The sequence below is a fragment of the Polaromonas sp. P1_H6 genome, from assembly GCF_056405195.1.
This window is the reverse complement of sequence record NZ_JBFUCN010000009.1, coordinates 56,843-112,772: the sequence shown is the minus strand read 5'-3', so window position 1 is coordinate 112,772 and position 55,930 is coordinate 56,843. Positions and strand designations below refer to the sequence as shown.

Here is a 55,930-nt window from a genome sequence, read left to right as displayed (position 1 = left end):
AGGGTCGCATGGTAGGCGTGGCCGCCGTTTTCGTAGGTCTCCATGATCTGCAGCCACTTCTTCAAGTCGCAGGCGAAGCTGGAGCTCATGGTGGTCTCAATCGCGGTGCGGGCGCGTTCACTGAGCATGACCATGGCGCAGCAGGGTGAGCTGCCCCAGCCTTTTTGCGGGGCCGAGATCAGGATGTCGACGCCGGTGGCTTTCATGTCCACCCACATGGCGCCGGAGGCGATGCAGTCGAGCACAAACAGGCCGCCCACCGCATGCACGGCGGCGGCGACGGCTTGCAGGTAGCTGTCGGGCAGCATCATGCCGGAGGCGGTTTCGACGTGGGGGGCAAACACCAGGGCGGGCTTTTCTTTGGCGATGGCGGCGACGACGTCTGCCACCGGGGCGGGCATCCATGGCGCCTGGGCGCCTGCCGCTGTCTTGCGGGCTTTGAGCACGGTGTGGGAGGCGGGGATGTTGCCCATCTCGAAGATCTGCGTCCAGCGGTAGCTGAACCAGCCGTTGCGCACCACCATGACATGTTTGCCGGCGGCGAACTGGCGGGCCACGGCTTCCATGCCGTAGGTGCCGCTGCCGGGCACCAGCGCGACCGAATGCGCGTGGTAGACCTCTTTGAGGATGGCGGAGATGTCGCCCATCACGCCCTGGAAGCTGCGCGACATGTGGTTGAGGGCGCGGTCGGTGTAGACGACTGAAAACTCAAGCAAGCCGTCTGGGTCTACGTTAGGCAGAAGTCCGGGCATGTGTCTCACCTTTTTATTAAAAGTCGGGCTGGCAGCTTAGCACCGCAGCCCGATTCGGGACAGCCCGGCCCAGGGAGACCGTTTCAGCGCTGGGGGCGGTGGGTGCCCCGCCGGTGCTCAGGCCGGCTTGCCGCTGTACTGCTCAAAAAAGCCGATGGGGTGGATATCGATGTTCCAGCCCACGTTTTCGCCCAGCGTGGCGGCCGGGTGCAGCGAGGCGATGCGTACGGCTTCGTCCCTGCTGTCGGCCTCGATGATGAAAAAGCCGCCGACCAGCTCTTTTGCCTCGGCAAAGGGACCGTCGGCCACCGTGGTCTTGCCGCCGCGCGGCTGCAGGCGGATGGCGGGCCCGTCCAGCGAAGCGCTCAGGCGCAGTTGCCCGGTTGCCTTGAGCTCGGCATCCTTGGCCGGGCACTGGCTGACCAGCGCCTTGCGGTCGGCAGGCGACAGGGCAGCCATGTCGGCGGGTTTGTAGTTGGCGAGGCAGAGGTATTTCATGGGGTTTCCTTTCGGTGATGGAGGGTTTTGCTTGCTGACACCTCTACGACGAACAGGACGGGCCGGAATCGACATACCGGTCAAAAATAATCCTGAAACAGATTCTCAGCCCATCAACTCAGTAAAGCCGCCAGGTCAGCCATGTCGGTAAAAACATGTGTCGCGCCGCTGGCCTTGAGTGCCGTGGGCGCGTCATGGCCCATTTCGGGCGGGCTGTAGCCAAAGACGGTACAGCCGGCCGCCACGCCTGCCGTGACGCCGGTGACGGTGTCTTCCACCACGGCGCAGCGTTTGGCGTCCACGCCCAGGGCCGCGGCGGCGGCGAGGTAGACGTCGGGGAAGGGTTTGGAGCGCGGCAGCTCGTGCCCGCTGAAAATGCGGCCCTTGAAGAAAGGCATCAAACCGCACTTCTCAAGCTGCAGCTCGACCTTGAAGCGGTCGGCACCGGAGGCGCAGGCGATGCGGCCCTTGTACAGCGCGTGGACTTTGGCGATGGCGTCGACGGCGCCGGTGATGGCCTTGAGGTCGCGCATCAGGCCGGTGTTGCGGCGTTCGCGGAACTGGACCATCCAGTCTTCAGTCACGGGGCTGCCGGTGTTGGCGGCGATCAGGGCGGCTTCGTCCTTGACGGCCTTGCCGACAAAGATGCGCATGCATTCGGCGGGGCTGAGCTTCCAGCCGCGCTCTTCGAGCATGTCGCGCAGCACGCCGTTGGTAATGGGTTCGCTGTCGACCAGCACGCCGTCACAGTCGAATAACACCGCGTCAAATCTCATGGTTCCGCTTTCATGTCCAGTTCAGGTTTTGCCGGGGCGGCGAGCGTGAACATCGCCCATTCAGGCCGCATATTAAAACGCACCGGCAGGATGCTGACGCCGAGCCCGCTGGTGATGTACATGCGATTGTCGCCGTGCGCCACCCAGCCGTAGGCCCAGTCGTGCGGGCCGGCCCCGGGCACCACGGGCGAGCCGAAGAAAGGGATGCGGACCTGGCCGCCGTGGGTGTGGCCAGCCACGATGAGGCCGCGCACCGGCGGCAGGTCGAACAGGCTGGCCGGCTCGTGCATGAAGACCAGCGCCTGCGCGCCCTTGGGCACCCTGGCCATGGCGCGCACCGGGTCGGAATGGCCGGTGTCGTCGTCGCCCACGCCGGCCACCCACAGGGCGGTGCCGGGCAGGGGCACGGCGTCGTTCTCAAGCACCTGGATGCCGGCGCGCTGGAAGGCGGCGGTGAACTTCGCGCCGTCGTGCCACCAGTCGTGGTTGCCCATGACGGCATAAACACCCAGCCTGGCCTTGAGCCCGCCCAGCACCTGGGCGATTTCGTCTTCGGGTGTGGCGGCGATCTCGGGTTTGTAATCCCGGTCGGCAAGAAAGTCGCCGGGCAGCAGGATGACGTCGGGCTGGGCGGCGTTGATCTCAGCCACGATGGCGAGTGCGCGCTCCAGCGTCATGACACGCCACAAGGGGCGTTTGCTGAAGTGCCAGTCGGACGCGACGGCGACCTTGAGGCCGGGCGGGCCTTGCCAGTGGGGGACGGTTTCGCTGATTTCGCGGTGGGCGACCCAGCGCGGTTCGATGATGACAGTCCAGGTGCCCAGCAGGAGCATGGCAACAAGCGCCAGCACTCCGGCGGCGCGGCGTCCCCAGGGCTTCACAGGTTCTGTCACAGGCGGATATCCGGCGAATCGCCGTCCACCGCGTCCATCACGCCGGTGCTGTGGGGCGACAGGCCGTAGCTGCGCAGGTTCTTGCGCAGATCCGCGGGGTCGACCTCGTTCCAGGCCAGGCCGCAGTCCATGCAGGCATGCGCATGTTCGTTTTGCAAGAGAACGGGTTTGCCGAGCAGCGAGCGCAGCAGGCCGCGCAGGGGATAAAAACGCTCGGCTTCGAAATTCCCGCGAACCACCTTGCGGCTGCTGCAGCGCAGGCAGTACATGCCGCGCACGGTCTGGTTGAACATCTGCCCTCCCCTTATTGGCTCATTGACTTGTTGGCCTATTGGATATCGCCGTCCACATAGTACCAACGGCCGGCTTCATGCACGAAGCGGCTGCGCTCATGCAGGCGCACGGCGGGGCCGGCTGGGGATTTCTGGCGCGCGACAAATTCGACCTCGGCATGCGTGGCGTCGAGCTGGCGGTGGCTGCGCACTTCGAGGCCCAGCCATTTGACGCCAGGATCGAAGTCTATCGATGCCGGCCTGTGGCTGGCGTGCCAGGTGGCGAGCAGGTAGTCGGCACGCTCGCTGACAAAGGCGGTGTAGCGCGAGCGCATCAGCGACTCGGCGTCGGGCGCGGGGGTGGTGTCGAAGTGGTCGAGGTAACGGCCGCAGCATTGGGCATACGCCAGCGCGCGCTTGCCGGCCTGGCGGCCGCAGGGGCAGGCTTGTGAGGCGAGTGGCTGGGACGGCAGCGGATTCGGCATCAACCGCAGCTGTGGGCGCGGGCCTTGCGCTTTTCCCGGTCTTCGAGCGTCTCGGTGGGCGCGCCCTGCTTGACCCATTCGGCATAACCGCCGTCGATGTGGGCGACGTTGGCCATGCCCATGTCCTGCAGGGTCTTGGTGGCCAGGGCGCTGCGCCAGCCGGCGCCGCAGAACAGGATGAACTCCTTGCCCTCGTCGGCGAACAAAGGCTTGTGATAAGGCGAGGCCGGGTCCACCCAGAACTCGAGCATGCCGCGCGGCGCGTGGTAGCTGCCGACGACCGTGCCGGCCGTGAGTTCACGCACGTCGCGGATGTCGACGATCTGTACATTCGGGTCGTTGAGCCTGGCCTTGACTTCATCCACGCTGTAAGTCTTGACCTGGGCCATGGCCTCGTCAACCAGGGCGCGGAATCCTTTGGTGATCGGCATTAGTTTCTCCTCAGGCCAGGGCGCGGGTAATGATGATTTTTTGCACGTCGGAAGTGCCTTCGTAGATCTGGCACACCCGCACGTCGCGGTAAATACGTTCGACCGGGAAGTCGCTGACATAGCCATAACCGCCCAAGGTCTGGATGGCGGCGCTGCATACCTGTTCGGCCATTTCGCTGGCGAAGAGTTTGGCCATGGCGGCTTCTTTCAGGCAGGGCAGGCCGGCGTCGCGCAGGCTGGCGGCGTGCCAGATCAGCTGGCGCGCGGCTTCAATCTTGGTCGCGCAGTCGGCCAGGCGAAAACCCACCGCCTGGTGGTTGAAGATGGCGGTGCCGAAGCTCTGGCGCTCCTTGGCGTAAGCCAGGGCCGATTCAAACGCGCTGCGCGCCATGCCCACGCTTTGCGCGGCGATGCCGATGCGCCCGCCTTCGAGCGCGCCCAGGGCGATCTTGTAGCCCTCGCCCTCGCTGCCGATCAGGTTCTCGGCCGGGATGCGGCAGTTGTCAAAGTTGATCTGCGCGGTGTCGCTGGAATGCTGGCCCAGCTTGTCTTCGAGCCGCGCCACCACATAACCTGGCGCGCTGGTGGGCACGATGAAGGCGCTCATGCCTTTTTTGCCGGCGCCCTTGTCGGTCACGGCAATCACGATGGCGGCGTGGCCGTTCTTGCCGCTGGTGATGAACTGCTTGACGCCGTTGAGCACGTATTCTTCGCCCTCCTTCACCGCCGTGGTGCGCAGTGACGATGCATCGCTGCCCACATGAGGCTCAGTCAGGCAGAAGACGCCCAGCATCTCGCCCTGCGCCAGCGGCGTGAGCCACTGCTTTTTCTGCTGTGCGTTGCCGTAGCGCATGAGGATGGCGTTGACGGGGCAGTTGGTGACGCTGATGGCGGTGCTGGTGCCGCCGTCGCCGGCGGCGATTTCTTCGAGCACCAGCGCGAGCGTGAGGTAGTCAAGGTTGGCGCCGCCGAACTCTTCGGGCACGCAGATGCCGTAGGCGCCCAGCGCGGCCAGGCCCTTGTGCGCCTCGACGGGGAAGTGGTGCTCCTTGTCCCAGCGCGCGGCATGGGGCCAGAGCTCTTCTTGTGCAAACGCGCGGACCGCGTCGCGGATCATTTCCTGGTCTTGGTTGAGCAGCATTTTTTGCCTTTAAGGGCCCTTGACAGGCTTGAACCGGTTACCGTCGAGCCGGAAGCGGCGTGAGGTTACCGAAAGATTTTCTTTTGGGGCCCCAACAAGCCGGGTGGTGACCTCGATCATCTCAACGATGTTGTATGCGGAATTCCCCAGCAACTGGAACTGCACATGCGTCTGTTCGCAGGGCTTGGCTGACGGGAAAATCTCCCCGCAAACGCCCAGGTTGTTGCCGAACTCGGCTTTATGCAAGACCTGCATCTCCCAGCCCTTGAAGCGGACCAACGCATGGATGAAGTCTTCGGTACCCTGGCCTGAGCCATAGTTCTCCAGCAAGGAGAACTCGCCATAGTGACCGGCGACATAACGCAAACCCAGTGACTGGCTGTAGTCAAGTTCCCTGGCTTGTTTCAAGGCCGGGCGGTACAAAAAAGTACCAGCAGAAAAATTACGTCCGCGATCCGGGAACCACACCGAAACAAGGAAGGCCGTCTCGGTTTTTCCGACCATGACCTCATGCATGCCCCGAATGGCCAGGGCTTCCGCCTTGTTGGTGCGGTCCTTCAGGCCTGCGCGCATCGCGGTCACGAGTTCGCTTTCATTGGGCCAGGCGGGAACAGGGTCAGGCGCGGCAAAAGCCGAAGTAACCGAAGTTGCCGCACCGACCGCGATCAGCCCGATCACAAGCGCACGGCGTGCAGCGGCGACGAGGCGATTGCCATGATCCATCGACATCATGCTGCTCCTTACCAGGACTCAAACGGCGTGCCGTCGTAGTTGAGAAACGCGCCCTTGTGCTCGGGCGTGAGCCCGGCCAGCGCGGCGCGCATGGCCGTGACGCTTTGGACGGTGGTGAGCGGCGCGCCGCTGCCGCCCATGTCGGTCTGCACCCAGCCGGGCGACATGGCGACCATGATGGCCTTGGGGTAGTCGTGCTGGGCGGAGGCCACGGCCATATTGAGCGCGGCTTTGCTCACGCGGTAGACCCAGCCGCGGCTGTTCTCCACGCCGTCTATCTTTGCCATGCCGCTGCTGATAAAAGCGAAACGGCCTTTGCCGCCACCGTCCAGCCTTGAGGCCTCGACCAGGGGCGCGACCTGCGGGATGGCCTGCATGGCGCCCAGCACGTTGGTGTGCATGGCCTGGTCAAACATTTCGCGCGTTGGAGGGGTCAAGGCACCGCCCTGCGGAAACACGCCGGCCACATAGAGGGCAATGTCGATCGCCTCGCCGTCGAGCAGCCAGGCCAGGCCGCTGATGCTGGCGGGCTGGGCCACGTCCAGCCGCAAGGCCTTGGCGCCCAGGCCCTTGAGGCGCTGCAGGCCCTCGTCGTCGCGCGCGGTGGCAATGACTTGCGCGCCCTCGGCCTGGTATTGGCGAACGAACTCGAGGCCGATGCCGCGTGATGCGCCCAGGACGAGGACTTTCATGGCTAGCCCGCGAAATTGAAGTACTTCGACCACGAAGGGTCGAACGCATGGGTCAATTCAGCACCGGTGAACGATGCGCCGTGCAGGCTGGCGTCCACCACGCCAAGCGCGGCAGGCAGGTCGCCCACATAGTAGTTGGCCAGGCGCCGGCCGTTCCTGACCACGGTGTGCGACAGGATGCCGGCATGCTGAAGCTCCAGGCGGGTGGCGATCTGCTCCTGGAGTTCACGGGCGCGGTCCAGCGCGGCATGGTCTTCCACGGGCAGGCGCAGCTCGATCGCGTGGCCCAGGTCAGGCCGCGCTGCAATCGCATTGGCGCTCTGGTTGACCGCCACGATCGCCTTGTCACCCTCCTGGTCGTCTTCTTCGTCACCCTTTTCGTCACCGTCCTCGTCGTTGCCAAAGACGACCGTCATGACAGACCACTGATGCTCTCCGCTTGGGAACAGGCCTGTGTGCCCCAGCTCATTCGTCCAGAACGCGTCGAGTACAGCGCCGAACTTGTCGAGCGTCGTGGAGCCGGCCACTTCGTCCGAAAACGCGTCAACGAAATCAACAAAACCCACCTTGACCGCAAAGTCATACTCGCCCAGCACATGGTCGAGCATGATGAAGGTCATGTTGCGCGCATGGTCCCGCATGTCGCTAGGCAGTTCGCGCGCAAACATGACTTCGATGCCCACCTGCCCTTCGTCGGCGACGTGGCCAATCAGCACGTCGGAGGTCGCCAGTTCAAAGTTGTCCATACGCATGGGGAAGTCGGGGCTTTCCGTGCGAGCGCGAAAGGCGGTAAGGCTGTAGTGCTTCAACGGCGGCGCGCGCTTGACGAAGTCCAGCAGCAGCGGAAAGGTGTCGGTACTCCCGTGCGCGGTGGCGATCAGTTCGATCTGCTGGTCACCGTCGTCAGCCGACATTTCGAGTGCCAGCCCTTCCAGGTATTGCTCAAGAACTTCGTTGATGTTCTCCACCTGGTCGCGTACCGGCTGGCGGACAAGCTCCGCCTCGCCCTCCCGGAACTTCAGCCAGAAGGCATCGATGCGCCGGGCGAGCTCAGCGGGTGAAAGTTCTTGCGGAGCTTCTTGCGTCATACCAACTCGATGGCCATGGCGGTGCCTTCACCGCCGCCAATGCACAGCGTGGCGACGCCCTTCTTGAGGCCGCGCGCCTTGAGGGCATGGATCAGCGTGACAAGGATGCGGGCGCCGGACGCGCCGATCGGGTGGCCCAGCGCGCAGGCGCCGCCGTTGACGTTGACGATGTCGTGGCTGATGCCGAGTTCCTTCATGGCGGCCATGGGCACGACGGCGAAGGCTTCGTTGACTTCCCAGAGGTCCACGTCTTTCACGCTCCAGCCGATTTTCTTGAGCAGCTTGTTGACGGCGCCCACCGGTGCGGTGGTGAACCATTCGGGTTCCTGCGAGAAGGTGGCGTGGCCGACGATGCGGGCGATGGGCTTGGCGCCCAGCTCTTTGGCCGTCGATTCGCGGGCCAGCACCAGGGCGGCGGCGCCGTCGTTGATGGAGGAGCTGGAGGCGGCCGTGATGGTGCCGTCTTTCTTGAAGGCGGGCTTGAGCGTGGGGATCTTGTCGAGCTTGACCTTGCCGGGGCCTTCGTCGATGGAGATAACGGTCTCGCCGGCGCGGCCCTTGACGGTGACGGGCGTGATTTCGGCCTTGAAGGCGCCGGACTCGGTGGCGGCCTTGGCGCGCTGCACGCTGGCGGTGGCGAAGGCGTCTTGCGCTTCGCGGGTGAAGCTGTATTTTTCGGCGCACTGCTCACCAAAGGTGCCCATGGCGCGGCCGGGTTCGTAGGCGTCTTCGAGGCCGTCGAGCATCATGTGGTCAAAGATCCGGTCGTGGCCGATGCGGATGCCGCTGCGGCCCTTGAGCAGCAGGTGCGGCGCGTTGGTCATGCTTTCCATGCCGCCCGAGACCATGACGTCGCGGCTGCCGGCGACGAGCTGGTCGTGCGCAAGCATGGTGGCTTCCATGCCGGAGCCGCACATCTTGGACAGGGTGACGGCGCCGACGCTGGCGGGCAGGCCGCCCTTGAAGCCGGCCTGGCGCGCCGGGGCCTGGCCCTGGCCGGCCATCAGGCAGTTGCCGAATAGCACTTCGTCGACCTTGCCGGCCGCGATGCCGGAACGTTCAATGGCGGCCTTGATGGCTGCCCCGCCGAGGTCGTGGGCCGAGAGGCTGCAGAAGTCGCCCTGGAAGCCGCCCATGGGGGTGCGGGCCGCGCCGAGGATGACGATGGGATCTGCGTTGGGGTTTGACATGGTGGTGTTTCCTTTCAGTGGGTTCAGCTTAATTGGCGGGCCGTGGCATTTTTGCCTCCAGCGCCTTGACGAAATTCGGGTCGATATCGGCTCGCTGCGGTGTGGCCTCGGCGAGTTTCAAACGCTTCCAGGCCATGGCGTAGTTGCCGCTGGTGTAGTCGGCTATCGCCCAGTTCTGCAGGTTCAGCGTATGGTTCGGTGCTTTTTGGTAGATGGCTTCATAACGCCTGACAGCCTCGGCCATCAGGGTTGGATTGCCCACTACGCCCGCCGCTATTCCAATCGTCCTGGCGTAATCGACGGCAAGATCGATGTCGCCGGGCGCTAGTTTTTCAACTTCGGCAAACAGGCCCAGTGAAGCAAGAAGGCCCTGGTCGCTGCTGGCGGACGCTGCCGCCATGCCCCACAAGGCGGAAACGCTTTTCGGGTCGATCATCCAGGCCTGGTTGAAACGCCGCATGGCATTTTCCGGGTTGCCCTGGCGCAAAAACTGCCAGCCCCGCTCCGCGACATCTTTCGCCGCCTTCGGCCTGTCGCCCGGGTAGCGGGCGTCAACCTGGACCAGGAATTCGGCGTCCGCCGCCTTCTGTTGTTCAGTCTTCTGCAGGTTGCCGTATTTGGGCAGCAGCGAGATGTCCTGCGAGAAGGCAGCACCGCAGAAAAAAGCCAGCGCCGCAAAAAGCGTCCAGGTCCTGATAAAAGGAGTTGTCACAGTCATTTCCTTCCTGTCTCGTTGTTATGTTCTGCCGCCAGTCCCCGCCTCAAGGGGTCAGGCCGCTGAGGCCCGTCAAAACCGGTTCGGGCGGCAGTTGCGTCAGCACCTCATCGTGGGGAGCGCCGGGGCTGTGCAGCGCGCTGAAGCGCTTTTCGCGCTCGTAGGGAAACACGTCGTGGACATGGCCGGCCTGGATGCGGGCCTGGTGTTTCTGCCAGAAATCGGCGTCCAGCAGGTTGGCGTGGTGCTTCATGAAGACCTCGCGCACCGCGTCGTTGCCGAGCAGGAAGGGCTCGAAGGTTTCGGGGAACACGTCCTTGGGGCCGACGGAGTACCAGACCTCGCCGCTCATTTCTTCTTCCTCGGTGCGGGCCTCCGGCACCTTGCGGAAGTTGCAGTCGGTGATGTATTCGATCTCGTCGTAGTCGTAGAACACGACCTTGCCGTGGCGCGTGATGCCGAAGTTTTTCCAGAGCATGTCGCCGGGGAAGATGTTGGCGGCGACCAGGTCTTTGATGGCATTGCCGTACTCGACGACGGCGCGCTCTATCTGGTCCTTGGCAGCGGGTTCGTTGACGCCGGCGTCGAAGGCTTCCTGCAGGTAGATGTTGAGCGGGATCATGCGGCGCTCGATGTAGACGTGCTTGATGATGACTTCGGTCTGGCCGTCGCCGTCGCGGTCGCTGATCTCGAGCTGGCTGGGCGCGAACTTTTCGATTTCGGCGATCAGCTCGTCGTCGAAGCGGTCGCGCGGAAAGGCGACCTCGCTGTATTCCTGGGTGTCGGCCATGCGGCCGACGCGGTCGTGCTGCTTGACCAGCAGGTACTTGCCCTTGATCTGCTCGCGCGTGGTGTCTTTCTGCGGCGGGTAGTAGTCCTTGATGACCTTGAAGACGTAGGGGAAGGACGGCAGGTCGAACACCAGCATGACCATGCCCTTGATGCCGGGCGCGATGCGGAACTTGTCGGTGGAGTGCCGCAGGTGGTACAGGAAGTCGCGGTAGAACAGCGTCTTGCCCTGCTTGGCCAGGCCCAGCGCGTTGTAGATCTCGGCGCGCGGCATGTGCGGCATCATGCTGCGCAAAAACTGCACATAGGCCGAAGGGATGCCCATGTCGACCATGAAGTAGGCGCGCGCGAAGCTGAAGAGGATCAGCAGATCGTCTTCGCCGAACAAGGCCGCGTCTATGACCAGTTTTCCGGCCTTGTTGTGCAGCACCGGCAGCGCGAAGGGCACTTCGTTGAAGCCGTTGATGATCTTGCCAACGACGTAAGCGCCCTTGTTGCGGAAGAACAGGCTGGTCAGCACCTGGATCTGGAAGTTGGCGCGCAGCTTGACGTCGGCGAAGCGCTCGCTGATGGCCTCGAGCACGTAACCGGCGTCGCGCTCGAGGTCGTCGAAGGGCAGGCGCAGGTCGAAGTCGCGCACCAGCTGCAGCAGCACCTCGCGCATGTTGTCGCGTGTGGGGTAGTAGGCGCGGTAGGTGGGCTGCGAGGCGAGCTCGTCGTTCTCGATGTACTCGGTGCTGACGGCCGGGCGCACGAAGATGAAGTCGTTCTGGAAGTAGCTGCGGTGCAGGATCTTGGTGGTGACCGAGTTGAAGAAGGTCTCGGCGAGTTCGGGTTGGTGGTGGTTGACCAGCAGGCCGATGTAATGGAGCTTGACCTGCTGCCAGACGTCCATGGGCTGCTCGCCGGCCTTGAACTCGCGCTCCAGCCGGGTGGAGGCCTCGCGCACGCGCAGGTCGTAGAACTCGATGCGCTCGCGCTGGGCGCGCTGCTGGCCGTGCCAGTCGGCCGTTTCAAAGCGGTGTTTGGCGCGCGCGGACTCGGTGCGGAACAGCTGGTAGTGGCGGTTGAAGCCGTCCATCATCGCCTTGGCGATGTCGTAGGCGATGCTCGAGTCCAGGCGCTGGGGGAACATGGCGGCTTCCGCTCAGACCAGCTGCTGCTGCGTGCCGCCGCCGACGCGGGCCATCCACACATCCCAGACGCGGTCTACGGCCTTGCTGTAGAGCCTGTCGAGCTCTTCCGGGCCGGAGACGCTCATCTGCAGGTCCTGCAGCAGGCCGTCGTGCACGCCGAAGGCCCAGCCGTGCACGGTGACCTCCTGGCCGCGCGCCCAGGCGTCGACCATGACGGTGCTGACCGAGACGTTGACGACCTGCTCGATGACGTTGATGTCGCACAGGGCCTGGGCGCGCACCTCCTCAGGGAGGCTGTCGAGCAGCTGGCGATGGCGGTGGCGCACGTCCTGGATGTGGCGTATCCAGTTGTCGGCCAGGCCGATGCGCGCGCCTTCAAGGGCGGCCTGCACGCCGGAGCAGCCGTAGTGGCCGACGACCATGATGTCCTTGACCTTGAGGCGCTCGACGGCGAACTGGATGGCCGAGAGCGCGTTGAGGTCGGAATGCACAACGATGTTGGCGACGTTGCGGTGCACGAAGACCTCGCCGGGCTCGAGGCCGGTGATCTGGTTGGCGGGCACGCGGCTGTCGGAGCATCCTATCCACATGTACTTGGGCGTCTGCTGCTTCACCAGGCTGGTGAAGAAGCCGGGCCGTTCGGCTTCCATCTGCGCGGCCCAGGCGCGGTTGTGGGCGAAAAGGTCTTGGAGCGAGGTGGTCATGGGCGTATTTTCACCTGCCTGCGGGGATGCCGCCCGGGAAGCGGCTGAAATCATGTTTCATCGAACCCCTTCGGCTTCAGAAGCGCTTTTTCGGCCAGGCATTTGTCCGTCATGGTGGCGAGTTCCTTGTCGCTGTGCGGATCCGAAGGTGTGGGGTTGGGCCCGGACTTCACGATCGATGCGTCGATCAACAAAGGCCCTTCCCCGGAGAAATCACAGACAAAGCGGTATTTGCCGTCAGAGAGCGACGTAGTCAGCATCTTCCGGGTTTGGTGCATCTTGCCGCTCTGGTAGCACCACCTGCCCACTTCACCGTCACCCTGGACCAGTCCGGTCAGGCAGCGGTCCCCTTCGCGTTCATAGAAGGCGGCCGTGCCCCCTGTGAGAAGTGGGCGCAGGCTCTTGAAGTCAGGCGTTGGGCCGTGCGAGTACATCAACTGCTGGGCGGGAAAAGGATTTCCGGCGCCATGGGTGTATTCAAACAGCGTGAGGTTTCCCATGCTTGTCCACTTGAACTGCTCACAGCCCGTGTGAAGCGCCTGGCCCTTGGCGGTAAAACCCATGGGTTCGTCAAGGTCGATGCTGACGGTTGTGCCGTCCCGCAAAGTCAAGCCGACGGCGTACGCCGCGAAACGGCCTTTCAGGGCGAGAATGGCTTCCTCGGAGGCCTCCCCTACTCTTGAGGCATCCAGAAAGACGTTGACGGCCTTTCCCCGCAGCGATTCGGGGACGCCGCATTCGAATGTGGCGTCGGCTTGCGGCACTGCCGCGTAGGGCAGGGGCTCGTCTTTCTCGCACGCAGCGAGAAGCGTGGCAAGCGCGAGCACAAGGGCCCATTTCAGCTTCTGATGCATCAACGGCATGGGCACTGGCCTCACATGGTCTCGGCGAACAGCTCGCGCCCAATCAGCATGCGGCGGATTTCGCTGGTGCCGGCGCCGATTTCATAGAGCTTGGCGTCGCGCCAAAGGCGGCCCAGCGGGTAGTCGTTGATGTAGCCGTTGCCACCGTGGATCTGCAGGCCCTCGCCGGCCATCCAGGTGGCTTTTTCGGCGCACCAGAGGATGACGGAGGCGCAGTCCTTGCGGACCTGGCGCACGTGGTCGGTGCCCAGCATGTCGAGGTTTTTGGCGACGGTGTAGGCAAAAGCGCGGCCGGCCTGCAGCACGGTGTACATATCGGCGACCTTGCCCTGGATCAGCTGGAACTCGCCGATGCTCTGGCCGAACTGCTTGCGGTCATGGATGTAGGGCACGACGCTGTCCATGACGGACTGCATGATGCCCAGCGGGCCGCCGGTGAGCACGGCGCGCTCGTAGTCGAGGCCGCTCATGAGCACCTTGGCGCCGCTGTTGAGGCCGCCCAGAATCTGGCTGGCCGGCACTTCGACGTTGTTGAAGACCAGCTCGCCGGTGTGGCTGCCGCGCATGCCGAGCTTGTCGAGCTTTTGCGCGACGGAAAAGCCCTTCATGCCTTTTTCAATCAGGAAGGCGGTGACGCCGCGCGCGCCGAGTTCGGGTTCGGTCTTGGCGTAGACCACCAGGGTGTCGGCGTCGGGGCCGTTGGTGATCCACATCTTGCTGCCGTTGAGCAGGTAATAGCCGCCCTTGTCCTCGGCTTTCAATTTCATGCTGATGACGTCGCTACCGGCGCCGGGCTCGCTCATGGCGAGCGCGCCCACGTGTTCGCCGCTGATCAGCTTGGGCAGGTATTTTTTACGCTGCTCGTCGCTGCCGTTGCGTTTGATCTGGTTGACACAGAGGTTGCTGTGCGCGCCGTAGGACAGGCCGACCGAGGCGCTGGCGCGGCTGATCTCTTCCATGGCGATCATGTGGGCCAGGTAGCCCATGTTGGCGCCGCCGAACTCCTCGCCCACGGTGATGCCGAGCACGCCGAGCGCGCCCATCTTGGGCCACAGGTCCATGGGGAACTGGTCGCTGCGGTCGATCTCGGCGGCGCGCGGGGCGATTTCGGCCTGGGCGAATTCGCGCACCGCGTCGCGCAGGGCGTCGATGTCTTCACCGAGCATGAAGTTGAGTCCGGGCATATTGGTCATGATGGGCTTTCTGGGAGCGAATGATGGGCTGGATAAGTCAGTAGGTCTTGGGCACGGGCACCAGGGTCTGCTGCATCAGGGCACAGGCGCTTTCCTTGCCGCCGGGGGCGACGTGCGTGACCTCGGCGGTGGTGACGATGATGCGCTTGCCGGCCTTGGCGACACGGCCCAGGGCGCGCAGCTCGCCGTCCTTGAAACCGGCCATGAAGTTGATCTTGTATTCGACGGTGGTGACTTCGGAGTCTTCCGCGGCGACGGTGAGTGCCGCGTAGCCGCCGGCGATGTCGGCCAGCGCGCCCATGGCGCCGCCGTGAAAGCCGCCCTGCTGCTGGGTGACGCGCTCCGAATAAGGCAGGGCAACCTCACAGAGGCCGGGCTCCACGCGCAGCAACCGGGCGCCCAGGTGCTGCATCAGGCCCTGGCGCAGAAAGCTGGCTTCGATGCGCTGGAACAGGGCTGTCGGGGTGGCGGGAGTGTCCATAAAGAGCCTTTTACGAGCTGCGGGGAATCGCGATTTTTGATTGACGTTTACGTAAACGTCAATTATGGCGTATTTACGGACCGCCCGGCTTTGACCCGGCGCGGCCTGGGGCCAAAGCGGCCGGGGGCCTAGGGCTTGCCGGCCTTGGCCTTCTCGGTTTTGGCGAGCAGGGCCTTGGCTTCTTTTTCGTGGGTGCGGATTTCGTCGAGGTTGGCCTGCAGGTCGAGCATCTGGGCCTCGAGCTTCTTGCGGTGCTCCGTCAGGATGGCCAGGAATTTCTTGAGCTGCGGCGCGGTGTCGCGCGGGCTGTCGTAGGAGTCGATGATTTCCTTGGCCTCCACCAGCGACAGCCCCAGGCGTTTGGCGCGCAGCGTGAGCTTGAGCCGGGTGCGGTCGCGCGCGGTGTAGACGCGGTTGCGGCCGCCCGCCCCTTCGCGCTGCGGCTGCAGCAGGCCCATGTCTTCATAGAACCGCATGGCGCGCGTGGTCAGGTCAAATTCTTTTGCCAGGTCGCTGATGGTGTAGGTGGTGGCCATGGTGTGAAGTCTTGTGCAAACCCTGTGCAAACGCGGGCGACAGCGCGAAACGGGTGCTGTCCCTACAATGCCTGTGTATGACGTTTACGTAAACGTCAAATATACCGCGAATATTGCCATGAACCTCCTCGAGCAGCAACTCCACTACCCCTTCGGTGACACCCTTCCGGCGCTGGGCACGACGCTGGAGGTGGCGCCCGGCGTGAAGTGGATACGCATGGCGCTGCCCTTCGCGCTGGACCACATCAACCTGTGGCTGCTGCGCGACGAGATGGACGACCCGAACCGCCCGGGCGCGAAGCTCCAGGGCTGGACCATCGTCGATTGCTGCATCAGCCGCGAGGAATCAAAAGCCCAATGGGAAGCGATTTTTGCGGCGCAGCTCGAAGGCTTGCCGGTGCTGCGCGTCATCGTGACGCACATGCACCCCGACCACATCGGCCTGGCCCACTGGTTGTGCGAACGCTGGGCCTGCCGCCTGTGGGTCAGCGCCACCGACTACCACTCGGCGCGTATCGGCTCGCAGAGCACCACGGGTTTCGGCGGCGAAAGCGCGGCGCGCTTTTTTGCCTCGCACGGCCTGGTGGACCCGGAGTCCATCGAGAAAATCCGTGGCCGGGCCAGCTACTACCCAGGCATGGTGCCCTCGGTGCCGGCAAGTTATGTGCGCATCATGGACGGCATGGCGGTGCGCATAGGCGGGCGCGACTGGCGCTGCATCAGCGGCTACGGCCACGCGCCCGAGCACATCGCGCTGCATTGCCAGGAGCTTGACACGCTGATCAGCGGCGACATGGTGCTGCCGCGCATCTCCACCAACGTGAGCGTTTACGACATGGAGCCCGAGTCCAACGCGCTCACGCTGTTCCTGGAATCCATCGACAAGTTCCTGCCGCTGGACAAGGACACGCTGGTGCTGCCCTCACACGGAAAACCATTCCGCGGCCTGCACACCCGCATAGGCCAGCTGCACGACCACCACCGCGACCGCCTCGCCGAAGTCATGCAGGCCTGCGAAGCAGCCCCCTGCAGCGCCGCCGACATCCTGCCCATCATGTTCCCCCGCAAGCTGGACTTGCACCAGACCACCTTCGCCATGGGCGAAGCCGTGGCGCACCTGCATGCGCTGTGGTTCCAGGAAAAGCTGACGCGCCAGTTGGGCGCCGACGGGATCTACCGCTTTAGCAACGCCCCGGCATAGCACCTCCCACACCAGCAGGGGCCGCGGAACTGGCTTTGCCAGGCCGCAGGCGCAGCGGCCCCCTCGGGGGGCAGGGAGCTACACGAAGTGAGCGACCGTGGGGGCCACATCCACCGTGGGGGCTAGTGTCTCCACTTGCGATTGGCCGTGACCAAAGCCGTGACATAACCGTGCAGCCAGTCGAAGTTGATCGGCTTTTGCAGCAGGTGGGCTTCGGCCGGCAGGCCGCCGCGCGCCTTGACGGCTTCGGGCGCCAGGCCGCTGATGACGACGATCTGCATGTCGGAGAGCTGCAGGTTGCGCTTGCAGGCCTTGAGCATTTCAATGCCATCGACCCCGGGCATGGACAGGTCGGTGATCAGCAGGTCGGGCCGCATGCTTGCGATGTCCATCATGGCTTCGAGCGCCGAGGGCATGAAGGTGCAGTCGACCGGCAGGTCCCAGTCCTCGAACTGGCAGCGGTAGAGCTCGCGGGTGTTCTCGTCGTCTTCGACCATCAGCACGCGCAGGCGGTGCTTGGGGTCGGTGTCCGCCCGCGAGAGCTGCGGGTTGTTCTTGGCAAGGTAAGCGTTGATGGATTGCAGCGCGATGCGGCGATGGCCGCCCAGCGTTTTCCAGGCCTCGATCTCGCCTTTTTCCACCAGCGATTGCACGGTGGCGACGGACAGGCCCAGCAGCTTGGCCGCATAGCTGGTGCCGCAGTAATCCTCGCTCGAGAAATCCGAAGCGGTGATGGCGGCCTCGAAGGACTTGGGTTCACGCATGGTCAGTCTCGTAAAGGATTGTTTTTCGCATTTTTCGCATTTTAATCAATTCGTTCTAAAAAGCCCTAGGAAAAACACGAGAAAAGAGGTGAAAACATCCTTCTGTGCATGTAATTAAACCCGATCAGGACACATCGCGTCACATCAGGACACATCAGGACGCCTGCGGCGTTTTGGGCAGGGTGAAGAAAAAGGTCGCGCCCTGGCCGGGTGCGGACTCCGCCCACAGCCTGCCGCCATGGCGCTTGATGACCCGGCTGGAGGTGGCCAGACCTATGCCGGTGCCGGGAAATTCCGAGGCGGCATGCAGGCGCTGGAAGGGGTTGAAGAGCTTGTCGGCGTAGGCCATGTCAAAACCGGCGCCATTGTCGCGCACGAAGTACACGGGAAGCCCCGCGGCGTCCTGGGTATGGCCGACGGTGATCTCGGCCACGCCCTCGTGGGAGCTGAACTTCCAGGCGTTGCCGAGCAGGTTTTCCATGACCACGCGGACCAGCCGGGCGTCGCCGTGGGCCTTCAGCCCTTTTTCGATGCTCACCACGGCCTTGCGTTCGGGGTCGCGCGACTGCCACTCGTCCATGATGCTGCGCGCCAGCGCCGACAGGTCCACCGTCTTGTTGCTCAGGGGCGCGCGTGACACCTGCGCCAGCGACAGCAGGTCTTCGATCAGCTGGCCCATCTGCGCCACGCCGGCCTGGATGCGCGACAGGTAGTGCGTGACCCTGTCGCCGGCGTCGGCGCCCAGCTGCTTGGCCAGCAGGCGGCTGAAGCCGTCCACGGTGTTGAGCGGCGAACGCAGGTCGTGCGACACCGAATAGGAAAAAGCCTCGAGCTCGTGGTTGGACAGCCGCAGGGCGGCTTCGATGGCCTTGATCTCGGTGATGTCGGCGTCTATGCCGACCCAGAAGGCCACCTGGCCCTGCTCGTCCAGCACGGGCGACGCACGGTAGGACATGGTGTGGGTGCTGCCATCGCGGGCCAGCACGCGGCGTATGCCCATATAGGGCGTCTGCGCGGCCTTGGCGGCCACCCACGTGGCCTGAACGTCGGGAAGGTCCTCGGGGTGGATGACGGAGAACCACTGCGTGCCGGTCCAGTCCTCAAGCTTGCCGCCGACCAGGTCGAACCAGGCGCGGTTGAAGTAGGTGGCGGCGCCGTCGGGGTTGATGGTCCACACCACCTGGGGCGCCTGTTCGGCCAGCGCGCGGAACAAGGCCTGCTGGCGCTCCAGCGCCAGCGTGCGCTCTGCCACCTTCTGCTCCAGCCCGGTGTTGAGCTGGCTGACTTCCTCGAGCAGGCGGGCGTTCTCGATGGCGATGGAGGCCAGCTGCGCCAGTTCGAGCGCGACGTATTCATCCTGCTGCGTGAACTCGCCTTCGTACTTGTCGGACAGCTGGAGCAGGCCGATGTTGCGGCCGTCGCGCCCGGTCAGCGGCACGGCCAGCCAGCCGCGCATGGCGGGGTGTTCGCCGGCATAGCTGCCGAAACCGCGCCAGCGCGGATGGGCTTCGAGCTCGGCCTGCGTCATGCGCATGGAGCGGTTGGTCTGGCAGACCATCGCATAGATGCCGGTGCCGTCGGGCGGCTCGATGAGGTCGCGGTATTTCGCGTATTTGTCGGACAGCGAGAGCGCGTTGATGGCCTGCTTCCAGTCGTTGCTGACGGTCAGGCTGACGATGGACTGGTGCGCGCCGACCACGCCCCTGGCCTGTTCGGCGACCTCATGCATGGTGCCTTCCAGCGTCTGGTGCCAGGTGATGGCCTGCGCGGCGTCGGCGGCGCGCTGCAGGGTGAACAGGTGCTCCTGCACGTCGCGCTCGGCCTTGCGCTGGGCCGTGATGTCCATCGCCAGCACAAAACGCGCGGGCACGCCGGCGTACTGGATGGGCCGCGACACGGCGTGGACGGAAAAAACCGAGCCGTCCTTTCGGCGGTGCTGCCAGTCGCCTTTCCTTTCGACCGAGTCGTCTTCAAGCGCCCGCTCCAGGCGAGAGTGCTCGACCTCGGGACGGATGTCGAACAGGGTCATGCCCAGGAACTCGGCCGCCGAGTAGCCGTAGCTGTCCACCGCCGCCTTGTTGACGTTGAGGAAACGCTTGGTGGCGACGTCGAACACCCACATGGGCACCGGCGCCATTTCAAACAGGGCCGCGTAGCGCTGTTCGCTGTCCATCAGCGCCTGCTCGGCCCGCTTGCGCTGCGTGACATCGCGCTCCACCGCCACCCAGTGCGTGAAAAGGCCTTTGGCGTCGGCGATGGGGACGATGTCGAGGTCCACCCAGAACTCATCGCCGCCCTTGGTGTAGTTGATCAGTTCGGCCCGCACCGGCTGCCACGCCTCCAGCGCGGCGCGGATGCGGTCGAGTTCGGCCCGCTGTGTGTTGGGACCCTGCAGCAGGCGCGGCGTCCGGCCCAGCACTTCTTCGCGGGTGTAGCCGGTGCGGCGCTCGAAGGCGTCGTTGACGAAGACGATGCGCGGGCCGGGCGCGTCGATCGGCCCGGCCTCGGTGATCAGCACGATGTCGTTGAGGCGGGAGACGCAGGACTCCAGCAGGCGCAGGTGCTCCTGGGCCTGGTGCTGCTCGGTGATGTCCTGCAGCACGCCGACCAGGCTCACGACCTTGCCGTCCCGCTGCAGCGCACGGCCCCGCGTGCGCACCCAGATGCGCCGGCCCTTCTCGGTGATGAGCGGCAGCTCCAGGTCCCATGGCGTGCCGTGAAGGAAGGCGGCTTCAGCCGCGGCCCTGACGACAGGCTGCGCTTCCGGCGCATAAGAACGGATCGCATGCCCTATGCTCAGCCTGGCCCCGGGCTCCAGGTCATGGATGCGGTAGATTTCCTGGGACCAGTAGGGCGTCATGGTGTCGACCTGGACTTCCCACCCGCCGATTTTGGCGAGCTCGCCGGTGCGGTTCAGCAACTCGGTGCCGCGGGCAATTTCCAGTTCCGCCTGCTTGCGGTCGGTGATCTCCTGGAGCACGCCGGAGCGTCGCGGCTCATGCCCCGGCTGGCCGTCCTGCCGATCATGGGCGCGGCCCATCAGGTGGATCCAGCGCACCTCGCCGGCCGCCGTGATGACGCGGAACTCGACGTCCAGCGGCAGGCCGCCCTCGACGGCGGCGTCGCGCCTGGCCTTGAAGTCCCGGCGGTCGCCGGGGTGGATGAGCTGCAGGAAGGCTTCGCGGCTGGCGGCGAACACCTCCTTGTCCACGCCGAGCAAGTCATAGACCTCGTCGGACCACCAGGTCTTTTCGGTGCGGACGTCGAGCTGCCAATACCCTATGCGCCCCAGCCGCTGGGCATCCTGCAGCCTGCGCTGGATGGCTTCGCTGTTCGCCAGTTCCGCCTCCAGGGCGCCGCGGTGCTTCTGCAGCGATTCGGCCATGCGGTTGAAGCCGGCGGAGATCCGGGAGAACTCCCCGCCGTCATCGGACGGGCTGACCGGGATGCGCACGTCCAGCCGCCCGTCCTCGATGCGCCGGGTCGCCTCCAGGATGTTGCGCGTGGGGCGCACGATAGCGCGCCCGCCCATCATCCAGGCGAGCAGGCCGCTCAGGAAGGCCAGCGAGGACAGCACGCCCAGTTCCAGCCACAGCTGGCGCTGGGAGGCGCCCACCACGAGGTTATGGTCCAGGCTGACCGCCACAAAAAACGCCTCGCCCGGGTTGCTGCTGCTGGGCATGTAGGCCCACAGCCTCCGCATGCCCGCGCCGTCCGGGCCGTCGGCCGTGCCGGTCCGCATGCCCTTGACCGCCTCGCGCAGCACCGGGCTGGCGGCCTTCTGGCCGATGCGGATAGGCAGGGCCGGTTTTCCCGTCAGCAGCACGCCGTTGCGGTCGTGGATGCCGAGCGCGGCGCCGGGCGGCAATTCGATGCCCAGCGCCGACTTGGCCATTTCGGCCAGGTCCACCGACGCATAGGCCACCACCAGGACGTGCCCCTCTCGGTCCAGCAGGGGCAGCGCGAAGGTGATGGAGGGTATGCCCGTGGCGCGGCCCACGATGTATTCGCCGGTCACGAAGCTGCGGCGGGCCACGGCTTCGCGGAAATACGCGCGGTCACCCAGGTAGTTCAGCGTCGAATTGGGAATCCCGTTGCACAGCGCCCGGCCATCCATGCCCACAATGCCCAGGTTGGCGTACAGCGGGAACTGCCGGTTCAGCTCCACCAGGTAGGCGTCGCAGCGCCCGCCCCTGCCGCCTTTGACGGTTTTGCCGGCCTCGTCGCTCAGCAACTCGGGCGCATGGACAACGGCCGTGAGCACCTGGCGCGCCGTCTCGGCCAGCTGCTGCTGGTTGGAGGCTGCCAGCGAGGCCGCGAACTGCAGGTCGGTCATGGCCCGCTCGACGGCGACATCGGCGTTGTAGAAGGCCTTGAAGATGGACAGGCCGAACAGCGGAACGATCGCGGCCAGCACCAGAATGACGAGGCGGGTCCGCAGCGTGATCTGAACCTTCATCGCGGCCATCTCTCAGGAGCCCGCCAAAGCCGCGCGGGCGCCCTGCATCGCAGGAATCTCAACCGGCCGCGATGGATTCATTGACATCCAGCCAATAGGCCTGGAGCCGCTGGAGTTTTTCCGTGAGGTCTCCGAAATCCACGGGCTTGCGGACAAAACCGTTGGCGCCGGCCTGGTAGCAGGCCACGATGTCGGAGCGCTCGCTGGAAGACGTCAGCATGACCACCGGCACCAGGGCCGTGAGCGGGTTGCCGCGCACGCTGCGCAGCACATCCAGCCCCGACAGCTTGGGCAGCTTCATGTCCAGCAGGATGAACGAGGGCTGCCGCTGCGTGTCGCGCCCCGCGTGACTGCCCTGCCCGAAGAGATAGTCCAGCGCCTGCACGCCATCGCGGGCCACCGCGATCTCGGCGGTGACGCCCTGCTCCTCCAGAGTCAAGACGGTCAACTCCAGGTGGTCGGGATTGTCTTCAACTACGAGTATGAGCTTGTCGTTCATGGAGGTGCTTGAGAAGTACGACATCAATTCCCTGGGGGTTCTGGCATTTTTGATATTTTTGTCATATTACCAAGTAACGCTGACATGTACTACTTTGTTATCGATGATCCCCCAAAGGCCAAGGTTTGGCCCCGCACAGTCTCTGCGGCATGCGCACTCCGCTATCTACCAGCGCGGAATCGCTTCGTCTTTGAGTTGGCCGCGCAATTCGGCGTAGTCGGGCACGATGGTGCGCACCGTGTCCCAGAAGCGCGGGCTGTGGTCCATCACGCGCAGGTGGCTCAGTTCATGCACCACCACATAGTCGATCACCGACTGCCTGAAATGGACCAGCCGCCAGTTCAGCCGGATGGAACCGTCGGCACTGGCGCTGCCCCAGCGCGTGCCGGCACTGGACAGGCTGAGCTTGTGCCATTGCACGCCGAGTTGCGGCGCGAAATGGTTGAGCCGCTCGATGAAGATGCGCTTGGCCTGGCGCATCAGCCAGGCCTGCACGGTGTCGCGGATCTGCTCGGCCGACGCGTGGTGGGGCAGGCCCACGTGCAAGGTCAGCTGCGCCACGCCGGGCAGCGTGTCGTTGGCCGCGCCGTCCGCGCCCTGCAGCAGCACCTCGGGCGTGTTGGGCGTGTGGGTCTTGAGTTCAGCACCTATGCCGCCGAAGGCATGCCGAGGGTCTATCACCACGATGACCTGGTCGCCCAGGAAAGGCAGGGTGGTGCCGTCCTTCCAGTCTATGCGCGCGGATTCCATGCGTTCGTGGCGCTCACGGGTCTCCTGCAGCTTGGCGAGTATCCAGCCGGACTTTTCAAGCACGGCCTTGTCGATTTCATAGAGCGGCACCCATTTGGGCGCGCTCACCGTGAGGCCGTCGGCGCCGGCTGAAAAACCGATGGTCTTGCGTTTGCTGCGCCGGAATTCGTAGGCCACCAGGATGCCGTCCAGCACAGACTCGCGCGTGGCGCGCGGGTGGCGGAAGGTGGCCGGGGCCAGGGCCTGTTGCAGGCTTTGGGCGGGAAGCTGCGGCCCGATGAACTCGGCCTCGGCGGCCGGCTCCGGCCGCGGGACGGGAGCCACCGGTTTGGGGGCGCGCGGCTTGGCCGGGGGTTTGCCGGTTTTCGGGCCCGCGCTGCGGACCGGCGGCGCGGGATGGGCGTCAAACAGGTCGAGCGTGAACTGGAGAAGCCGTTGCATCATGTCAGTTTAGCGCGGCGCGATATAAGCGCAGGCACCGCTCAGGTATTCGACACCGCGGGCGCGTAGGCCTCGGGATCAAGCCGGTGCATTTCCGATTCGATCCAGGCTTCCACTTCGCGCATCAGTTCGTCCGGCTGCCGGCCCGCGCTGGGGATGGGCTTGCCGATGGAGATGTCGACGATGCCCGGCTTCTTGATGAAGGCCTTGCGCGGCCAGCATTTGGCCGAGGTCACGGCGATCGGGATCACCGGCGCGCCGGTCTCAATCGCAAGGCGCGTGCCGCCGGATTTGTAAGTGCCCTTCTGCCCGCGCGGGATGCGCGTTCCTTCGGGAAACATGATGACCCAGGTGCCCTGCGCCATCAGGCGCTTGCCCTGCATCACGACCTTGTTGAAGGCCTGGGCACGCTGGCTGCGGTCGATGTGGATCATGTCCATGCGTGCCATCGCCCAGCCGAAGAAGGGCACATACAGCAGCTCCTTCTTGAACACATAAGCCAGCGGATGCGGCATCAGCGTGGGCATGCACAGGGTCTCCCAGGTGCTCTGATGCTTGAGCAGCAGCACCGCGGCGCTGGTTTCGCCCGTGGGCAGGTTTTCCATGCCGCTCACGCGGTTCTTGATGCCGAGGATGAAGGTGCCGCCGCTGACCGCCACGCGAAGCCAGCCCGCGCACATCCAGTACATGGTGGTGCTGCTGACGAAGAGCGACGCGATGACCACGAAGGTGGCCCACGGAATGATGGTGACGGACATCCACAGAAGGTGCAGGACGGAGCGGATAAAGGGCATGTGGGAGCTTCCGGCTATCGGGTCAGGTTGTAAGGGGCGGCAAGCGGTTTTCCGCGGAACGCGCGATGTTCAGATGGCCACCGGCAGCGGCCGCGCGCCGCGTTCCAGCAGGAAATCGGCGAAGGCCGGCAAGTCCGCATGCAAGGTGGTGCCCGCCGGCAGGCCCTCGGGCTGGCCGCCGCCCCGGTACTGGGCCGACTTGCCCGTAAGCACCAGGTGCGGCTCGCAGCCGGCCGCGGCGCCGGCCTGCAGGTCGCGCAGCGAATCACCGACCGTGGGCACGCCCGCCAGTTGCACGCCGAAGCGCGCGCCTATCTGCTCGAACAGGCCGGGCAAGGGCTTGCGGCAGATGCAGCTTTCCTCGGGGCTGTGCGGGCAGTAGAACACCGCGTCGATGCGGCCGCCGACGGCGGCCAGCATCTTGTGCATCTTGGCGTGCATGGCGTTGAGCGAGGCCACGTCGAACAGGCCGCGCCCCAGCCCCGACTGGTTGGACGCGATCACCACATGCCAGCCCGCATGGTTGAGCCGCGCGATCGCCTCCAGCGAACCGGGCAGCGGCAGCCATTCGTCCGGCGATTTGACGAAGTCGTCGCTGTCGCTATTGATGGTGCCGTCGCGGTCGAGGATGACGAGTTTCATGGTGTTTTACCTTACCAAAAAGAGCGGCCGGACGCCGGGCCGCCCCAAGGCCGGCCAGCCCCCTCGGGGGGCAGCGACGACACGAAGTGCGGAGCGTGGGGGCTCATGTTGCCAGTTTGGAGAGGTCGGCCACGCGGTTCATGGCCTGGTGCAGCGTTGCCAGCAGCCCCAGCCGGTTCGCGCGCAGCGTCGGGTCTTCGGCATTGACCATCACGCCGTCGAAGAAAGCGTCGACAGGCGCTTTCAGGGCGGCCAGCGCCTGCAGCGAGGCGGCGTAATCGCCGGAGGTAAAAGCGGCTTCGGCTTTGGGGCCGACGGTCTTCAATGCGTCGGCGAGGGATTTCTCGGCGGCTTCCTGCAGCAGTTCAGGCTTGATGGCAGCCTCGACCGCGCCTTCAGCCTTTTTCAGGATGTTACCGACACGCTTGTTGGCCGCTGCCAGAGCAGGGGCTTCAGGCAATGCGGCAAAGGCGCGCACGGCCGCCAGGCGCTTGGCGACGTCGCCCAGGCGCTGGGGCTTGAGCGCGAGCACGGCATCGACCTCCTGTGCGCTGTAGCCTTGCTCGCGCAGGGAGCCGGCGAGGCGGTCGTAGATGAAGTCGACCAGCGCGGCGGAGGCATCCTGGATCTTGTCGCCGAACACCGGCTGGGCGCTTTCGACCAGTTCGGCCAGTCCAAGTGGCAGGTCTTTCTCGACCAGCATGCGGATCACGCCGAGTGCATGGCGGCGCAGCGCGAACGGGTCCTTGTCGCCGGTCGGCAGGTTGCCGATGCCGAACATGCCGACCAGGGTTTCGAGCTTGTCGGCCAGCGCGACAATCACACCCACGCTGTTGCGCGGCAGCTCGTCGCCGGCAAAGCGCGGCTTGTAATGGTCTTCGATCGCATCGGCCACGTCGGCGCCAAGGCCGTCATTGAGCGCGTAGTAGCGGCCCATGGTGCCCTGCAGCTCGGGGAACTCTCCGACCATGTCGGTCACCAGGTCGGTCTTGGCGAGTTCGGCGGCGCGCTGCACGTCGGCAACCCGTCCAACGTCGATGCGGTTGGCGATAGCCTCGGCTATCGCGCGCACGCGCTGCGTGCGCTCGCCCTGCGTGCCCAGCTTGTTGTGATACACCACTTTGTCCAGCCCGGCGACGCGCGAGGCCAGGGTCTTCTTGCGGTCCTGGTCGAAGAAGAATTTGGCGTCGGCCAGGCGCGGGCGCACGACACGCTCGTTGCCGCCGATCACCGCGCTCGCATCAGCGGGACTGATGTTGCTGACGACCAGAAACTTGTTGGTGAGCTTGCCTGCGGCGTCGAGCAGCGGGAAGTACTTCTGGTTGGCCTTCATCGTGAGGATCAGGCATTCCTGCGGCACGCCCAGGAATTCCTTCTCGAACTCGCAGACCAGCACGTTGGGGCGCTCGACCAGTGCGGTCACCTCGTCGAGCAGCGCGTCGTCTTCAATCGCCTTCACGCCGCCGCCGACCTTGGCCGCGGCAGCCGCCAGCTGGCTGGCGATCTCGGCTTTGCGTTCGGCGAAGCCGGCGATCACCGCGCCGTCTTTTTGCAGCGTGGCGGCGTAGCTGTCGGCGTCTTTCAGCACGACAGGATCCACCGCCGCTTCAAAGCGGTGGCCGTGGGTGCTGTTGCCGGCCTTCAGGCCCAGCGCCTCGATGGCCACCACGTCGCTGCCGTGCAGCGCGACCAGGCCATGGGCCGGGCGCACAAACTTCACGTCGCTCCAGCCGTCGGCCAGCTGGTAGGTCATGACCTTGGGAATCGGCAGTTTGGCGATGGCTTCAAGCAAGGCTTTTTGCAAGCCCTCGGCCAGCGTCGCGCCCTTCACAATGCTGTCGTAAAACAGCGCCTCGGCCTTACCGTCGGGCGCGCGCTTGAGGCCGGCCACGGCCGATGCATCGGCACCCAGCGCCTGCAATTTCTTGAGCAGTGCGGGCGTGGCATTGCCCGACGCGTCCAGCCCCACCGCCACCGGCATGAGTTTTTGCGAAACAGCTTTGTCGGCGGCCTGGGCCGCAACCGCGGTGACACGCGCGGCCAGCCGGCGCGGAGAGGCAAATGCGGTGAGCATCGAATCAGCTGCCGTGAGGCCCTGGGCTTTGAGTTGCTCGAACAGCACGCCGGCAAAGGCATCGCCCAGCTTATTCAGCGCCTTCGGGGGCAGCTCTTCAACAAACAGTTCAACAAGCAGGCTTTGGGTTGTCATAGTGAGATTGTGCACAAGCGGGGTGCCTGCGCGGTTTCGTAGATTCGGGTGGTTTCGGAGGTAGCGCTCATGCCAACCAGCGCACGCGCGGTCGCAAGCATCGACTGACCAATTTTCTCGGTCTGCGCGGTTACGCGCGCGACCTGCTCGGGCGGTGGCGCAACGCGGGTGCCTAATCGCGGCCGGATTTCGTCCTGGATCGCCTCGCCGATGCGAAACTGGAACTCTAGCTGGTAATACAGCCAGCCGGGGTCGGTGGGATGTGCCACCGCCAGGCGTTGCATGTGTTGGAGTGCGTCACCATAAACCGCCACGGCGGCGTCAGTTCGCCCGGCGTTGAGGTGATCGTCGGCGATCTGCAGGTAGCTGCTGCGCAGATCCATCTGGGCGTCGATACTGGCGGGATCACGCTCCACTATGGCCGTACGCAACCGCAAGGCCTCCCGCAGCAACTGGGCGCCAACGTCGCTTTTACCCTTGTTGCTTTCAAACACACCAGCGCTGGCGCGGTTGTGCGCCAGATCGCGTTGCCACACGAGGTTGGCGGGGTCACGTTGCACCAGCTTCTTGTGGATTTCAAAGCCAGCCTGGTACGCGTCGCGCGCCTGGCTGACGTTGACGACGATGTGGAACATCTCGCCCAATCGGTCGTAGTTCAGCGCAAGTTCATGCTGCAGTGCGGCGTTGGAGGGCGCCTCCTCGGCCAGCTTTTCTCGCAGTTCGAGTTCGGCGATTTTGGCGGCGCGTGCCGGTTTTTCTCCACCCATGCCGAATTGCACGGAGCCCAGGCCCCGGTACAGGTCCGCAAGGTCATGCCGCCACGCACTGTTGGCGTAATCTTTCGCGACAAGGCCTTTTTGCAGGTCGACGGATTTTTGGTGCAGATCGCGGCTTGTGGCCCACACACCTGACACTTCAGCCAGGCGCGAATACGACATCGCCAGATCACGCTGCCACGCGGCCTGCCCGGGATCGCCAGCGAGCAGCTTTTCGAGGATCGCAACCGCAGAAGTAAAAGATGCCCGCGCCGCCTGCCGGGCTGTCGCGGCGCCAGCCTCATCGGGCGCCGCATCACGAGCGCCACCGGGCCGAACCAGGCTCACAGGGAGCTTGACGATGGCTTGCAACAAATCCTTTCGGCGGGCATCCGCCGGCGCTTCTTCTACATTACGTCCTGCGGCATTCCGCGCATGCCGGTAACCCGCCTCATACGGATAACGCAACAATGCAAGGTCGCCCCGGCATGCTTGAGCCTTCCCGGTGCGCATGTGTCCCAGAGCCATTTCGTACTGCGCCTGCCGATTGGGCTTGGCATCGAGTTGCACCGGAGATTGCACCTGCGGCTGTGCAGCAGAAGGCACGGCGGCACCGAGCATGGCAAGCCCCGCCAGCGTTGCGCTTGTCAACAGTATTGACTTCATGGGTCAGGCGGCCTTCGTCGGCATCTGTTCTACCCGTCGACGCGGCGCGAAGTAACCACTTTGCGCCAGGTTGCGGATACGGCCAATGCAGGGCGCATGGCCCGTCACACCGATGGCGCCACACGCGAGCAGCAAGTTGCAGCTGTGAGCGGCCTTGAGCAGCGGCTCCTCGACAAACAGTTCAACAAGAATATTTTGAGAACCGTTCATTGGTTTTTTCGGGAATGTCGGAGCGCAAAAATTGCCAGGGCTGCGGCCATCAGCGGGAGCCAGATGGTTTTGACCTCGTTGAGCAACACGTCGGCGCCGCGCTGCGTGAAAAATCGGGAAAAGGAGACCGGCGACACCTCGACGGGCCGCCAGGGGCTGAAAAACCGCTGCTCGGAAAACGGCCAGTAGAGCGGGATCGCCACGCCGCCGTTGGTCAGGGTATCCAGCACAGGATGCGAAAACATGCAAAGCGCTACCCATGCATAGCCTTGCCACGGCGGCAGTTTCCAATGCCTTGCCAGCCACCAGCCGATCAAGCCCGTAAGCAGCGCAAAGCCCAGGGTATGGGTGAAGCCGCGATGCCCCCAGATACCGCCGTAATGGATGCCGAGCTTGAAAGCGACGCCGTCAAAGTCGGGAAGAATGGCCGCGACCATGCCCGCCAGTAGCATGGTGGGCGGTATCCGCTTGCTGCCCATCGCCACCGCGGCGGCAATGGGGACGGCAATATGGGAAAAGATGGTGGGCATCGGGTGGTGCGGCGTGCTGCGTGAAACCTCAGGCGGCCTTCTTGGGCATCTGCTCGACCCACTCGCGCGGCGCCATCGGGAAGCCCAGGCGTTCGCGGCTTTCGTAATAACTTTGCGCCACGGCGCGGGCCAGGTTGCGGATGCGGCCTATGTAGGCGGCGCGTTCGGTCACGCTGATGGCGCCGCGCGCGTCCAGCAGGTTGAAGCTGTGCGCGGCCTTGAGCACCTGCTCGTAGGCTGGCAGGGCCAGCTGCACCTCGATCAGGTGCTTGGCCTGCTTTTCATGCGCCGTGAAGGCGGTGAACAGGAAATCGGCGTCGCTGTGCTCGAAGTTGTAGGTGGACTGCTCGACCTCGTTTTGTTTGTAGACGTCGCCGTAGCTCAGTTTCGAGCCGTCGGCGCCTTCGGTCCAGACCAGGTTGTAGACGTTGTCCACGCCCTGCAGGTACATGGCCAGGCGCTCCAGGCCGTAGGTGATTTCGCCGGTCGCGGGTTTGCAGTCGATGCCGCCGACCTGCTGGAAGTAGGTGAACTGCGTGACTTCCATGCCGTTGAGCCAGACTTCCCAGCCCAGGCCCCAGGCGCCCAGCGTGGGGTTTTCCCAATCGTCCTCGACGAAGCGGATGTCGTTTTTCTTCAGGTCAAAGCCCAGGGCCTCGAGCGAGCCGAGGTAAAGCTCCAGGATGTTGGCGGGCGCGGGCTTGAGCACGACCTGGTACTGGTAATAGTGCTGCAGGCGATTCGGGTTCTCGCCGTAGCGGCCGTCCTTGGGGCGGCGGCTGGGCTGCACATAAGCGGCCTTCCAGGGCTCGGGGCCCAGCGCCCGCAGAAAGGTCGCGGTGTGCGAGGTGCCGGCGCCGACCTCCATGTCATAGGGCTGCAGCAGCGCGCAGCCCTGGTCGGCCCAGTAGGACTGCAGCTTCAAGATGATTTGCTGGAAAGTAAGCATAGAAGTGGGTTGAGGGCAAAAGCACGGCGCCTGTGGAGGCGCCGGGAAGGCCAGGCCGCACCGGGCGGCTGTGCCAAAGCGGTCATTTTACGCGGCGACGGCGCGCGGGCGCCGCGGCAGCCGCCTCGGGCGGCACATACCAGGCCGGCCCGGCCTTGAAGGCCTCGGCCAGGAAATCCACCATCACGCGGACCTTGGCGCTCAGGTGGCGGCGGCTGGGATAGACGGCCAGCACGTCGATGTCGGGCATGCTGTAGCCCGGCAGCAGCGGCAGCAGGCGCCCCGCACGCAGGTCGTCGCCGACCAGGAAGGCCGGCTGCCAGATGATGCCCTGCCCGGCCAGGGCTGCCTCGCGCGCCGTGTCGCCGTTGTTGGCATGCATGACGTAGTTGACCCTGACCTGGTGCGGGCGCGCCTGTTCATCCACGAAATGCCATTCGTTGGCGGTGGCGGCATAGGTGTAGCCCAGGCAGCGGTGCGCCGCGAGGTCGGCGGGCACCCGCGGCGTGCCATGCTGTTGGAGGTAGGCAGGCGCGGCGCAGACGATGTTGCAGGAGGTGGCCAGCTTGCGCGCCGCATGGGTGGCAGGGCCGGTGCGCGAGATGCGGATGGCGAGGTCGTAACCCTCTTCCACGATGTCGACCACGCGATCGCTGAGCGCGATGTCGAGCTCCACGTCCGGGTAGCTTTGCATGAAGCGCGGCCACAGCGGCGCCAGCTGGCGTATGCCGAAGCTCACGGGCGCGTTGATGCGCAGGCGCCCGCGCGGCTGCAGGGTGGCCGACGAGGCCAGCGCCTCGGCGTCGGCGACCTCCTCGAGGATGGACTTGCTGCGCTCGTACAGCGCCTCGCCACTTTCGGTCAGCGAGAGCTTGCGGGAGCTGCGGTTGAGCAGGCGTGTGCCGAGGTGCGCCTCGAGTTCGTTGATGTAGCGCGTGACGTTGGCCGGCGAGGTGTCCAGCGCATCGGCCGCGCGCGTGAAACTGCCGCGCCCCACGACGGCGGCAAACACTTCAAAGGCACGCAAACGGTCCATGGCGGTTCCTTCGATCCCTGACGTTCATAAAACCTGAATGATTAAAACACTTTTCAAACCTTCTTCTCATAGAACATAAACCATACATTGGACACATCGGCAGACGAACCACACAGGCCGACCCGGAAGTTTTTATCAACTCACTCGAACAGGACACTGAAATGACCACGCAAACGACCTCCCCACTTTCCACCGCAAAACGCTTTGACAACAAAACCGTGCTCGTCACCGGCGGCAACAGCGGCATCGGCCTGGCCACCGCGCTGCAATTCGCCGCCCAGGGCGCCCGCGTCATCATCACCGGCCGCGACCAGGCTTCGCTGGACAAGGCCAAAGCCCAGTTGGGCATAGGCGCCATCGCCCTGCGCAACGACGCAGGCGCCAGCGGTTCGGCCAAGGCATTGGCCGGCGCTCTGGCCGCCGAAGGCATCACGCTGGACGCGGTCTTCATCAATGCCGGCCTTGCCAAATTCGCGCCACTGGAAAGCGTGGACGAAGCACTCTGGGACGAGACCTTCAACGTCAACGTGAAGGGCGCCTACTTCGCGATCCAGGCACTGTCGCCGCTGCTGAACAAGGGGGCGGCCGTCATCCTGAACGGCTCCATCAACGCCCACATCGGCATGCCCAACTCCAGCGTCTATGCCGCCAGCAAGGCCGCGCTGATTTCGCTGGCCAAGACGCTGTCGGGCGAACTGGTGGCACGCGGCATCCGCGTCAACGTGGTGAGCCCCGGCCCTGTCACGACGCCGCTGTACGGCAAGCTGGGCGTGCCCGCCGACCAGCTGGATGCGCTGGCCGCCGGCATCCAGGCGCAGGTGCCGGTCAAGCGCTTCGGCACGCCCGACGAAGTGGCCAGCGCCGTGGTCTACCTGTCGTCGCCGGAAGCCGCGTTTATCGTGGGAACGGAACTGATCGTGGACGGCGGCATGAGTCAACTCTAAGCCTTCTCCGCGCAAATGAAAAAGGGCAATGCCGTTGCCGGCACCGCCCTTTTTCTCTATGCCACGAGGGCTCAGTACTGCCAGAAGATGCGCTGCAATTCCTTGCTGTCCACGTTCTTCGTCAGGGCCACGGCCGCCAGGATGCGGGCCTTTTGCGGGTTCAGGTCATGCGCGACCACCCAGTCGTATTTGTCATCAGGCTGCTCGGCGTTGCGCAGCACAAAGCCCGCGGGCACACGCGAGGAACGCACGACCTGCACGCCCTTGGCGCGGACTTCCTGCAGCGCGGGAACCACGCGGTCGGCGACCGAGCCGTTGCCGGTGCCGGCGTGGATCAGGGCCTTGATGCCGGACTTGCCGACGGCATCGACTGCGGCGCGCGGCACGTTACCGTAACCGTAGACGATGTCGACCGGCGCGAGCGCCTCGAATTCATCGATGTTGAATTCGGACTGGGCGGTGTGGCGTTTCACAGGTGCGCGGAACCAGTAATTCTGGCCTTCTACCACCATGCCCAGCGGGCCCCACTGGCTCTTGAAGGCTTCGGTCTTGATGTTGATGGTTTTGGCGACGTCGCGACCGCTCTGGATCTCGTCGTTCATGGTCACCAGCACGCCCTTGCCGACCGCATCCTTGCTGGCGGCAACGCTCACCGCGTCAAACAGGTTCAGCGCGCCGTCGGCCGACAGCGCCGTGCCCGGACGCATCGAACCCACCACCACGATGGGCTTGCTGGTGCGGATCACGAGGTTCAGGAAGTAGGCGGTCTCTTCCAGCGTGTCGGTGCCGTGGGTGACGACGATGCCGTCCACGTCGGCCTGCTTGACCAGCGCCGAGATGCGCTTGCCCAGCTTCATGAGGTTGTCGTTGGTAAAACTCTCGGAAGCGATCTGCGAGACCTGCTCGCCCTTGACGTTGGCCACATTGGCCAGCTCGGGCAGGCCGGCCAGCAGCTTGTCGACCGGCACTTTGGCGGCGGCGTAGGTGGCGCTGTTCAGGGCCGAGGCGCCGGCGCCGGCGATGGTGCCGCCGGTGGCCAGGATGACGACGTTGGGCTTGCCGGCCGTTTGCGCCAGCACGGAGGCTGGTACGCCCAGCGCGGTGAAGGCGGCGATGCCGAGCCCGGCGCCTATTTTGAGGAGGGTGGAGGTGATTTGCATGAGGTATTCCAGGAAAGGTGAAATTGTTCTGCCGGACCGCGGCACGCGCAGGACACCCCGTGAAGAGTGGCTTGCGCAGGGCCCGCGCCCCGATGTCTCCTCCGGCGCCAGGGCCAAAGGTGGCTCATCGTAGCCACGCCGCCGGGATGCGGCGATGCATAATGTAACGAGGGGTGTGACTAAAACTCACACCCTCCGGCAGCAGGCCTTCTTGCCGCGCCGTCACCCGGCAGAACGATGAACCTCAGGCAACTTGAAGTCTTCCAGGCCGTCATGCAGACGGGCAATATGAGCGCCGCCGCGCGGTTGATCTGCATCACGCCATCGGCCGTCAGCAAGACCATTGCCCACACCGAACTGCAGCTGGGCTACAAGCTGTTCACGCGTGGCAAGGGCACGCTGGCGCCCACGCCGGAAGCGCGTGTGCTGTTCGAAGAATCCACCCTGATCCACCAGAAGCTGGATGGGCTCAAGCGCATCGCCGTGAACCTGCGGCAGGCGGCCGACGGCCAGGTGCGGCTGGCGGCCATCCCATCCATCAGCCACGAATTTTTACCCCTGGTGCTGGAGCGCCACATGGCGCGGCACCCGCGCGTGCGCATCGAGGTGCGCACCCTGCACCAGGACCAGATGGTGCAGGCCCTGCTGACCCGCGGCGTCGACTTCGCGCTGGGTTTTTACGAGCACCCGCATCCGTTGCTGACCAGCACCACGCTGGTGAGCGGGCCGCTCTACCTGGCGGTCACGCGGGATATCTGGCAGCGCGCCGTGCGGGCGCGGCGGCAGAACCCCATGTCTTTCCTGGCCAGCATGCCGCTGATACGCCTGGTGGGTGAAGACCCGATGTGCCAGTCCATCGACGAACTGGCCCGCCACCTGGGCCTGAGCGCCCCGGCCGGCCTGCAGGTGCAGACCTCGCGGCTGGCGCTGGAACTGGTCAAGCGCGGCATGGGCTGGACGGTGGTGGATTTCCTCACGGCCAGCAACCTGGACCCGGCCTCGCTGACGGCGGTGCCGCTGCATGACTTCGCCCATGCGCCGCTGCAGATGTATTTCGCCACGAGCACGCCGCCGGGGCAGGATGCGCTGCGCATGCTGGAAATGCTGCCGGATCTACTCCACGGCGTGATGGCGGCGCGGTAGAGCCGCTCACAAAACCCTCCTGGCGTTGTTGCGCCGGCCTTGCCGTGCTGTAGCACTGTCTGCGGCGACGCGCCTAGCCAGGACCGCTTCGCTGGGCTTTGTGAACGGCTCTCTGCGCCGCAACAACTCAGCTTCAGCGGCGGCGGAACAGCAGCGCCAGAACCGCGATACCCAACCCCAGCCCCCACAGCGGCCACATCCCGTAGCGCGACACCCAGGCGGCATAGGGCGTGATGCCGTTGCGGCCCTCGACCTCGCCGACCAGTGCGCCGCGCGTGTGGCGCTCCAGCGAGTAGGTGACCTTGCCGGTGTGGTCGATGATGACGGTGGCACCGGTGTTGGTGGCGCGGATCATGGGGCGGCTGAATTCGAGCGCGCGCATGCGCGAGATCTGCAGGTGCTGGTCTATGGCCACGGTGTTGCCGAACCAGGCGATGTTGCTGACGTTGACAAAAATCGTGGGCGCCAGCGCCGGGTCGGCAAAACGCGCGCCCAGTTCTTCGCCGAACAAATCCTCGTAACAGATGTTGGGCGCCAGCCGCTGGCCTTTCCATTCAAAGGAAGCCTGGCCGACCGCGCCGCGGTTGAAGTCGCCCAGCGGGATGCGCATCATGTTGATGAACCAGCGAAAGCCCGGCGGAACGAATTCACCAAAAGGCACCAGGTGGTGTTTGTCAAAGCGGTAGGGCTCGGGCTGCCCGGGCTTGAAGCCGACCACCGAGTTGGCATAGCCGGCCTGCGGGCTGCCCACGGGGATGCCCACCAGCGCCGCTTGCTGGCCGGTGGCAAAGCGCGACTGCAGCGCCCGCCAGTAGCCTTCGGGCAACTGCATGGGCAGCAGGGGAATGGCGGTTTCGGGCGCCACCACCAGCGGCGTCTTCACATCGCGCAGCTGCTGGCCGTACCAGTTCAGCGCGGTGGCCACGCCGGTGCCGCTCTGGAATTTTTCGTTCTGCGGGATATTGCCCTGCAGCAGCGTGACCTGCAGCGGCTCCCCGGCCGCGGTGGAGCCCGCCTCCCCCGGCAGGGCGCTTTGCACCGGCAGGTAGGACAGGACGAAGCAAGCCACCACGATGGCAATCGCGGTCGCCCACTGCATGCGGGAGGCACGCATGGCCATGGCCAGCCAGGCGGCGGCCAGCGCCGCCAGAAAGGTGATGCCGTGCACGCCCACCAGGGCGGCCAGCGGCCTGGCCCAGCCGTCCACATGGGCGTAGCCGCCCTCACCCCACGGAAAACCGGTGAAAAATTCGACGCGGGCCAGTTCGGCCAGCAGCCACAGCGCGGCGAACACCCCGGCGCGCGGCAGCTTGCGGCGCGGCGCCAGACGCACAAACAGCGCGCCCGCCGCCGCGTAGTACAGCGACAAAAAGGCCGCGAGCAGCACCACGGCCAGCACCGTCAGCGGCGCGGCCAGCCCGCCGTAGTAGTGCATGGAAATGAACAGCCACCAGAAAGTGCTGCACAGCATGGCCGTTCCGAAGGCGACGCCCAGCCAGGCGGCGCGCTTCAAGGAGCGGCAGCTGTCGATCTGCGCGGCGAACAGGAACATCGCCAGCAACTGCATGCCCCCCAGAGGTTGACCCTGCACGAAGGCGAAATCAAACGGCCAGGCCATGCTGGCGGCATGCAGGCAACCGGCAATCAGGACCATGGCCAGCTGGAAGGGGGAGAAGCCCTTGCGCGGCGGCAGGTTGCGCGCGTGCTCAAGCAAGGCGGGCAAGGTCGGCAGGTGGGACATCATGCTGTGAATCGAGTCCCGTGCCATATATTGCCCTCTTTACTTTATTGTGTGTGTCGTCAGACGCCGGCGGAGACCGGCGATACCTTGAACCAGCGCACCGCGCCACCCTTGGTGTGCAGCACCGTGAATTGCAGCCCCGCCAGCGCGTAGTGTTCGCCGCGCTTGGGCACATGGCCCATCTCGTGCGCCACCAGGCCGCCTATGGTGTCGAAGTCGGTTTCGGGCAGCGTCACGCCGAAAGCCTCGTTGACGCGCTCTATCGAGGTGTCGCCGCTGACGCGGTAGGTGTGGTCGGTCAGGCCGAAGATGTCGCCGTCGTCCTCGGCGATGTCGAATTCGTCCTCGATCTCGCCGACGATCTGTTCGAGCACGTCTTCAATCGTGATGAGGCCGGCGACGCGGCCGAACTCGTCGATCACGATGGCCAGGTGGTTGCGGTTGCCGCGGAATTCGCGCAGCAGGTCGTTCAGGCCCTTGCTTTCGGGCACGAAGACGGCGGGACGCAGCAGGGCCTTGATGTTGAGTTCGGGCGCGCGCTGCAGCTTGAGCAAATCCTTGGCCATCAGGATGCCGAGGATGTTTTCCTTTTCGCCCTCGTAGACGGGAAAGCGCGAGTGGGCGGTGTCTATCACCAGGTGCAGCAGCTCGTCGAAGGGCGCGTCGATGTTGATCACGTCCATGCGCGGCGCGGCCACCATGACGTCGCCGGCCGTCATGTCGGCCATGCGGATCACGCCCTCGAGCATTTCACGGCTCTGGGCGCCAATAACGTCATTGTCCTGGGCCTCCACCAGGGTTTCGATCAACTCGTCTTTCGAGTCGGGACCGGGGTGGAGCATTTCAGCGAGCTTTTGCAGAAAACCTCGCTTGTCTTCCGGCCTGGAAGACCGACTGGGGGGAACGTCGGACACGTGATGGCGGTCGGTAGTTGTGAAGGGGCTAAGGATAGCTGAAATCTTTGACACTGAGGGGGATGGGATACGAGGGACCGGATTTAAAAGCATTTTCCGCGCCAGCCTATCGCATCTGGGCTTCCTCAGCTATTGATTTGATAGCGAGTCGGTGCTTTTCCGGGCCCGACGAAACCTTTGGTTGTATTGGGCGGCCCGCACAAAGCTCAGGCTGCGGCGGCAGCCTTGCGAATCTCCTGGCTCACATGCCGTCCCTGCCGCTCGGCGCCCTGTCGTCCGGTCCGCAAGGGCGCCGCGGCCCGCACCGCCCCCAAAGCCCCGGCCAGGCATTGCGGCCGCCCGCGCGCGCCACTGGCCAGGTAATCCGCGAGCAGCGCATCGCGAACCTCTTTCCCGGCCAGGTCGCGCACCTCCGTGAGGTGGTCAAACAGCAGGTCCACGAGTTTCTCCAGCGCGAATTCATGCGTCTTGGCCGTGGTCGCCCACAGCCAGTCGCTGAAGCGCAGGAAGTTTCCGAAAGCCGAGCCCGGCGCCAGCAGCAGCTGGAGCGCCCGCGCGAAGCGGCCGGAGTTCGCGACCATCTCCCAGTAGCGCGCAAAACGGTTGATGCGCTGCATGGTGGCGAAATCGATCGTGGAGTTCTGCAAGATGGTGTACGGCGTCTGCGGGTCGTAGGCCATGGCGAAGGCCTCGGTGTGCCGCGTGATCGGCGTGCCGCGCAGGCGCTTCAGGATGCCGAACTGGATTTCATGCGGCGCCAGTTCATGCAGGCGGTCAAAGCCCTGGGCAAAACTTTCCAGGGTTTCGCCGGGCAGGCCGAAGATCAGGTCGGCGTGCACATGGGCCCGGCTTTCGTTCACCAGCCAGCGCAGGTTGTCGACGGTCTTGCCGTTGTCCTGCTTGCGCGAGATGCGCTGCTGCACCTCGGGGTTGAAGCTCTGGATGCCGACTTCAAACTGCAGTGAGCCCGCCGGGAACTGCGCAATCAGGGCCTTCAGGCGCTCGGGCAGGCTGTCGGGCACGACCTCAAAATGCACAAACAGCTCAGGCGCCATCCGGTCCAGGAAAAACTGCAGGATGCGCACCGAGTTCTCGACCTTGAGGTTGAAGGTGCGGTCGACAAACTTGAAGTTGCGCGCGCCGCGCTGGTACAGCGCGTCCATCTCCGCCATGAACAGGTCGAGGTCGAAAGCCCAGGCGGTCTTGTCCAGCGAGCTCAGGCAGAACTCGCACTTGAAGGGGCAGCCACGCGAGGCTTCGACGTAGAGCAGGCGCTTGGCCAGGTCTTCGGCGGTGTAGTCGCCATAAGGCAGGGCCAGCACCTCCAGCGGCGGCTGTTCGCCGGCGATCACCTTCATGAGCGGCTGGGGGCCGTCAAGCAGCGCGCGGCAGAGCTTGGGAAAACTCACGTCGCCCCAGCCGGTGACCACGTGGTCGGCCAGGCGGCAGATCTCCTGTTCGCCGGTCTCGTAGCTGACCTCGGGCCCGCCCAGCACGATCTTGATGCCGGGCCGCAAGGCCTTGAGCAGGCGCACCACCTGGGTGGTCTCGACCACGTTCCATATATAGATACCCAGGCCTATCACCTCGGGCTGCAGCGCCAGCAGCTCTTCGACGATCTGGGTGGGCCGCTGCTGGATCACGAATTCGCGTAGCTGCGTGGCTTCGCGAAGGCCTGGCCCGCCGTGTTTGTCCATATTCGCCAGCAGGTAGCGCAGGCCCAGCGAGGCGTGGATGTACTTCGCGTTGAGGGTGGCCAGGACAATACGGGGCATGACCCTATTATCGGAGTTGGCTCCCAAAACGGCTGTAATCACCTGGCCGGCAGTCGGATCCAGCGCCACCCGCCCCAGGAACTAATGCCCCCACCGCCCGCTCACACTCCCACCATGCATTTCAAGCGCCCTCTGTTCGCCGCCCTTGCCGCTACGCTTTTGATAGCTATTGGCGCAATACCCATGGTGGCCGGCGCCCAGAATGCGCCCTTGAACCTGCCCGGAAAAAGCAGCCGCGGCGCGGCCGCCAGCGTGGTCACGACCGACCAGGTGCGCGCCGAACTGCTGGCCTGGGCGCCCGAGGGCGTGGAGCCCGGCAAGCCGGTCTGGGTGGGCCTGCAGCTCACGCACCAGCCCGAGTGGCACACCTACTGGAAGAATTCGGGCGACTCGGGACTGCCCACGCAGCTCGACTGGCAGTTGCCGGCCGGCATCGATGCCGGCGAGATCGCCTGGCCGACCCCGAAAAAAATCCCCATCGGCACACTGGCCAACTACGGCTACGAAAAAACCGTGCTGCTGCCCGTGCCGCTGACGGTCGCGCCCGGCTTTGCCGGCAGCCAGCTTGAGGTGAAGCTCAAGGCGGCCTGGCTGGTGTGCCGCAAGGAATGCATCCCGCAGGAGGGCGACTTCGCGCTGAGCATCCCGGTGCGCAGCTCGACCGCCGCCAGCAGCCAGCTGTTCAAGGACACTTTTGCCGCCACGCCCAAGGCGCTGCCCGCCGGCGCCAGCCAGGTGGAAGTCGGCGGCGGCAAGGCCATCAGGATTTCCCTGGCCGGCCTGCCCGCCACGCTGCAGGGCAAGACGCTGGCGCTGTACCCCGAGACCGGCAGCGTGATCGAACCCGCGGCCGCCTGGCAGCAAGCCTGGCAAGGTGCGGTGTGGACGGCCGAAGTGCCGCTGTCCGGCCAGCGCACCGAAAGCCCGGCCAGCATGCCGCTGGTGGTGGCCCTCGAGAATGCCGCCTACCGCATAGACGCGCCGGTCAAAGGCAGCTGGCCCGCACCGGCCGCCGCCGCCGTGGTGCCGCCCGCGCTCGAAGCGGCGCTGCGCGCCAATGCCTCGGCGGGCGCCACGCCGTTGCAAACCAGCGCGGCGCCCGTGGGCCTGATCGCCGCACTGCTGGGCGCCCTGCTCGGCGGGCTGGTGCTCAACCTCATGCCCTGCGTGTTCCCGGTGCTGGCCATCAAGGTCGTGGGCTTTGTGCAGGTGAAGGACTCCGCCACGCGCCTGACGACCGGCCTGGCCTATACCGTGGGCGTGGTGCTGTCCTTCCTGGCGCTGGGCGCGCTGCTGCTGGGCCTGCGTGCCGCGGGCGAGCAATTGGGCTGGGGCTTTCAGCTGCAGAACCCGGCCGTGGTCGCGCTGATGGCGGCCTTGTTCACGCTGCTGGGCCTGAACCTCGCGGGCCTGTTTGAATTCGGCAACCTGCTGCCCGGCCGGCTCGCGGGCTGGCAGGCCAAGAACCCCACCGTCAATGCGTTTTTGTCGGGCGTCCTGGCCACGGCCATCGCCTCGCCCTGCACCGCGCCTTTCATGGGCGCCTCACTCGGTTATGCCGTGGGCTTGCCGGCCTTCGAAGCGCTGGCGATTTTCGCGGCCCTGGGCGTGGGCATGGCCCTGCCTTATCTTGCGGCCAGTGCCATCCCCGCCGTCGCGCGCGCGCTGCCGCGCCCCGGCCCCTGGATGCTGACCTTCAAGCAGCTGATGGCCTTCCCGATGTTCGCCACCGTGGCCTGGCTGGTCTGGGTGCTGGGCCAGCAAAGCGGGGTGGACGGCGCGGGCGCATTGCTGGCCTTGCTGGTGCTGATGGCGCTGGTGATCTGGGCCTTCACGCTGCGCGGCACGGCGCGCACCTTGCTCGCGGCTTTTTCCCTTGCGCTGGGCGCATGGGGCCTGTGGTCCGTGGGCCCGAACATCACCCGGCCGGTGGCCGCCGCGTCGGCCGCACCGGTCGCCGGCGGCTGGCAGGCCTGGGAGCCGGGCCGGGTTGACCAGCTCGCCGCGCAAGGGCAAAGTGTGTTCGTGGATTTCACCGCCGCCTGGTGCGTGACCTGCCAGTACAACAAGAAGACCACGCTGTCGAATGCCGCGGTGCTGGCCGACATCCAGGCGAAAAACGTGGCACTGCTGCGCGCCGACTGGACGCGGCGCGACCCGGCGGTGACCGCGGCGCTGGCCCAGCTGGGCCGCAACGGCGTGCCGGTCTACGTGATCTACAAGCCCGGCCGCGCGCCCGTCGTGATGTCGGAGATCCTGTCGGTGGATGAGGTGAGGACCGAGCTCGCCAAGCTGTGATGTCGTCTATTTCTTCTTGCAAGGAGTCAAGCCATGAATGATCAAGCACGCTCTGCGCGGCCACTGAACCGCCGTCTTTTTTCCGGCGCCCTGGCCACCCTGCCCTGGCTGGCCACGGCCGCGCTTTCCCCGCTTTCCGCGCAGGCCGCTTCTGCGGCCGCCGTGGGTCAGGCGGCGCCCGACTTTTCCGCCGTGGACACCTCCGGCAAGACGCATCGCCTGGCCGACTACAAAGGCAAGCTGGTGGTGCTGGAATGGACCAACCCGGGCTGCCCTTTTGTGCGCAAGCACTACAGCGGCAACATGCAGAGCCTGCAAAAAGAATTCACCGCCAAGGGCGTGGTGTGGCTGGCCGTCAATTCCACCGAAGCCGGCAGCGGCGACTACCTGGCGCCCGCCAGGCTCGCCGGCTGGATGACCGAGAAACAGGGCCAGCCCAGCGCCACGCTGATGGACGAATCGGGCCAGCTCGGCCAGCTCTACGGCGCCAAGACCACGCCGCACATGTACATCATCAGTCCGCAAGGCCAGCTGGTCTATGCCGGCGGCATCGACAGCATTCCCTCGGCCCGCGTGGACGACATCAAGACCGCCACCAACTACGTGCGCCAGGGCCTGACGGAAGCGCTGGGCGGCAAGCCGCTGAGCGTGGCGAGCAGCCGCGCGTATGGTTGCTCGGTCAAGTACAAGGATGCGTAAACCTCTCCTGCAAAGGCCCGCCATGACTTCCCTGCCCCCCGCCGAACGCATGCCCTACATCCTGAACCACTACCGCAACATCGCGGTGGTCGGCCTGTCGCCCCATCCGCACCGCGCCAGTTTTGACGTGGCGCGCTACATGCAAGCCAACGGCTACCGCATCATCCCGGTGAACCCAAACGCCACCGAGGTGCTCGGCGAAAAAGCCTATGCCTCGCTGACCGAGGCCGCGCGCCACGAAAAAATCGAGCTGGTGAACTGCTTTCGCAACAGCGCCGACATTCCGCCCGTGGTCGACGAGGCCATCGCCATAGGCGCCAAGGCGGTCTGGATGCAACTGGGCATCAGCAACCCGGCCGCGGCGGCCAAAGCCGAGGCCGCGGGCCTGCTGGTCGTGCAGGACCACTGCATCAAGATAGACCACCGGGTGCTGCAGTCGCGCGGCCTGCTGGACACGACGGCCCACACGGGCGCGGCTTCGGCCTGAGCTTGCCTTTGCGGCATCCGGCCAAGGCCCGGGAAAGCCATGCTTGCGCGGCCGGGCGCGGCCGCTGAGAATGCGCCATGTCCCTGCGCACGGCAACCACCTTCCCTCCCACCCCTGCCGTTTCGCCTTCGCTTTTTTCCTTGCTCCGCCTTTCACTGCTGCTGGCCCTCGCGGCGCTGGCCGGTTGCGCCGGCCCGGCGCCCACGCACCGGGGTGAGGCACAGGCAGCGCCCATGGCCCCCAGCGAGGTGGGCCAGTCGGACGTGAACCGCATGGCCACACTGGGCATGCGGGACAACCTCGAAAGCCTGCTGCGCCTGGCCGACAAGCTGTACCGCCGCAACCCGGCCGAATGGCGAAAGACCAGCACCGTCAGCCGCGACGCGGCCCTGGCCCAGCTGCGCGTGGCCGTCGACACACGCACTCCCTGGCCGGAGCTGCAGGGCAGGCGCGACATCGCGGCGCTGTCGCTGGCGTTGGGCCCGGACTTCAAGGGCGACCGCGTGGCGGCCTTCATCTACGCCAGCGCCGACATGGTGGTCACGGCCCACGGCGGCAAAACCAGCTTCTACCTGACCGACAGCCTGGACGCGCAGTACATCTACAACGCCGCGCGCAACATCGAGATTGCCGTCTGGATGCTGTCGAATCGCCGCAATGCCGCGGGCCAGCCCCTGCTGCTGGCCGACGAGATCACCGAGCGTGAACGCAACCTGAGTTTCGAGCGCGAGTTCGGCAAGGTCATAGGGCGGCTGGATTTGCTGGCCTCGGTGCTGACCGAGAAATACAGGCGTGCCGTGATCACTTATGTCCAGAACCTCTTGGGCGGTACGTTCCTCCAGTTCTTGCCCGTCCGGTAAAGCAAGCACACCCCCTTCTCCGCTCACTTCGTGTAGCGGGATCCCCCCTTGCAGGGGGCGACACCTACGGCCCGGCAAAGCCGGTTCCGTGCTGTCACTTGATTGGGAGCGAGGTGAGTCTGCGGGCGGAGACAATACGTGTTTGCCGCCAATTCCGGAAGCCGCCATGCCCGACAACTACCTGCCCGAGGTCCGAAACCAGTACGAGGCCCTGCCTTACCCGCCTTGCGACCCGCAGGACGACCATAAGCGCCTGGTGCTGACCTGGCTGGAAGACCTGCCCATGATCAACCACTACTGCTTTGCCGGGAAGCAGTCCTTCCAGAAGGGCTTCCGGGCGCTGGTGGCCGGCGGCGGCACGGGCGACGCGACGATCTTCCTGGCCGAGCAGCTGCGCCACACCGATGCGCAGGTGGTGCACCTGGACATGAGCGAAGCCAGCATCGCGCTGGCCAAAGAGCGCGCGCAGATCCGCGGGCTCGGCAACATCACCTGGGTGCACGACTCACTGTTGAACCTGCCGGCGCTGGCCGCGCAGCTTGGCAAATTCGACTACATCAACTGCAGCGGCGTACTGCACCACCTGGCCGATCCCGACCTGGGCTTCAAGGCGCTCATGAGCGTGCTCAAAGAAGGCGGCGCCATCGGCCTGATGGTCTATGCCACCACGGGCCGCATCGGTGTCTACCAGATGCAGGCGCTGATGCGCATGGTCAACGGCGGCGAGACCGACGCACAGCGCAAGATCGCCAACACCCGCGACATCCTGGCCAGCCTGCCGCCCGGCAACTGGTTCAAGCGCAGCGAAGAACTGCACCACGACCACAAGGCCGGGGACGCCGGCATCTACGACTTGCTGCTGCATTCGCAGGACCGCTCGTACGGAGTCGGCGAGTTGTTCGACTGGCTGGGCGAGGGGCACGGCCTGCACCTGGCCTTCAGCGACGTGCAGCGCGGCCGCGCGCCTTACCTGCCGCACATGGTGCTGGGCAGCAAGCCGCCGGCCATGGCCGCCGCGCTGCGCAAGCTGCCGCTCAGGCAGCAGTATGAAATGGCCGAGCTGATGGGCGGCAACATCATCACGCATTCGCTGTACCTGACACGCGATGCGGCCTGCACCGCGCCTTACGGCGATGCCGACTACGTGCCTTTTTTCTACCACGAGCCCTTGACGGGCGAGATCGCGGCGCAGGTCTTCGGCAACAGCCGCGGCCAGCCCTTCATGCTCAGGCACCAGCATTCGGGTGTTTCCGTGATGGTCAACCCGGGCAAGTACGGCGCGAAGATCCTGGGCCTGATAGACGGCCGCCGCAGCTTCGGCGAGATCTTCGAGCAGTTCCGCGCGGCCTGGCAAGGCAAGGCGACAGCGCCCGACAACACCACACTGTTCGCCGACTTCGCCGAATCTTATGAGACGCTGAACGCGCTGGAGCGCCTGCTGCTCAGGCACGTTTCAGTCGACGCCTCGGCCAAAAAATAAGAGACGTCTCAGGCGGCGGAACTCCACAGGTCGGCGCTTGGTGAGGGCTGATCCGCCAGCAAATCCACGACCACCACGAGTTCGCCGCCGAAGCGGCCTATGCCCAGGCCGCTCATGAGCTTTTGCTCTTCTTCCTCCGAGGCCATGCGTACAAAGCACAGGGCCTGCTGCTTGCCGGCATGGGCAGCCGGCACGATGTTGAGCTGCGTGACCGAGCCGAAGCGGCTGCACAAGGTCCCCAAGACGGTTTGCAGGGTGGCGATATCAGGGCATTGCTGCAACTGGTCGAGTTCGAGAGGGCTCATGGGTCCTTGCCTGGAATAAAACACGGGACAACGGGGAAGCCGCACCAATAGCGTGGACGGGTGGTGCAGCATGAAGGGTGGGGCTGCGTGCTGTCGTGAGGCGCCGCAGACCTGCAGCGTAGGACAAAACCGTGCGCAGGTAAGTGACGGAACGTTTTGCAACGCTTTATCGCCAACGCTTTCAAATCTCCTGTGAAAACCGCCCCGCCATGCGTCAGCATCATTGATCGAATGTCTGAAAAGCAGGTGCTTGCCCGTGTCCGTTTCTGTTCCCTCCCTGGCGCCCGCCTTCGCGCTGCATGTGCTGCCGCATTCCGGCGCGGACCGGCTCGCCCGGCTGGCGGCCCGCGCCTGCGGCGTGCCGATCGCCATCGTCGCGGCCCTTGAAGACGGCGAAGCCGTGTTCGTCGCGGGCACCGGTTTTTCCGCGCAGGAGCGCGAAGGGCTGGTCGCGCTGTGCGGCGCCACGCTCGAGGCACCGCCGCGCCAGCCGCCGCTGCCGGCGCGCGGTGCGGCCCAGATCAGCTTTTACCGCGGCCTGCCCTTGAGCCGGGAGGACGGCACGCTGCTGGGCGTACTGGCGGTCATGGACAAAACAGCGCGCAGCCTGGGCCCCGAGCAGGAAGAGGACCTGGAGACGCTGGCCGGGCTGGCCGCCGCCCAGCTGGATGCGCGGCATGCCGGCGCGCCACAGGCTGCCCAGACCGGCGAGGACGCCCAACGCCTGGCCACGCGCCTGGGCATCACGCTGGAAAGCATCACCGAAGGCTTTTACACGCTGGACCCGCAGTGGCGCTTCAGCTACCTCAACCGCGAAGGCGCGCGCCTGCTGGGCCGGCCCTCCACGGAGTTGCTGGGCAAAAGCATCTGGAAGGAGTTCCCGGGCGCCATCAACACCTTGTTCTCCGAGCAGGTGCGCGCGGCAGTGGCGGGCAACTACCAGGTGGAGTTCGAGGCGCTGTATGCGCCACTCGACAAATGGTTCGAGATACGCGCCTACCCTTTTCCCGACGGCGTAGCGATTTACTTCCGCGACGTCAGCGAGCGGCGCAAGGCGCGCGAGCAGCTCATGCTGCTGGAGACCAGCATCTCGCGGCTCAACGACATCGTGCTCATCGCCGAGGCGGTTCCCTCGGGCCGGCCCGGGCTGCGCATCATCTTCGTCAACAACGCCTTCGAGCAGCACACGGGCTACAGCCCCGAAGAAGCGCTGGGCCATTCGCCGCGCCTGCTGTGCGGGCCGCTGACGCAGCGCAGCGAACTCGAGCGCCTGCGCAACGCCTTCCAGAAGGGCGAACCGGTGCAGGCCGAGCTCATCACCTACAAAAAGAACGGCCGGCATTTCTGGATGGAAATCGACATCGTGCCGGTGGCCGACGATGCCGGCGTGTTCGTCACGCACTGGGTGGCGGTGGGGCGCGACATCACGCGGCGCAAAGTGGCGGAAAGCGAGATCAAGCACCTGGCCTTCTACGACCCGCTGACCCAGCTGCCGAACCGCCAGCTGCTGATGGACAGGCTGGACAAGGCGTTGCTGCACAACCGCCGGCATCCGCGCGAAGGCGCGCTGATGTTCATCGACCTGGACAATTTCAAGACGCTCAACGACACCATGGGCCACCAGAAAGGCGACCTGCTGCTGCAGCAGGTGGCCAGGCGGCTGGCGGCCTGCGTGCGACAAACCGACACGGTGGCGCGCCTGGGCGGCGACGAGTTTGTGGTCATGCTGGAAGACCTGGGCCAGGACCCCGCCGAAGCCACCGTCAAGGCCGAAATCGTCAGCGGGCAGATCCTGGCCGCGCTGTGCGAGCCCTACAGCCTGGCGGGCTACCAGCACTACAGCACCTGCAGCATAGGCGTGACCGCCTTCAACCAGACCCTGAACAACATCGGCGACCTGCTCAAACAGGCCGACCTCGCGATGTACCAGGCCAAGATGGCGGGGCGCAACACGGTCTGTTTTTTTAACCCGGCCATGCAGGCCGCCGTGACCGCCAGCGCCGCGCTGCAGTCGGACCTGCGCCAGGGCCTGCGTGAGAAACAGTTCCTGCTGTATTACCAGCCGCAGGTGGGCCGCGACGGCCGCATGACGGGGGTGGAAGCGCTGCTGCGCTGGCGGCATGGGGAGCGCGGGCTGGTGCAGCCCGCGGAGTTCATCCCGGCCGCCGAAGACGCCGGGCTGATACTGCCGCTGGGCCAATGGGCGCTGGAGACGGCCTGCCGGCAGCTCGCGGCCTGGGCGCAGCGCCCCGAAACCGCGGCGCTGAGCATCGCGGTCAACGTCAGCGTGCGGCAGTTCCGCCACCCCGAGTTCGTCGACCTGGTGATGGCCGCGCTGAAAGAAACCCAGGTCAGCCCGCACAAGCTCAAGCTGGAGCTCACCGAAAGCCTGCTGGCCGAGGACATGGAAATCACCATCACCAAGATGGCCAGGCTCAAGAAAATGGGCGTGACCCTGTCGCTCGACGATTTCGGCATGGGCTATTCCTCGCTGTCCTGCCTCAAGCGCCTGCCGCTGGACCAGCTCAAGATCGACAAGTCCTTTGTGGAAGACATCCTGCGCGACCCCAATGACGCGGCCATCGCGCGCACCATCATCGGCCTGGCGCAAAGCCTGGGCCTGGGCGTGGTGGCCGAGGGCGTGGAAACCGAGGCGCAGCGCGACTTTTTGTCGCGCCACGGCTGCGACTGCTACCAGGGTTATTTATTCTGCAAGCCGCTGCCGATTGATGAGCTGGAAGCCTTTATCAAGACCTTGCCGATGTGACGCGGCCGCTAGGCCGCGGCCTTGTGGTGCTGGTGCTGGCGTTGATGCTCCAGCCGGAAGATCACCTCCTTGACGATGCCGTACATTACGGCGCGGTCGCGGTTCGGGTGGTCGCTGAAGTGCACCGTGGTGGCGCCCAGGGTCGCGCCTTCGCCGTCATAGGTCACGCTGATGCCATGCGCCGTCATCAGCGGCCCGCAGGCGCGCCAGTCGCGCGTCCATTGCGGCAGGGCCTGGGCGCCGTCCCACAGCGTGCCCGCGCTTTCATAACATTCCTCGATGTGCGTGTGCCCCAGCAATTGCGCCAGGTGGCGTTCCTTGGCGATGCAGCTGCGGAAATATTCCTGGTCGTTCATGCGCATGGAAACACTCCTTGGACGCTGTTCCGGGGCTGGTCGGGGCCCCCTGCGGCCATGGTAAATCCGAAGCCGCGCCAGTGCCAGTGCCTGTGCCAGCGGACACAGACTCACACCTGAGACAATCGGTGCATGTTCGCACCCCTTCAAAACGACACTTTTTTGCGCGCCTGCCTGCGCCAGGCCACCCCCCACACCCCTGTCTGGCTGATGCGCCAGGCCGGCCGCTATTTGCCTGAATACCGCGCCACGCGCGCCCAGGCCGGCAGCTTCATGGGCCTGGCCACCAACACCGACTACGCCACCGAGGTCACGCTGCAGCCGCTGGAGCGCTATCCGCTGGACGCCGCCATCCTGTTCAGCGACATCCTGACCGTGCCCGACGCCATGGGCCTGGGCCTGTCTTTCGCGCTGGGCGAGGGCCCGCGTTTTGCCACGCCGGTGCGCGACGAGGCCGCCGTGGCCAAGTTGCAGGTGCCCGACATGGCCAAACTGCGCTATGTGTTCGACGCCGTCACTTCCATCCGCAAGGCCCTGAACGGCCGCGTGCCGCTGATCGGCTTTTCGGGCAGCCCCTGGACGCTGGCCTGCTATATGGTCGAAGGCGCGGGTTCCGACGACTATCGCCTGGTCAAGACCATGCTGTACCAGCGCCCCGACCTGATGCACAAGATGCTGGCCGTGAACGCCGACGCGGTGGCCACTTACCTGAATGCCCAGATCGAAGCCGGCGCCCAGGCCGTGATGATTTTCGACAGCTGGGGCGGCGTGCTGGCCGACGCAGCCTTCAAGACCTTCAGCCTGGCCTACACGGCCCGCGTGCTGGCCCAGCTCAAACGCGAACATGAGGGTGTGAAGATCCCGCGCCTGGTGTTCACCAAGGGCGGCGGCCAGTGGCTGGAAGCCATGGCGCAGCTCGATTGCGAGGTGCTGGGACTGGATTGGACCGTCAACCTGGCCCGTGCGCGCGCGCTGGTCGGCGAGCACGGGCCGCAGGCCAAGGCGCTGCAGGGCAACCTGGACCCCAACGTGCTGTTCGCCAATCCGGCACAGATCGAGGCCGAGGTGGCCAGCGTGCTGGACAGCTTTGGCGCCCCCCATACCGACCCCAACAAGGCCGGGCCGACCCATATTTTCAACCTGGGCCACGGCATCAGCCAGCACACGCCGCCCGAGAGCGTCGAAGTGCTGGTGCGCGCAGTGCACGCTCACTCTCGCAGCATGCGCCCTGCCCGCAGCTAACGCTTTTTGCGCATATCCCGAAACTGCCCGAAATTGGCCGATTTCAACCATGGCTAGCACAAAACCGGGCCTTGGCTGCTGGACTTATGCACAAAAATCTTGTTGCGCCGCCGCAATGCGGGGACTCTGTCCGATCTCGCGCTATCAAAGCAATAGCGCTCGTAAGTCCTTGATTTATATAAAGACTTTAAATTGCTTTTTTTCCGGGCAATTTAAGAAAAGCCTTGATTTACAAGGCTTCGCGACCTTCGCGGACAAGCTGTCAACAAAGTTATCCACAGAAAATCTGGAAATCTGTAAAGTGGCGCGAAATCAAGGACTTAGCGCATCATCTGGATGTATTCCTCAAGAAGTAAACACATTTAGTTACTCCGAATGAGCTATTGGTTGCAAGTCGTCGTCGCGGCGCCCGCGCACAGTTCCATCGCCGGGCCCCTGACTTACCAGAGTGAGTCGCCACTGCCTGTGGGCTCGCTGGTGCGCGTGCCGCTGGGCCGGCGCGAGGTCCTGGGCGTGGTCTGGGAACTGCTGGCCGACAGCGGCGCACTGCTGGAAATGCAGACGCGCCAGGTCGCCGGCGCGCTGGAAGGCCTGCCCCCCTTGTCCGCCACCTGGCGCAAGCTGGTGCAGTTCACCGCGGCGTATTACCAGCGCTCGCTGGGCGAGGTGGCGTTGGCCGCGCTGCCGCCGCAACTGCGCGACCTCAGCAATGTGCAGCTGGCGCGGCGGCTCAAACGCCCGGTAGCCGACACCAGTTGCGCGCCGGACGGCCGCGGCCTGTGGGCGCTCAGCACGCAGCAGGCCGCCGTGCTGGCTGAATTCCATGCCGACAGCCGGCCCGCGCTGCTGTTCGGCGCTACCGGCAGCGGCAAGACCGAGGTCTACCTGCGCGCCGCGGCCCGCGTGCTTGAGCTCGACCCGGCCGCCCAGGTGCTGGTGATGGTGCCCGAGATCAACCTCACGCCGCAGCTGCAGTCACGCTTCGAGCAGCGCTTTTCCCACTTGGGCAAGGAACGCGTGGTGGCCCTGCACAGCGGCCTGACCCCGGCCCAGCGCCTGAAAAGCTGGCTGGCGGCCCACGCCGGCCACGCGCGCCTGGTGCTGGGCACGCGCATGGCGGTGTTCGCCTCCATGCCCAATTTGCGCCTGATCGTGGTCGACGAAGAACACGACCCAAGCTACAAACAACAGGAAGGCGCGCGTTATTCTGCGCGCGACCTGGCGGTCTACCGCGCCAAGATAGAAACCGAAGACGCCACGCACGCGCACGGCCCCTGCCGCGTGCTGCTGGGCTCGGCCACGCCTTCGCTGGAGAGCTGGCAGGCCACGCTGGCCGGTCGCTACCAACGGCTCGTCATGGATGAGCGCATTGGCACTGTTTCATCAACCGGCGAAGAGCTGGCGCCCTACTCCGCCGGGCCTCAGCCCGAAGCTTCCACACCGCTGCTAGCCAGCGAACCCGGCCCCCTGGGCGATGCCGGCAGCCTGCCCACGGTGCGGCGCGTGGACATGAACCACCAGCCCAAGCACTGCATCATCGCGCCGCCGTTGCTGGACGCGATCGCCCAGCGCGTGGCGCGCGGCGAGCAGTCGCTGATCTTTCTGAACCGGCGCGGTTATGCGCCCGTGCTGGCCTGCCATGACTGCGGCTGGAAAAGCGAGTGCCCGCATTGCAGCGCGTTTCGCGTCTTCCACAAGATGGACCGCACCTTGCGCTGCCACCACTGCGGTTTCACCGAACGCGTGCCGCGCGCCTGCCCGAGCTGCGGCAACATCGACATCGCGCCCGTGGGCCGCGGCACCGAGCGGCTCGAAGAACACCTGGCCGAGCTGCTGGCCGGCGTGAAACGGCCCGACGGCGAGCCGGTGCGCATCGCCCGCATAGACGCCGACACCACGCGGCTCAAGGGCGCGCTCGAATCCCAGCTGGCCAGCGTGCATGCGGGCGAGGTCGACGTGCTGGTCGGCACGCAGATGATCGCCAAGGGCCACGACTTCCGGCACATCACGCTGGTGGCGGCCATCAACCCCGACGGCGCGCTGTTCTCCAGCGACTTCCGCGCGCCCGAGCGACTCTTCAGCCTGCTGATGCAGGCCGGTGGCCGGGCCGGCCGCGACGCGCGCCACAGCGGCGCCAGCGAGATGTGGGTGCAGACCTTCCACCCCGAGCACCCCCTGTTCGAGGCGCTCAAGCGGCACGACTACGCGGGCTTCGCGGCCCAGCAGCTGGCCGAACGCGAAGCGGCCGGCATGTCGCCCTTCGGCTTTTCGGCGCTGGTGCGCGCCGAGGCGCGCACACAGGAGGTGGCGCAAGGCTTTCTGAATGCGGCGGCAGCCCAGGCCGACGCGCTGCAGCTCACGGGCAACGGCCAGGTCACGGCCTACCCGGCGGTGCCGATGACGATACAGCGCGTGGCCGATATCGAGCGCGCGCAGATGCTGGTCGAAAGTTCTTCGCGCGCGGCGCTGCAGCGCTTCCTGGCGGCCTGGCAGCCGGTGCTGTTTGAAACGCGCCAGCAGGCTGAATTCAAAAGCCTGATTCGCTGGGCGATTGATGTGGACCCGATTGCGATTTGATGGAATGGCAGGCGCTGTATTTTCATCAAGTGTCAGGCACCGCTGAGCCACGTGACGAGGGCAAGAAGCCAAAGAGCCAGCAACCCCAGCCAAACGAAGAGAAGCGCGTTGGTGGCTGCTTGAGGCCACACTCGCGCGATACCGCTGGCGCGACCAAGAACACCCAACGCGGCGCCCCCATTCAGCGCAGGTAGAGGAAGCAGGTTGAGCGCGGCGAATTTCGCAGCGACTACGCCGAGGATCAATGTTGCCGGCGCATCTCGCAGGAATGTACTGGTCTCGATGAGCAACTTCTGCGCCGTTTCGAATGGCGGGATGGCACCTGCGACGATTTGGGTCGGCATATTCAAGAAGGCTGCAAGCGCATGCGATCCCGCCAGCACGCATGCGAGTACGAGTAGAACGAGGCAGCCAAACAACGCTACGGCGAATTGCTTGATGACTGACGCGCCTTCAAGGGTTGATCGAACTTCATCGACTGGCACATCTTCCTCGTGGATGCTCCGCAGGCGGACATACCCGCCGACAGGAAAAAGGCCCAGTCGAAAGCCCTTGCCTCTGACCAGGGTCGGGCCCAGGCCTATCGAGACCTCGCGGACTGTGATCCCCAGATACCTTGCTAACCAGGCGATAGCCGCAAGGTGCACAACGACACAAAGGAGAATTGCGAGGAAGAGGAAGAGCAAGAGCATGGATGCGGTGCCTAATGTTGGAGATAACCGGCGGACAGCAGGCGAGCGAGGCCCGACGACAGGACGTCCGTGTCGATCGACCTGTCAGGCGGCACTTCGTGCACTCTATGCAGCGGGCCATGACATCCCCCACGAGCCTTGCAAGCAGCCCCAAGGCGTAGGCAAGGACCCACGCATAGTCTCGCAAGGGAATTCGGGACTGCCAACGCCACTACTCAATCTCAGCCCTGACCGTGATACCGCGGAAACTGCGGAACCACGCCTCGCGTTGCTCCGGAGTCGCGCCAAGACGTGACATGTGAATTTCCAGGCATCGGCCCTTGTCATTGCCGGAAAACACGTGAGCCTTCAGTTGCTCGATGGGCCCAATTTTGAACGCATATAAAAGTACCCAGGCGTTAGCGCCCGCGGGAATAATTTGCACAGTTGCAAGATCCGGCTTGTACCTTGAAATAGTGCTCCCAACGAGCCAACTTGCACACTGCTGGGCCGAGGCGCCATCAGCCTTCTCCGAGAGCGCAGAGACATTGAATCCATCCGGTGTTGAGCCCAACAACAGCGCGGCTGGGTTTTGGGCCGCTGAGGGATGCGGCCGAAATTGAACTTGCGGTGCGCCAGGCACAACAACTTTGAAATAGGGATCAGTGAGCCCGATAGTCAGGTCTTCAGCGAAGACTTGCGAGGACCAGAGCAAGATGCCGGCAGCTGAGGCGAGTGCGGAAAGTGTTTTCATGGACGTGGATTGTGGGAACTAACGTTATGTTTTCCGCAAATGCCACCGCCATCTGCGCGAAGCCGCCTCCCATAGGTGTGGGTCTGTGTCGATTGACCCGTCAAGTGCGCGCTTCATTCGTGGTCACAGGGACTCCAATGGACCGCATGTACTCAATGACCTTCTCAACCGCGCGCTCACGATACTTGAAATCCCCAGACCGAGACCGCCAATGAAGTCTCGCTCCGTCCCGCAAGTTGAACACCAGGCGATGATGCTTGGACATGAAGGCCCACCGGAGGCCGTACGCAAAGGCGAGTGTCAGCAGACCCACCTGGACTCTCGTTCCTGGCTCCAACCGTGACCAATACATGATGAGGAAGTATCCGATGGCCAACATCAATACCACCAGAAGTGCCCCGGCGATGATGTGAAAGACCGATGAACCCGACTCGTACCGCAAGCCCACGCAAGTTTTAAGCGGCACGGTGTCTATTCGGTATGGCGTCGTGATGGAGAATTGCTTCTTCAAGACCCTGAGCGTTTCCGTTCCAACACTGACAACCTGGCCAATGTGATGGGCGTAGTCGTCGTTGGGCACGAGCCCCGCGACGAGCTCTTCTTCAGACAGTGGCATGGCGGTGAGTACCTGACTTAATGTATTAGCAGCAACGCCGGAACTGGCATCAATGGCGCATTCCAGACTTGCGGCGATTCTGGACCAAATGCGCAGGCTTGAACATCCCCTCATCTGAAGAAGGCCCCAAAACTCCGCTTCCGTAGCGTTCAAGGCATTGATATCCAAGCCCAGGCACTGCAAAGGCCGGCTTCCGAGCGCACGATGCCCCCGTGATTCGCGCCGAAACAATCAGCCGGCAATGCCACGTTGCGGGCGCCCGGCTCAGGCAGCCATGGATCGCGGCTCCCCTTGCACAGGCACTGCATCGCCCTCCGTCACCTGCCGCCAGTTTTCCTGCCCCATCCAGCCGCGCAGCGCCATCACGCCCCTGGGCGTGATCTCCAGCGCGCGCACGCCCTGGCGACGCATCAACCAGCCGCTGTCCAGGCAGTGCGCGCAAATCAGCGTGCCCAGTTGCCCAGCCACATGGAAGCGGCGCTCGCTCCAGTCAAGGCATGGGCGGCAGTAAGGCCGCTTGGTGTTGGTGCCAGGCAGTGAAGCCGTCAGGTCAATGCCCAGGCGTGCCAGCACGGCGCCGGCTTTGTCGGTCACATGGCCGGCCTCCCCCTCAAACGCAATCGCGCCGTCGGCCACCAGGTGCTGGGCAATGGCCACGCCGAGCCGGCCGGCGATGTGGTCGTAGCAGCTGCGCGCCATGCGCATGGCGGCGTCCTTGGGCCCGGGCACCACGGCGCGGCGAACGGCTGGCGCGTTCTGCGCCGCGAGCTGCGTGATGCCTTCGAGCACGCGGGCCACGTCGGCCGAGGCCAGGCGGTGATAGCGGTGGCGGCCGTGCTGCTCCACGCGCAGCAAGCCGCCTTCGACCAGCAGCGCGAGGTGGCGGCTGGCGGTTTGCGGCGACACATTGCCGGCGCCGGCCAATTCATGGGCCGTGAGCGAACGGCCGTCCAGCAGTTCCATCAGCATGGCGGTGCGGGCCGGCTCGCCGACCAGCGAGGCGATGTGGGCGATCTGGTTGGTGTTCATACAGCAACCTTAGCAGCATCGGAGAGCCCATGCTTCGCTCCGGAGCTAAGTATCGCGGCCCCGGCGCGCCGCACCATGGAGGCCATGCGGCAAGCACTGTCCCCTCTCAAGGAAACTCCCATGGAAACATCCGCGACCCCCACTCTCCAGCCCCCGGTACCGCGCGCCTTCTTCGGTGCCACCGTGGTGCGCGCCGCCTTTGTGCTGGCCATCTTCGGCTGGGGCATAGGTTTTTACAGCCCGGCGATTTTTCTGCACGCGGTGCTGGCGCGCACCGGCTGGGCGCTGCCGCTGGTGTCAAGCGCCGTGACCTTTCACTTTTTGTTCGGCGCGGGTGTGGTGGCCTGCATGCCTCGCATCCATGCCCGTCTCGGTGTGGCCGCGACGACGGCTGCCGGTGCCGCCGCGCTGGCCGTGGGCCTGCTCGGCTGGGCGCTGGCTGCCCAGCCCTGGCAATTGTTTGCGGCCGCGCTGCTGACCGGCGGCGGCTGGGTGACCATGGGCGCGGCGGGCATCAACGCCATCATTTCGCCCTGGTTTGTGCGCGGCCGGCCGATGGCGCTGGCCAAGGCCTACAACGGCGCCAGCCTGGGTGGGGTGATTTTTTCACCGCTATGGGGTGCGCTGATTGCCGCGATGGGGTTTACCGCCGCAACGCTGTGGGTGGGCGCGGCCATGCTGGCCGTCGTGGGCTGCCTGAGCTTTTTTGTGGTGGTGCAAACGCCGGAGCGCCTGGGCCAGCGGCCCGACGGCGATGCGCCGAGCACGCCGCCCGGCAGCGTTACCTCAGCGCATGCCAGGCCGCTGCCGGGCCGGCTGTTGTGGCGGGACCGCGGCTTT

At 65.1% G+C, this 55,930-nt stretch carries 53 protein-coding genes (2 of these 53 cut by a window edge); 12 read left to right on the top strand and 41 right to left on the bottom strand.

Features of this window, described 5'->3' with window-relative positions; all coding sequences use genetic code 11:
- The 19 genes from AC1D1F_RS10870 to AC1D1F_RS10780 all read right to left on the bottom strand — a co-directional run.
- Positions 1 to 752: the 5' portion of an aminotransferase class V-fold PLP-dependent enzyme gene (locus tag AC1D1F_RS10870; protein WP_477676264.1), read on the bottom strand. It extends 412 nt beyond the left edge of the window; 752 of the gene's 1,164 nt are visible here — the first part of the coding sequence; its start codon is at positions 750 to 752; its stop codon lies off the left edge, out of view.
- Positions 753 to 869: 117 nt separating this feature from the next.
- A complete protein-coding gene (locus tag AC1D1F_RS10865) occupies positions 870 to 1,250 on the bottom strand; it encodes a YciI family protein (protein ID WP_477676263.1) in 381 nt (126 codons plus the stop codon).
- Between the two features lie 113 nt (positions 1,251 to 1,363).
- The gene (locus AC1D1F_RS10860) at positions 1,364 to 2,026 is read right to left on the bottom strand and encodes an HAD family hydrolase (RefSeq protein ID WP_477677885.1); all 663 of its coding nucleotides are present in this window, start codon (positions 2,024 to 2,026) and stop codon (positions 1,364 to 1,366) included.
- On the bottom strand, positions 2,023 to 2,919 hold the full coding sequence (locus AC1D1F_RS10855; RefSeq protein ID WP_477696208.1) for a metallophosphoesterase: 897 nt from the start codon (positions 2,917 to 2,919) through the stop codon (positions 2,023 to 2,025). Before AC1D1F_RS10855 ends, AC1D1F_RS10860 begins: the two co-directional genes overlap by 4 nt.
- Positions 2,916 to 3,212 (bottom strand): hypothetical protein, encoded by a 297-nt coding sequence (locus AC1D1F_RS10850; RefSeq protein ID WP_477677883.1) that lies wholly within the window; start codon positions 3,210 to 3,212, stop codon positions 2,916 to 2,918. The genes AC1D1F_RS10855 and AC1D1F_RS10850 overlap by 4 nt, the downstream gene beginning before the upstream one ends.
- A gap of 35 nt (positions 3,213 to 3,247) precedes the next feature.
- Positions 3,248 to 3,676 (bottom strand): YchJ family protein, encoded by a 429-nt coding sequence (locus tag AC1D1F_RS10845; protein WP_477677882.1) that lies wholly within the window; start codon positions 3,674 to 3,676, stop codon positions 3,248 to 3,250.
- Positions 3,676 to 4,107, bottom strand: a complete 432-nt coding sequence (locus AC1D1F_RS10840; protein ID WP_477677881.1) for a rhodanese-like domain-containing protein — start codon at positions 4,105 to 4,107, stop codon at positions 3,676 to 3,678. The genes AC1D1F_RS10845 and AC1D1F_RS10840 overlap by 1 nt, the downstream gene beginning before the upstream one ends.
- Positions 4,108 to 4,117: 10 nt before the next feature.
- Positions 4,118 to 5,248, bottom strand: coding sequence for an acyl-CoA dehydrogenase family protein (locus AC1D1F_RS10835; protein ID WP_477696210.1), 1,131 nt, complete (start codon positions 5,246 to 5,248; stop codon positions 4,118 to 4,120).
- 9 nt (positions 5,249 to 5,257) lie between these two features.
- The gene (locus AC1D1F_RS10830) at positions 5,258 to 5,980 is read right to left on the bottom strand and encodes a hypothetical protein (protein WP_477677879.1); all 723 of its coding nucleotides are present in this window, start codon (positions 5,978 to 5,980) and stop codon (positions 5,258 to 5,260) included.
- Between the two features lie 8 nt (positions 5,981 to 5,988).
- Entirely contained in the window at positions 5,989 to 6,672 is a 684-nt protein-coding gene (locus AC1D1F_RS10825; RefSeq protein WP_477677878.1) for an SDR family oxidoreductase, read from the bottom strand.
- 2 nt (positions 6,673 to 6,674) lie between these two features.
- Positions 6,675 to 7,760: a DUF695 domain-containing protein gene (locus tag AC1D1F_RS10820; protein ID WP_477696211.1), complete on the bottom strand. Its 1,086-nt coding sequence runs from the start codon at positions 7,758 to 7,760 to the stop codon at positions 6,675 to 6,677.
- Positions 7,757 to 8,950: an acetyl-CoA C-acyltransferase gene (locus AC1D1F_RS10815; protein WP_477677876.1), complete on the bottom strand. Its 1,194-nt coding sequence runs from the start codon at positions 8,948 to 8,950 to the stop codon at positions 7,757 to 7,759. Before AC1D1F_RS10815 ends, AC1D1F_RS10820 begins: the two co-directional genes overlap by 4 nt.
- 28 nt (positions 8,951 to 8,978) lie before the next feature.
- Complete coding sequence (locus AC1D1F_RS10810) at positions 8,979 to 9,662, bottom strand: hypothetical protein (protein ID WP_477677875.1); 684 nt, start codon at positions 9,660 to 9,662, stop codon at positions 8,979 to 8,981.
- A gap of 49 nt (positions 9,663 to 9,711) precedes the next feature.
- Positions 9,712 to 11,589, bottom strand: coding sequence for a bifunctional isocitrate dehydrogenase kinase/phosphatase (gene aceK, locus AC1D1F_RS10805; RefSeq protein WP_477680883.1), 1,878 nt, complete (start codon positions 11,587 to 11,589; stop codon positions 9,712 to 9,714).
- A gap of 12 nt (positions 11,590 to 11,601) precedes the next feature.
- The gene (can, locus tag AC1D1F_RS10800; RefSeq protein ID WP_477676770.1) at positions 11,602 to 12,294 is read right to left on the bottom strand and encodes a carbonate dehydratase; all 693 of its coding nucleotides are present in this window, start codon (positions 12,292 to 12,294) and stop codon (positions 11,602 to 11,604) included.
- Positions 12,295 to 12,344: 50 nt separating this feature from the next.
- Positions 12,345 to 13,157 carry a hypothetical protein gene (locus AC1D1F_RS10795; protein WP_477676771.1) on the bottom strand — a complete coding sequence of 271 codons (813 nt, stop codon included), beginning with the start codon at positions 13,155 to 13,157 and terminating at the stop codon, positions 12,345 to 12,347.
- Positions 13,158 to 13,168: 11 nt separating this feature from the next.
- Complete coding sequence (locus tag AC1D1F_RS10790; RefSeq protein ID WP_477676772.1) at positions 13,169 to 14,350, bottom strand: isovaleryl-CoA dehydrogenase; 1,182 nt, start codon at positions 14,348 to 14,350, stop codon at positions 13,169 to 13,171.
- Positions 14,351 to 14,387: 37 nt separating this feature from the next.
- A complete protein-coding gene (locus AC1D1F_RS10785; protein WP_477676773.1) occupies positions 14,388 to 14,831 on the bottom strand; it encodes a PaaI family thioesterase in 444 nt (147 codons plus the stop codon).
- Between the two features lie 128 nt (positions 14,832 to 14,959).
- Positions 14,960 to 15,367, bottom strand: coding sequence for a MerR family transcriptional regulator (locus tag AC1D1F_RS10780; RefSeq protein WP_007867394.1), 408 nt, complete (start codon positions 15,365 to 15,367; stop codon positions 14,960 to 14,962).
- A 118-nt stretch (positions 15,368 to 15,485) separates the two neighbouring features.
- Here AC1D1F_RS10780 and AC1D1F_RS10775 point away from each other — a divergent pair, with 118 nt between their 5' ends.
- Complete coding sequence (locus AC1D1F_RS10775; protein WP_477676774.1) at positions 15,486 to 16,568, top strand: MBL fold metallo-hydrolase; 1,083 nt, start codon at positions 15,486 to 15,488, stop codon at positions 16,566 to 16,568.
- A gap of 122 nt (positions 16,569 to 16,690) precedes the next feature.
- On the opposite strand, the gene AC1D1F_RS10770 is transcribed toward AC1D1F_RS10775, so the two are convergent.
- The 12 genes from AC1D1F_RS10770 to AC1D1F_RS10715 form a co-directional block, all read right to left on the bottom strand.
- The gene (locus AC1D1F_RS10770) at positions 16,691 to 17,332 is read right to left on the bottom strand and encodes a response regulator (protein WP_477655049.1); all 642 of its coding nucleotides are present in this window, start codon (positions 17,330 to 17,332) and stop codon (positions 16,691 to 16,693) included.
- A 154-nt stretch (positions 17,333 to 17,486) separates the two neighbouring features.
- Complete coding sequence (locus AC1D1F_RS10765) at positions 17,487 to 21,791, bottom strand: PAS domain S-box protein (RefSeq protein ID WP_477700720.1); 4,305 nt, start codon at positions 21,789 to 21,791, stop codon at positions 17,487 to 17,489.
- A 58-nt stretch (positions 21,792 to 21,849) separates the two neighbouring features.
- Positions 21,850 to 22,290 carry a response regulator gene (locus AC1D1F_RS10760; RefSeq protein WP_477676777.1) on the bottom strand — a complete coding sequence of 147 codons (441 nt, stop codon included), beginning with the start codon at positions 22,288 to 22,290 and terminating at the stop codon, positions 21,850 to 21,852.
- 165 nt (positions 22,291 to 22,455) lie between these two features.
- Entirely contained in the window at positions 22,456 to 23,484 is a 1,029-nt protein-coding gene (locus AC1D1F_RS10755; protein ID WP_477696214.1) for a M48 family metallopeptidase, read from the bottom strand.
- Between the two features lie 38 nt (positions 23,485 to 23,522).
- Entirely contained in the window at positions 23,523 to 24,275 is a 753-nt protein-coding gene (locus tag AC1D1F_RS10750) for a lysophospholipid acyltransferase family protein (protein WP_477676779.1), read from the bottom strand.
- Between the two features lie 69 nt (positions 24,276 to 24,344).
- Complete coding sequence (gmhB, locus tag AC1D1F_RS10745; RefSeq protein ID WP_477680892.1) at positions 24,345 to 24,917, bottom strand: D-glycero-beta-D-manno-heptose 1,7-bisphosphate 7-phosphatase; 573 nt, start codon at positions 24,915 to 24,917, stop codon at positions 24,345 to 24,347.
- A gap of 103 nt (positions 24,918 to 25,020) precedes the next feature.
- Positions 25,021 to 27,126 (bottom strand): glycine--tRNA ligase subunit beta, encoded by a 2,106-nt coding sequence (gene glyS, locus AC1D1F_RS10740; protein WP_477678154.1) that lies wholly within the window; start codon positions 27,124 to 27,126, stop codon positions 25,021 to 25,023.
- A complete protein-coding gene (locus AC1D1F_RS10735; protein ID WP_477678155.1) occupies positions 27,123 to 28,547 on the bottom strand; it encodes a tetratricopeptide repeat protein in 1,425 nt (474 codons plus the stop codon). Before AC1D1F_RS10735 ends, glyS begins: the two co-directional genes overlap by 4 nt.
- 3 nt (positions 28,548 to 28,550) lie before the next feature.
- Positions 28,551 to 28,757 carry a hypothetical protein gene (locus AC1D1F_RS10730; protein WP_477678156.1) on the bottom strand — a complete coding sequence of 69 codons (207 nt, stop codon included), beginning with the start codon at positions 28,755 to 28,757 and terminating at the stop codon, positions 28,551 to 28,553.
- A complete protein-coding gene (locus tag AC1D1F_RS10725) occupies positions 28,754 to 29,287 on the bottom strand; it encodes a metal-dependent hydrolase (protein ID WP_477678157.1) in 534 nt (177 codons plus the stop codon). The genes AC1D1F_RS10730 and AC1D1F_RS10725 overlap by 4 nt, the downstream gene beginning before the upstream one ends.
- 28 nt (positions 29,288 to 29,315) lie before the next feature.
- On the bottom strand, positions 29,316 to 30,236 hold the full coding sequence (gene glyQ, locus AC1D1F_RS10720) for a glycine--tRNA ligase subunit alpha (RefSeq protein ID WP_477678158.1): 921 nt from the start codon (positions 30,234 to 30,236) through the stop codon (positions 29,316 to 29,318).
- Positions 30,237 to 30,318: 82 nt separating this feature from the next.
- A complete protein-coding gene (locus AC1D1F_RS10715) occupies positions 30,319 to 31,272 on the bottom strand; it encodes a LysR family transcriptional regulator (protein WP_477696215.1) in 954 nt (317 codons plus the stop codon).
- 161 nt (positions 31,273 to 31,433) lie between these two features.
- Between AC1D1F_RS10715 and AC1D1F_RS10710 the strand changes: the two genes are divergently transcribed.
- A complete protein-coding gene (locus AC1D1F_RS10710) occupies positions 31,434 to 32,216 on the top strand; it encodes an SDR family oxidoreductase (protein WP_477696216.1) in 783 nt (260 codons plus the stop codon).
- A gap of 71 nt (positions 32,217 to 32,287) precedes the next feature.
- Here AC1D1F_RS10710 and AC1D1F_RS10705 read toward each other — a convergent pair whose 3' ends face one another.
- Positions 32,288 to 33,376 carry an asparaginase gene (locus AC1D1F_RS10705; RefSeq protein ID WP_477676445.1) on the bottom strand — a complete coding sequence of 363 codons (1,089 nt, stop codon included), beginning with the start codon at positions 33,374 to 33,376 and terminating at the stop codon, positions 32,288 to 32,290.
- A 237-nt stretch (positions 33,377 to 33,613) separates the two neighbouring features.
- Here AC1D1F_RS10705 and AC1D1F_RS10700 point away from each other — a divergent pair, with 237 nt between their 5' ends.
- On the top strand, positions 33,614 to 34,519 hold the full coding sequence (locus tag AC1D1F_RS10700) for a LysR family transcriptional regulator (RefSeq protein WP_477676446.1): 906 nt from the start codon (positions 33,614 to 33,616) through the stop codon (positions 34,517 to 34,519).
- Positions 34,520 to 34,652: 133 nt separating this feature from the next.
- Here the strand turns inward: AC1D1F_RS10700 and lnt are convergent, their stop codons facing one another.
- The 3 genes from lnt to AC1D1F_RS10685 form a co-directional block, all read right to left on the bottom strand.
- On the bottom strand, positions 34,653 to 36,287 hold the full coding sequence (gene lnt / locus AC1D1F_RS10695; RefSeq protein WP_477696217.1) for an apolipoprotein N-acyltransferase: 1,635 nt from the start codon (positions 36,285 to 36,287) through the stop codon (positions 34,653 to 34,655).
- Between the two features lie 32 nt (positions 36,288 to 36,319).
- Positions 36,320 to 37,102 (bottom strand): HlyC/CorC family transporter, encoded by a 783-nt coding sequence (locus AC1D1F_RS10690; protein ID WP_007867288.1) that lies wholly within the window; start codon positions 37,100 to 37,102, stop codon positions 36,320 to 36,322.
- Positions 37,103 to 37,380: 278 nt separating this feature from the next.
- Positions 37,381 to 38,949: a B12-binding domain-containing radical SAM protein gene (locus AC1D1F_RS10685; protein ID WP_477676448.1), complete on the bottom strand. Its 1,569-nt coding sequence runs from the start codon at positions 38,947 to 38,949 to the stop codon at positions 37,381 to 37,383.
- Positions 38,950 to 39,063: 114 nt separating this feature from the next.
- Between AC1D1F_RS10685 and AC1D1F_RS10680 the strand changes: the two genes are divergently transcribed.
- From AC1D1F_RS10680 to AC1D1F_RS10660, 5 genes are all read left to right on the top strand, one after another.
- Positions 39,064 to 41,247: a protein-disulfide reductase DsbD family protein gene (locus tag AC1D1F_RS10680; protein WP_477700719.1), complete on the top strand. Its 2,184-nt coding sequence runs from the start codon at positions 39,064 to 39,066 to the stop codon at positions 41,245 to 41,247.
- 33 nt (positions 41,248 to 41,280) lie between these two features.
- Positions 41,281 to 41,946 (top strand): thioredoxin family protein, encoded by a 666-nt coding sequence (locus tag AC1D1F_RS10675; RefSeq protein ID WP_477676450.1) that lies wholly within the window; start codon positions 41,281 to 41,283, stop codon positions 41,944 to 41,946.
- Positions 41,947 to 41,968: 22 nt separating this feature from the next.
- Positions 41,969 to 42,433 (top strand): CoA-binding protein, encoded by a 465-nt coding sequence (locus AC1D1F_RS10670; RefSeq protein ID WP_477676451.1) that lies wholly within the window; start codon positions 41,969 to 41,971, stop codon positions 42,431 to 42,433.
- A 77-nt stretch (positions 42,434 to 42,510) separates the two neighbouring features.
- Positions 42,511 to 43,293 (top strand): hypothetical protein, encoded by a 783-nt coding sequence (locus tag AC1D1F_RS10665; protein WP_477676452.1) that lies wholly within the window; start codon positions 42,511 to 42,513, stop codon positions 43,291 to 43,293.
- A gap of 166 nt (positions 43,294 to 43,459) precedes the next feature.
- Positions 43,460 to 44,773 (top strand): class I SAM-dependent methyltransferase, encoded by a 1,314-nt coding sequence (locus tag AC1D1F_RS10660; RefSeq protein WP_477676453.1) that lies wholly within the window; start codon positions 43,460 to 43,462, stop codon positions 44,771 to 44,773.
- A gap of 8 nt (positions 44,774 to 44,781) precedes the next feature.
- Here AC1D1F_RS10660 and AC1D1F_RS10655 read toward each other — a convergent pair whose 3' ends face one another.
- A complete protein-coding gene (locus AC1D1F_RS10655) occupies positions 44,782 to 45,078 on the bottom strand; it encodes a hypothetical protein (protein ID WP_477655070.1) in 297 nt (98 codons plus the stop codon).
- 256 nt (positions 45,079 to 45,334) lie between these two features.
- Here AC1D1F_RS10655 and AC1D1F_RS10650 point away from each other — a divergent pair, with 256 nt between their 5' ends.
- Positions 45,335 to 47,845 carry an EAL domain-containing protein gene (locus AC1D1F_RS10650; protein ID WP_477696219.1) on the top strand — a complete coding sequence of 837 codons (2,511 nt, stop codon included), beginning with the start codon at positions 45,335 to 45,337 and terminating at the stop codon, positions 47,843 to 47,845.
- A gap of 8 nt (positions 47,846 to 47,853) precedes the next feature.
- Here the strand turns inward: AC1D1F_RS10650 and AC1D1F_RS10645 are convergent, their stop codons facing one another.
- Complete coding sequence (locus AC1D1F_RS10645; RefSeq protein ID WP_477696220.1) at positions 47,854 to 48,207, bottom strand: aminoacyl-tRNA synthetase; 354 nt, start codon at positions 48,205 to 48,207, stop codon at positions 47,854 to 47,856.
- Positions 48,208 to 48,333: 126 nt separating this feature from the next.
- Here AC1D1F_RS10645 and hemE point away from each other — a divergent pair, with 126 nt between their 5' ends.
- Positions 48,334 to 49,443: a uroporphyrinogen decarboxylase gene (gene hemE, locus AC1D1F_RS10640; RefSeq protein WP_477696221.1), complete on the top strand. Its 1,110-nt coding sequence runs from the start codon at positions 48,334 to 48,336 to the stop codon at positions 49,441 to 49,443.
- Positions 49,444 to 49,818: 375 nt separating this feature from the next.
- Positions 49,819 to 52,020, top strand: coding sequence for a replication restart helicase PriA (priA, locus tag AC1D1F_RS10635; RefSeq protein WP_477676457.1), 2,202 nt, complete (start codon positions 49,819 to 49,821; stop codon positions 52,018 to 52,020).
- Positions 52,021 to 52,052: 32 nt separating this feature from the next.
- Here priA and AC1D1F_RS10630 read toward each other — a convergent pair whose 3' ends face one another.
- From AC1D1F_RS10630 to AC1D1F_RS10615, 4 genes are all read right to left on the bottom strand, one after another.
- Positions 52,053 to 52,712: a site-2 protease family protein gene (locus AC1D1F_RS10630; protein ID WP_477676458.1), complete on the bottom strand. Its 660-nt coding sequence runs from the start codon at positions 52,710 to 52,712 to the stop codon at positions 52,053 to 52,055.
- A 211-nt stretch (positions 52,713 to 52,923) separates the two neighbouring features.
- Positions 52,924 to 53,445: a hypothetical protein gene (locus AC1D1F_RS10625; protein WP_477676459.1), complete on the bottom strand. Its 522-nt coding sequence runs from the start codon at positions 53,443 to 53,445 to the stop codon at positions 52,924 to 52,926.
- Positions 53,446 to 53,545: 100 nt separating this feature from the next.
- The gene (locus tag AC1D1F_RS10620) at positions 53,546 to 54,229 is read right to left on the bottom strand and encodes a hypothetical protein (protein WP_477696222.1); all 684 of its coding nucleotides are present in this window, start codon (positions 54,227 to 54,229) and stop codon (positions 53,546 to 53,548) included.
- 96 nt (positions 54,230 to 54,325) lie between these two features.
- Positions 54,326 to 55,090, bottom strand: coding sequence for an ArsR/SmtB family transcription factor (locus tag AC1D1F_RS10615; protein ID WP_477676461.1), 765 nt, complete (start codon positions 55,088 to 55,090; stop codon positions 54,326 to 54,328).
- A 120-nt stretch (positions 55,091 to 55,210) separates the two neighbouring features.
- Between AC1D1F_RS10615 and AC1D1F_RS10610 the strand changes: the two genes are divergently transcribed.
- Positions 55,211 to 55,930, top strand: the 5' portion of a protein-coding gene (locus AC1D1F_RS10610; RefSeq protein ID WP_477700718.1) for an MFS transporter. The gene runs 567 nt beyond the window's last position; 720 of the gene's 1,287 nt are visible here — the first part of the coding sequence; it begins with the start codon at positions 55,211 to 55,213; its stop codon lies off the right edge, out of view.

Bases quoted from the DNA above. Each gene is read 5' to 3' on its own strand.
- AC1D1F_RS10865 (WP_477676263.1), bottom strand. From the start codon at position 1,250: ATGAAATACCTCTGCCTCGCCAACTACAAACCCGCCGACATGGCTGCC.
- AC1D1F_RS10860 (WP_477677885.1), bottom strand. From the start codon at position 2,026: ATGAGATTTGACGCGGTGTTATTCGACTGTGACGGCGTGCTGGTCGAC.
- AC1D1F_RS10850 (WP_477677883.1), bottom strand. From the start codon at position 3,212: ATGTTCAACCAGACCGTGCGCGGCATGTACTGCCTGCGCTGCAGCAGC.
- AC1D1F_RS10845 (WP_477677882.1), bottom strand. From the start codon at position 3,676: ATGCCGAATCCGCTGCCGTCCCAGCCACTCGCCTCACAAGCCTGCCCC.
- AC1D1F_RS10840 (WP_477677881.1), bottom strand. From the start codon at position 4,107: ATGCCGATCACCAAAGGATTCCGCGCCCTGGTTGACGAGGCCATGGCC.
- AC1D1F_RS10835 (WP_477696210.1), bottom strand. From the start codon at position 5,248: ATGCTGCTCAACCAAGACCAGGAAATGATCCGCGACGCGGTCCGCGCG.
- AC1D1F_RS10830 (WP_477677879.1), bottom strand. From the start codon at position 5,980: ATGATGTCGATGGATCATGGCAATCGCCTCGTCGCCGCTGCACGCCGT.
- AC1D1F_RS10825 (WP_477677878.1), bottom strand. From the start codon at position 6,672: ATGAAAGTCCTCGTCCTGGGCGCATCACGCGGCATCGGCCTCGAGTTC.
- AC1D1F_RS10820 (WP_477696211.1), bottom strand. From the start codon at position 7,760: ATGACGCAAGAAGCTCCGCAAGAACTTTCACCCGCTGAGCTCGCCCGG.
- AC1D1F_RS10815 (WP_477677876.1), bottom strand. From the start codon at position 8,950: ATGTCAAACCCCAACGCAGATCCCATCGTCATCCTCGGCGCGGCCCGC.
- aceK (WP_477680883.1), bottom strand. From the start codon at position 11,589: ATGTTCCCCCAGCGCCTGGACTCGAGCATCGCCTACGACATCGCCAAG.
- can (WP_477676770.1), bottom strand. From the start codon at position 12,294: ATGACCACCTCGCTCCAAGACCTTTTCGCCCACAACCGCGCCTGGGCC.
- AC1D1F_RS10795 (WP_477676771.1), bottom strand. From the start codon at position 13,157: ATGCCGTTGATGCATCAGAAGCTGAAATGGGCCCTTGTGCTCGCGCTT.
- AC1D1F_RS10790 (WP_477676772.1), bottom strand. From the start codon at position 14,350: ATGACCAATATGCCCGGACTCAACTTCATGCTCGGTGAAGACATCGAC.
- AC1D1F_RS10785 (WP_477676773.1), bottom strand. From the start codon at position 14,831: ATGGACACTCCCGCCACCCCGACAGCCCTGTTCCAGCGCATCGAAGCC.
- AC1D1F_RS10780 (WP_007867394.1), bottom strand. From the start codon at position 15,367: ATGGCCACCACCTACACCATCAGCGACCTGGCAAAAGAATTTGACCTG.
- AC1D1F_RS10775 (WP_477676774.1), top strand. From the start codon at position 15,486: ATGAACCTCCTCGAGCAGCAACTCCACTACCCCTTCGGTGACACCCTT.
- AC1D1F_RS10770 (WP_477655049.1), bottom strand. From the start codon at position 17,332: ATGCGTGAACCCAAGTCCTTCGAGGCCGCCATCACCGCTTCGGATTTC.
- AC1D1F_RS10765 (WP_477700720.1), bottom strand. From the start codon at position 21,791: ATGAAGGTTCAGATCACGCTGCGGACCCGCCTCGTCATTCTGGTGCTG.
- AC1D1F_RS10760 (WP_477676777.1), bottom strand. From the start codon at position 22,290: ATGAACGACAAGCTCATACTCGTAGTTGAAGACAATCCCGACCACCTG.
- AC1D1F_RS10755 (WP_477696214.1), bottom strand. From the start codon at position 23,484: ATGATGCAACGGCTTCTCCAGTTCACGCTCGACCTGTTTGACGCCCAT.
- AC1D1F_RS10750 (WP_477676779.1), bottom strand. From the start codon at position 24,275: ATGCCCTTTATCCGCTCCGTCCTGCACCTTCTGTGGATGTCCGTCACC.
- gmhB (WP_477680892.1), bottom strand. From the start codon at position 24,917: ATGAAACTCGTCATCCTCGACCGCGACGGCACCATCAATAGCGACAGC.
- glyS (WP_477678154.1), bottom strand. From the start codon at position 27,126: ATGACAACCCAAAGCCTGCTTGTTGAACTGTTTGTTGAAGAGCTGCCC.
- AC1D1F_RS10735 (WP_477678155.1), bottom strand. From the start codon at position 28,547: ATGAAGTCAATACTGTTGACAAGCGCAACGCTGGCGGGGCTTGCCATG.
- AC1D1F_RS10730 (WP_477678156.1), bottom strand. From the start codon at position 28,757: ATGAACGGTTCTCAAAATATTCTTGTTGAACTGTTTGTCGAGGAGCCG.
- AC1D1F_RS10725 (WP_477678157.1), bottom strand. From the start codon at position 29,287: ATGCCCACCATCTTTTCCCATATTGCCGTCCCCATTGCCGCCGCGGTG.
- glyQ (WP_477678158.1), bottom strand. From the start codon at position 30,236: ATGCTTACTTTCCAGCAAATCATCTTGAAGCTGCAGTCCTACTGGGCC.
- AC1D1F_RS10715 (WP_477696215.1), bottom strand. From the start codon at position 31,272: ATGGACCGTTTGCGTGCCTTTGAAGTGTTTGCCGCCGTCGTGGGGCGC.
- AC1D1F_RS10710 (WP_477696216.1), top strand. From the start codon at position 31,434: ATGACCACGCAAACGACCTCCCCACTTTCCACCGCAAAACGCTTTGAC.
- AC1D1F_RS10705 (WP_477676445.1), bottom strand. From the start codon at position 33,376: ATGCAAATCACCTCCACCCTCCTCAAAATAGGCGCCGGGCTCGGCATC.
- AC1D1F_RS10700 (WP_477676446.1), top strand. From the start codon at position 33,614: ATGAACCTCAGGCAACTTGAAGTCTTCCAGGCCGTCATGCAGACGGGC.
- lnt (WP_477696217.1), bottom strand. From the start codon at position 36,287: ATGGCACGGGACTCGATTCACAGCATGATGTCCCACCTGCCGACCTTG.
- AC1D1F_RS10690 (WP_007867288.1), bottom strand. From the start codon at position 37,102: ATGCTCCACCCCGGTCCCGACTCGAAAGACGAGTTGATCGAAACCCTG.
- AC1D1F_RS10685 (WP_477676448.1), bottom strand. From the start codon at position 38,949: ATGCCCCGTATTGTCCTGGCCACCCTCAACGCGAAGTACATCCACGCC.
- AC1D1F_RS10680 (WP_477700719.1), top strand. From the start codon at position 39,064: ATGCATTTCAAGCGCCCTCTGTTCGCCGCCCTTGCCGCTACGCTTTTG.
- AC1D1F_RS10675 (WP_477676450.1), top strand. From the start codon at position 41,281: ATGAATGATCAAGCACGCTCTGCGCGGCCACTGAACCGCCGTCTTTTT.
- AC1D1F_RS10670 (WP_477676451.1), top strand. From the start codon at position 41,969: ATGACTTCCCTGCCCCCCGCCGAACGCATGCCCTACATCCTGAACCAC.
- AC1D1F_RS10665 (WP_477676452.1), top strand. From the start codon at position 42,511: ATGTCCCTGCGCACGGCAACCACCTTCCCTCCCACCCCTGCCGTTTCG.
- AC1D1F_RS10660 (WP_477676453.1), top strand. From the start codon at position 43,460: ATGCCCGACAACTACCTGCCCGAGGTCCGAAACCAGTACGAGGCCCTG.
- AC1D1F_RS10655 (WP_477655070.1), bottom strand. From the start codon at position 45,078: ATGAGCCCTCTCGAACTCGACCAGTTGCAGCAATGCCCTGATATCGCC.
- AC1D1F_RS10645 (WP_477696220.1), bottom strand. From the start codon at position 48,207: ATGCGCATGAACGACCAGGAATATTTCCGCAGCTGCATCGCCAAGGAA.
- hemE (WP_477696221.1), top strand. From the start codon at position 48,334: ATGTTCGCACCCCTTCAAAACGACACTTTTTTGCGCGCCTGCCTGCGC.
- priA (WP_477676457.1), top strand. From the start codon at position 49,819: ATGAGCTATTGGTTGCAAGTCGTCGTCGCGGCGCCCGCGCACAGTTCC.
- AC1D1F_RS10630 (WP_477676458.1), bottom strand. From the start codon at position 52,712: ATGCTCTTGCTCTTCCTCTTCCTCGCAATTCTCCTTTGTGTCGTTGTG.
- AC1D1F_RS10625 (WP_477676459.1), bottom strand. From the start codon at position 53,445: ATGAAAACACTTTCCGCACTCGCCTCAGCTGCCGGCATCTTGCTCTGG.
- AC1D1F_RS10615 (WP_477676461.1), bottom strand. From the start codon at position 55,090: ATGAACACCAACCAGATCGCCCACATCGCCTCGCTGGTCGGCGAGCCG.